Here is a 57,671-nt window from a genome sequence, read left to right as displayed (position 1 = left end):
GGCCGTGTCGTACTGCGACGACTCCGGCTTCGAGACCCTGATGAACGCGGGCTAGAGCTGCCGTCAGATCCATGTCGTCGCGAGCCGGACGGTCACGGACGCGGTGAGCAGGAGCGTGATGTTGAGGGCGATCCGACGGTCTCCACGGCTCAGGTGGACCCTGGTCGCGCAGATCTGAAGGATCACGAACCCGATGGCCGCGGCCAGGGCGAGCCAGGGGGCGATGCCGGTCAGCGGCGGCAGGATCAGGCCGATCGCGCCGAGTACTTCGGCGAGGCCGATGGCCCTCACGGCGGGCATCGGGGTGCTGTCCACCCAGGCCATCATGGGGCGGAGTTGCTCGCGGCTCCGGGCCAGCTTCATCCCGCCCGCGTAGAGGTAGAACAGGCAGAGCAGGCCGGCGACGATCCAATAGGCGATGTTCATGATTCCGTCCACGGTCGAGGTGCGGGCCTTCAGGCGAAGTCGGTGGCGGGTTCGGTGGCGTAGCGGCTCATCACCTGGGCGGTTGCCTCAGGGGTCAAGGCCTGGCCGCCGGCGATCATGGCCTGCAGGTCACGGAAGTACTGCACGTACAGGTCCGGTGTGAACGTGCTGACCATGACGGCCGGTTGACCGGTCGTGTTGGCGAAGGTGTGCGGCGCGCCGGGCGGGACCATCACGAGCGTGCCCGCGGTCGCGTCGTAGTCCTGCTCGCCGACCGTGAACCGCACCGTGCCGGAGACGACGTAGAAGCCCTCGTCGTGCTGGGCGTGACGGTGCTGCGGCGGTCCGGGCGTGTGCGGCGCGAGGACCGATTCGGCGAGCCCGATGCGGTGCCCGGTGTTGCTGCCGTCCTCCAGTACGCGCAGTCGCGTGGTGCCGAGGACGATCGTCTCGCCCTCGCCAGGACCGACCACCGACACGGCGGGGGCGGTGAGCGGCTCGGTGTTTCTCGGTTCGTCGGTCATGCCCCGATTCCACCGCCAGGGCACCGCGACCGTCCAAGACCTGTTCTGCCACCCCGATACCGAACGGGTATCGTCGCAGCATGGAGCTACGCACGCTGCGCTATTTCGTGGCGGTCGCCGAGGAACTCCACTTCGGCCGGGCCGCCGCCCGGCTGCACATGAGCCAGCCGCCGCTGAGCCGGGCCATCAAGCAGTTGGAGACCGAGGTCGGCGCCGCGCTGTTCGACCGGTCGGCCGCAGGGGTCACGCTCACCGCGGTGGGGGCCGTGCTGCTCGACGAGGCGCGCTCCCTGCTCGACCAGGCCGACCGGGTACGCGTACGCGTGGCCGCCGCGGCAGGTGCCGCGAGCATCACTGTCGGCATCCTGGGGGACAGCACCGATCCGGGCGCGGCGCGGCTGGCCGGCGCCTACCGCCGGAGGCACCCGCAGATCGAGGTGCGCATCCGCGAGACCGACCTGACCGATCCGACGTGCGGGCTGCATGCCGGTCTTGTCGATGTCGCCCTGACCCGGGGGCCGTTCGACGAGACCGGCCTGACGGTCCACGAGCTGCGCGCCGACCCGGTGGGTGCGCTGCTGCGTGCCGACGATCCGCTGGCCCGCCACGAAAGCCTGAAGATCGCGGACCTGGCCGACCGCCGCTGGTTCGTCTTCCCGGAGGGCACCGATCCCCTCTGGCAGTCGTACTGGAACGGCGGAGAGCCACGCGAGGGCCCGGTGGTGCGCGCCGTCGCGGAGTGCCGGCAAGCCGTCGTCTGGAACGGCACCGTCGGAATGACTCTCCTGGACCACGAGCCGGGGGACGGACTCACCGTGGTGCCGTTGGCCGACATGCCCGCGAGCCGCGTGGTGGCGGCATGGAACGAGGGCGACACCAACCCACTGCTCCGGTCGTTCGTCCGGATCGCGATCGCCGCCTACGGAGGCTGAGCGCGCCGGGCGCGCCGACCGTGACCGCTGAATATGCCGTGCCATGCCGAGGGTGAAGGTGCAGACTCCCTCCATGGCAGACATGCGGGCGTTCCGGGACGCGGTCAGTGGCTGGGCGGCCGGCGGGCCCGGCGGCCCTGCGCGCGATCTGGCCGAGCGAGTGGGCGTGCGGACCGCCGTGCTGCTGGAAGGGCCGAGTGACCGCGAGGCAGTCGAGGCGCTGGCCGCACGGCGTGGCCGGGACCTGGCCGCCGAGGGGGTGTGCGTCGTGTCGATGGGCGGGGCGATGAGCATCGGACGCTACGCCGAGATCCTCGGGCCGCCCGGCCTCGACCTGCGTCTTGCAGGCCTGTGCGACGTGGCCGAACAGCGCTTCTACGACCGGGGTCTGGAGCGGGCAGGGGCGCCGCGCGGGGACTTCTTCGTGTGCGTGTCGGACCTGGAGGACGAACTCATCCGCGCGCTGGGCACGGCGAGGGTCGAGGACGCCATCCGGGCCGAGGGCGACCTGCGGGCCTGGCAGACCTTCATGCGCCAGCCCGCCCAGCACGGCAGGCCCCGGCAGCAGCAGTTGCGGCGCTTCCTCGGCACGAAGAAGGGCCGCAAGATCCGCTACGGCCGCCTCCTCGTCGAGGCCCTCCACCCCGATCTGACACCGGCCCCGCTGGACGACCTCCTCACGAGCCTGTGAGGGCCTGGCCTTTCAGGAGGCAGGGGGCAGGGGGTAGGCGGCAGGAGTTCAGAAGGGCATGCGGCCCCGCGTGCGCCGACCGGCCGAGCCGCTGCGGCCCACGGCCTTGGAACTGCTGCGGAAAGGCTTGCTGAAGATCCGGCCGAGGATGCCGGGGGCCTTGCCACCGGCGCGCGATCCGGCCCCCAGGGTGCGCTGAGTGCCGCGTTCGGGGTGCCGCGAGAGGCGGGGCACGAAGAAGGCGAGGACGGCCAGTACGACGCAGACAGCGACGATGCCGACAATGATCATGAGGTGCTCCCTGGGTCGAGGCGTGTCAGCCGGGTGCCCTGTCGAGACAGGTGTATGCGCGGGCCCGGCCGTGTCGGCCGACTGGCCGGCTGAGCGCTCGCCTCGCCGGACTCAGCGCATGCCGGGCAGGCGTCGCAGCTCGCTGACCTTCATCAGCCGCGCGAGGACGAGATATCCCAGGGCCGTCGTGAGCACCCCCGCGGAGAGCGCGGCTGCGGTAGGCCACGTTCCGCTTCCCAGGCCCGCGCATGCACGCGTCGCGGCCCAGCCCAGGCCCGCGGCGGGAGCCGCGGCGCACAGCAGCTTCGTATAGGTGCGGCGCAGGCTGCCGTCGTCGATGCGGGCCCCGAGTCTCCTGCGCAGCAGGTACGCGGTGAGCGCGAGGCCGGCCAGATAGGACAGCGTGTAGGCCCCAGCCATGCCGACGACCGCCCAGCGGGCGGGCAGCAGCAGATGGCAGGCCGTGGCCAGGGCGATGTTCACGCCCGCGATCCAGGCCGCCACGAAGAAGGGAGTACGCGTGTCCTCAAGCGCGTAGAAGCCACGCAGCAGGAGGTACTGCGCCGAGAACGGGATGAGACCGAGCCCGAAGGCCTGCAGCATGTACCCCAGGGGGCGGGCCGACGCGGCATCCGCTGCTCCGTGGGCGAACAGGAGCGACGCGATCTGCGGTCCCTGGGCGAGGAAGAGGAAGGCGGCGGGCACGATGATCACGCCGCTGATCCGCAGCGCCCGGGACAGATCCGCGCGCAGGTCCTTCAGGCGCCCTTCCGCGACGGCCCGGCTCATGCGCGGCAGCAGAGCCGTCACCAGGGACACGGTCACGATCGACTGCGGCAGCAACCAGATGGTCTGCGCGTAGGTGTAGGCCGAGTAGCCCGCGCCGGCCTGCGGCAGCTCCTGGTCGGCGGCATTGGCGTAATTCGTGACCACCGTCAGGGCGACCTGGTTGGCCAGGACGAACAGCAGCGTCCACTTCGCCGCGTGGACGCTCCCGCCCAGGCCGGTGCCGCGCCAGTCGAAGCGCGGCCGGAAGCGGAAACCCGCCGCCCGTGCGAACGGGACGAGGGCCAGGGCCTGTAGGGCGATGCCCGCCGTCGTGCCGAGCCCGAGCAGCCGCACTTGGGCCGTGGTGATGTCCTCCACCTGGTCGGGGACCGTCATCAGCGTCAGGTAGGCGGCGAACATGCCGACCAGCACGACGTTGTTGAGGACCGGCGTCCACATCATCGCGCCGAACTTCTCGCGGGCGTTGAGGACTTGGCCGTAGATCCCGAACAGGCCGTAGAAGAAGATCTGCGGAAGCAGGAACCTGGCGAACGTCACCGTCAGCTCGAACGCCTCGTGACTTTCGGGGGTGTCGCGCATGTACAGGCCCACGATCTGCGGAGCCGCCCAGACCGCCAACGCCGTCCCCACGCCCAGGACACACACCACGAGCGTCACCAGACGCTGCTCGTAGGCACGCCCGCCGTCGGGCTGCGTCGCCCTGGCGCGCACCAGCTGCGGCACCAGGACGGCGTTGAGCGCGCCACCGATCAACAGCGTGTACAGGCTCGTCGGCACCGTGTTCGCCGTGTTGTACGTGCTGGCCAGCAAGCCCGTGCCCAGCGCGGCGGCCTGCAGCACCTGCCGGATGAGACCCGTCGCCCGCGACACCACCGTGCCGACGGCCATCAGCAACGACGAACGGACAAGGCCGCCCTGCTTCTTCTCCCGCCGGTTCTTCTCCCGCCGGACGGCATGCCGCCCCTGTGCCCGCTGCTCCTGCGGCCTCGACCGCACCGCAGGCTTCGCCCCCTCCACCATGTGATCAACCTACGCCGTCAAGATCGGCACGCGACCCGCAGGTCACCTCACCCGGTGATGGACCCGGTGAACTCCGGGAAGTCCAGGTCGAAGTCCTCGCTGTTGCGCTGCACCGTGACGACGACCTTCTTGCCGTACTTCGTCTCCAGGGCGTTGTCGTTGGTCTTCGTCGCAAAGACCCCGGGGGCCAGGCGGCCCTCGAGCGGCTCGGCCCCCTTCTCGAACGCGGTCGCCGCGGCCTCACCGCCCTTGGTGGCGCCCTCGACGATGACGGACAGGTCGTCGAGGGCGACCGCGGACTTGCCGGAGTTCGTCAGCTTCAACCGCACGCGGAAGTCGGTGTTGCCGGGCTCGGCGGACTCCATCAGCTCGGCGTCGTAGTCCGTGAACACCTTCGCATCGGCGACGGACACCTTCAGGCCGTCCGGCCACGTGTAGGACTCGCCGAACTTCAGGCCCGTCGCCTTCCCCGCGGTTCCGTCCCCGTCGGCACCGGCGCCGGCACCTTCGTCGGAGCAGTGCTCCATCCAGTCGGCCTGACTGATGTCCTCGTCCGCGCAGTCGACCTTCTTCGCCGTCGAGGCCTTCGAACCCTCCGACGACTTCGCATCGGCTCCGCCGCTGTCGCCGCCATCGCTGCCGCCGCACGCGGTCAGAGCGGCCAGAAGCATGGCGGCAGCAGCCGCGGTGGCGCGAACGCGCATATGTCCCCCCAAGGTTGAGCCAGGCGGAACACGCTAGGTCACATGCGGTTGAATCGTGCAGGATGTGATCAACTCGTGACGCGTCTCGTCCTCACGCCGGTGTCGCCTCGATCAGACAGAACGGATCCGCCTGTTCCAGGGGGGTCACCGAGGTGAGGGAAAGGCCCGCCTTGCGGCACACCTCGTCGAAGTCGGCCCGCGTCCGTTCCCTGCCGCCCACGTTCACCATCATGTTGAGATCGGTGAGGTACGTGAGTCCGGCGGCTTTGGCGTCGACGACCTCGGGCAGTACGGGCTCCACGATCAGTACGCGGCCCGCGGGCGGCAGCACCTCGCGGCAGTGGGTCAGGATCGTGACCGCCTGCTCGTCCGACCAGTCGTGCACGATGCTCTTGAGCAGGTAGACGTCGGCGCCGCCCGGCACGGACCGGAAGAAGTCCCCGGCCGCCAGGGAGCATCGTGCCGTGAGCCCCTGCCGCTCCAGCGTCGTCGGAGCCTGGGCCAGGCCCTCCTCGGTGTCGTAGATGACGCCCGCCAGGGTCGGGTGTTCGCGGAGCACGGCGCTCAGCAAGGTGCCGTCACCGCCGCCGACATCGGTCACCGTGGTGAAGCGGCCGAAGTCGAAGGCGTGCGGCAAGGCCGCGGCCGTCGCCCTGGAGGCCTGGCTCATGGCCGCGTTGAACTCCGCGGACAGGTCGGGGAATTCCTTGAGGTGGCTGAAGAAGTCCTTCCCGAAGATCGCGTCGAACGCGACCTCACCGGTGCGCACGCTGTCGTCCAGGTGCTCCCAGGCACGCAGCATCGTCGGCTCCGTGAACATCCGGACCAGTGAGGTGAGCGAGCCGGGCCGCCCGGGGTCAAGGGTGGCGCCCGCGGGCGTCAACGAGAAGGAACCCGCGGTGTGTTCGCGCAGCAGACCCAGGCTCGCCAGGGCGCGCAGCAGCCTGGTCATGGGCTGTGTACGGGCCCCGGCATCGGCGGCCACTTCGGCCGCCGACCGTTCCTTGTCGCCGATCAGCTCCATCACCCTCAGCCGGACGGCCGCGCGAACGGTCTGCGCGGCCAGGCTTCCGAACACCAGTTGTGCGACCAGGTCACGGACGCCTTCGGTGTCGTTCGTCGTCGTGGTGTCGTCGTTCGTCATCGTCGCTTCCCCTCGGTTTGGCCGGGCGGGCCGCGGTCGAGGCGAGTGGTGTCGCCCTGGCCCGTGCCCTCGACTGTGCCGACTCCGGAAGCGGTTGTCTTGGACGAATGTTCCCGCCCCGGTGGAGCCCCTCAGGCCCGGCCGCCCGCGCTCGCGCCCTCGCCGAGCCGTCCTCGCCCATGTCCGGATGTGACAGGGAATCGTCATTGCGGCCATCGGTGGCGGCGGTGAGGATGGGTTCATGCCCACTCCGCACCGTGTCGTCATCGCGGTCTTCCCCGACGTCGACCTCCTCGACGTCACCGGCCCCGCCGAGGTCTTCGCGCTGGCCAACCGGGAGACCGCGGGCCGCGCCGGCTACCAGGTACGCCTCGCCGGGCCGGTCGCCGGTGAGGTCCGTACGTCGGCGGGAGTGCGGCTGGTGGCCGATCTGGGCTTCGACGAGGTGCGCGGGCGGGTGGACACCCTGCTGGTGCCCGGCGCGGTCGACATGACCGACGAAGGACCCCTCGCCCGTATCGACACGGACGTCGTGGAGTGGGTCAGGGCGACCGCCCCACAGGCCCGCCGAGTGGCGTCGGTCTGCGTGGGTGCGCACGTGCTGGCCGCGGCCGGACTCCTCGACGGGAAGACGGCGACCACCCACTGGTCGACCGCCGCGCAGCTCGCCGCCGAGCACCCGGCCGTCACGGTCGACCCGGACCCCATCTTCGTACGCACCGACCGAGGCCGGCTGTGGACCGGGGCCGGGATCAGCGCCTGCCTGGATCTCGCCCTGGCGCTCGTGGCCGAGGACCAGGGCGAGGACGTGGCCCTGTCGGTGGCCCGGCAACTGGTGATGTACCTCAAACGCCAGGGAGGTCAGAGCCAGTTCTCCGTGCCGCTCAGCCGCCCCGCGTCCGCCCGCCGCGACATCGACGCACTGCGGCTGTGGATCGCCGATCACCTGGACGCGGACCTGTCGGCGGCGGCGCTGGCGGCCCGGATGTGCCTGAGCGAGCGGCACTTCGCCCGGGTGTTCAAACAGGAGACGGGCACAAGCCCGGCCGACTACGTCGAAGCCGCCCGCGTCGAGGTGGCGCGCCGTCTGCTGGAGACCACCGACAGCCCTCTCGACCAGGTCGCGGCAGCGGCCGGGCTCGGTTCGGTGGAGACGCTGCACCGGGCGTTCAACCGGCAGCTCGCCACCACCCCGGCCGCCTACCGCCGCCGCTTCCGCATCCAGACCAGCTGACCCTCTTCACCCTCTTCATCCGTCACCACCCCTTGGGCATGCAGGCGCGCCCGAGCCCTGTGGCTCCGCCCTGCCTCATGCCGTGATCCGTCATGCACCGCACCACACGAAAGGCACCCCATGAGCACGCACACGCATCAGCCCTCCACGACCCTGCGCGACGTGATCGGCCTGGACAACCAGCCGCCCCGGCTGAACGAATCCGCCCTGATCATGATCGACTTCCAGAACACCTACCGCACCGGCGTCATGGCCCTCGACGGCGCCGGGACGGCGCTCGCGGCGGGCGCACGCCTCCTGGAGCGCGCCCGCGCCGCGGGCACCCCGGTCATCCACATCCTCAACGACGGCGGCGAGAACACCCCCTACGACATCCGCGCCCACATCGGGGCCATCAGCGACGAGGTCGCCCCGGTGGAGGGTGAGCCGGTCGTGGTGAAGCAGTTCCCCAACTCCTTCCACGCCACCGATCTCGAGAAGACGCTGAGCGACCTGGGCATCGCCCCGGGCAGCGGCAAGGACCTGGTCCTCGCCGGTTTCATGACGCACATGTGCGTCAACTACACCGCCCAGGGCGCCTTCAACCTCGGCTACCGCCCCACCGTGATCGCGGAAGCCACCGCCACCCGCGCCCTCGCCGCCCCGGACGGCACCGTCCTGCCCGCCGCCGCGCTCCAGACCGCCGCCCTGACCACCATCACCGACCTGTTCGGCACGGTCGTCACCACCGTCGACGCGCTCCCCGCCTGAGCCGGTCCCGGGGCGCGGCCGGTCAGGTCGGTCATGGGGCGCGGGCTGCCACAGGAGGCGCGCGTCGTGACGTAGGCCACGTCATGACGAGGCGTCGTCCTGGGTAGGGGCGGCATGATCGCCTGGGACTCGAGCCCGGGAAGCAACACAGGAACCACGGAGGTATCCATGTCCTCGAAGCGACGTCGCAAGAAGAAGGCCCGCCGCAAGAACGGCGCGAACCACGGCAGCCGCCCCCAGTCCTGACGGCGGGCGCGGCAATCGGGGGCGGCACCATGCGGTGCCGCCCCCGAGGCGTTCCCCGGGGATCCCGGTGTTCAGCAGCGGACGGCGGGGCGACGGCCCGGCCGCAGGCCCGCCCGGCCGGGACCGGTCAGGAATCGAGAAGCGTCGGCCCCGAGCCGGCTCTAGCGTGATGGCCATGGACGTCACCCTGCACGCGAGCTTTCTCCCGCACGACGATCCGGACGCCTCCCTGGCCTTCTACCGCGACACGCTCGGCTTCGAGGTCCGCGACGACGTCGGTTACGACGGAATGCGCTGGATCACCGTCGGCCCCGCCGATCAGCCCGGCACATCCCTCGTCCTGCAGCCTCCGGCCACCGACCCCGGCATCACCGAAGCCGAGCGCCGCACCATCGCCGAGATGATGGCCAAAGGCACCTACGCGGGCATCATCCTCGCCACCGCGGACCTCGACGGCACCTTCGTGCGGCTTCAGGCCGAGGGAGCCGAGATCGTCCGGAATCCGACCGAGCAGCCGTACGGAGTGCGCGACTGCGCCGTACGTGATCCCGCGGGCAATCTGCTCCGAATCCAGGAACGCGTTGCCGGGATCACGCCGACGAAGTAGAACCTGACGTACAGCTCGGCACCGACCAGATCGAGCCAGGCGACACCGGCAAGGACCGCGCAGGCGGCTCTGCCCGAACAGATGGAGAGACCATGAGCCCCGCCAAGAGAAAGAGCACGCAGTCGCCTGCGCTCCACGCCGCCGACAGCCACGACTTGATCCGTGTGCACGGCGCACGCGTGAACAATCTCAAGGACGTCAGCATCGAGATCCCCAAGCGGCGCCTGACGGTGTTCACCGGTGTCTCCGGCTCGGGCAAGAGCTCGCTCGTCTTCAGCACGATCGCCGCGGAGTCGCAGCGGATGATCAACGAAACCTACAGCGCCTTCCTCCAGGGCTTCATGCCGACGCTGGCGCGCCCCGAAGTCGACGTACTCGACGGGCTCACGACCGCGATCATCGTCGACCAGCAGCGGATGGGCGCCGACCCCCGCTCCACGGTCGGCACCGCCACCGACGCCAACGCGATGCTGCGCATCCTCTTCAGCAGGCTCGGCAAGCCGCACATCGGCCCGCCCAGCGCGTACTCCTTCAACACCGCATCGGTCCGGGCGAGCGGCGGGATCACCGTCGAACGCGGTGCCGCCAAGACCAAGACCGTCAAGGCGACCTTCAACCGCACCGGCGGCATGTGCACGCGCTGCGAGGGCCGCGGCTCGGTCTCCGACATCGATCTGACCCAGCTCTACGACGACTCCAAGTCGCTCTCCGAAGGCGCGTTCACCATCCCCGGCTGGAAGTCGGACAGCCAGTGGACCGTGCAGGTCTATGCCCAGTCCGGCCTCGTCGACCCGGACAAGCCGATCCGCAGGTACACCAAGAAGGAACTGCGGGACTTCCTCTACGGCGAGCCGATGAAGGTCAAGGTCAACGGCGTCAACCTCACCTACGAAGGTCTGATCCCCAAGATCCAGAAGTCGTTCCTGTCCAAGGACAAGGAAGCGATGCAGCCGCACATCCGCGCCTTCGTGGAGCGGGCGGTCACCTTCACCACCTGCCCCGAGTGCGACGGCACCCGGCTCACCGAAGGGGCCCGGTCCTCGAAGATCAAGCGGATCAGCATCGCCGACGCCTGCGCGATGGAGATCCGGGACCTCGCCGAGTGGGTGCGCGGCCTCAAGGACGCATCGGTGGCGCCGCTGCTCACCGCGCTCCAGCAGACCCTCGACTCGTTCGTGGAGATCGGCCTCGGCTACCTCTCGCTCGACCGTCCCGCGGGCACGCTGTCGGGCGGCGAGGCGCAACGCGTCAAGATGATCCGCCACCTCGGCTCCTCGCTCACCGACGTCACGTACGTCTTCGACGAGCCCACCATCGGCCTGCACCCCCATGACATCGAGCGGATGAACAACCTGCTCCTGAGGCTGCGGGACAAGGGCAACACGGTCCTCGTCGTCGAGCACAAGCCCGAGGCCATCGCGATCGCCGACCACGTCGTCGACCTCGGGCCCGGCGCCGGTACGGGCGGCGGCTCCGTCTGTTTCGAGGGCACCGTCGACGGGCTGCGGGCCAGCGACACCGTCACAGGGCGCCACCTCGACGACCGGGCCACGCTCAAGGAGACGGTGCGCGAGGCCAACGGCACCCTGGAGATCCGCGGCGCCACCCGCCACAATCTGCAGGGCGTCGACGTCGACGTCCCGCTCGGCGTGCTGTGTGTCGTCACCGGCGTCGCGGGCTCCGGCAAGAGCTCACTGATCCATGGCTCCGTCCCCGCCTCGGCGGGTGTGGTCTCGGTCGACCAGGCGCCGATCAAGGGTTCGCGGCGCAGCAACCCGGCGACGTACACCGGCCTTCTCGACCCGATCCGCAAGGCGTTCGCCAAGGCCAACGACGTGAAGCCGGCGCTCTTCAGCGCCAACTCCGAGGGCGCCTGCCCCAACTGCAACGGCGCCGGCGTCATCTACACCGACCTCGGAATGATGGCCGGAGTCGAGTCGACCTGTGAGGACTGCGAGGGCAAGCGATTCCAGCCCGCGGTCCTCGAGTACACCTTCGGCGGCCGCGACATCAGCGAGGTGCTCGCGATGTCGGTCACCGAGGCCGAGCAGTTCTTCGGATCCGGCGAGGCGCACACGCCGGCCGCGCACAAGATCCTCGACCGGCTCGCCGACGTCGGGCTCGGCTACATCAGCCTCGGCCAGCCGCTCACCACGCTGTCCGGCGGCGAGCGGCAGCGGCTCAAGCTGGCCACGCACATGGCGGACAAGGGCGGCGTCTACATCCTCGACGAGCCGACCACCGGCCTGCACCTCGCCGACGTCGAGCAGCTGCTCGGCCTCCTTGACCGGCTCGTCGAGTCCGGCAAGTCGGTCATCGTCATCGAGCACCACCAGGCGGTCATGGCGCACGCGGACTGGATCATCGACCTCGGCCCCGGCGCGGGACACGACGGCGGGAAGATCGTCTTCGAGGGCACCCCCGCCGACCTCGTCGCCGACCGCTCCACGCTCACCGGCGAGCACCTCTCGGCGTACGTGGGTTCCTGAGCCGGGAGCTGTTCACCAGGCCCTCTCGGAACCGTTCGGTACGAGGGCGGCGTTGCCCGGAGCGGAAAGGATCGTTGGACCCGGCATGAGCGATGCGGGGAATGGAGTTCCTTCGCCGCGGCCGCCCCGTGCCGGGACAAGGGCCGGTGGCGGGGAGGCTCCTTCGCGATCCCCCATCTACGACGCGCTGGTGGCCGAGTGGCGTGCCAAGGACCGGGAAGTGCCGCGGACGCCCGCCCCGCGCTCGCGCTGGGAGCGCGTCGATCCGCAGGACCTGTTCCACCGAGGCTGACCGGCCGGGCCCGCCGCGGTAGAGGCTGACCGGCCGGGCCTGCCGTGGTGGGCGGGTGCTCGGTGAGTGTGCGCGCCGCCTCACGCGAGAGGGGTCGCGGGATGGGCGTGGGTGCTGAGCCACCGGCAGATCGCGAGGGCGACCGTGTCATCGAGTGTGCTCAGCGCGTCGATGGCCTTGGCGTCGTCGGGGTGGGGAGGGATCCCGGCCGTGGTGAGCGTGGCGTGCAGGCTCAGGCGGTGCCGGTCACGGGGCGTCAGAACGGTCGGCGCCGCCATGTCCAGACGCTGCGTCGGGTCGGGCGGGGGCAGCAGGAAGTCGGCCTCCGCGTCCCAGCTGACGGTCGGCAGGATGGTGGCGGGTGAAGTCATGGCGGCTTCCTCACGACGGGGGGCGATGCCTGTGTCGGACAGGAAGCGGATGGGCGTCCGTCCGGTTGCACCGGGTCCGCCAAGACACCCGAACGCGGTAATCGCGGAGTGCCGCGCCGCGTATACGCCGCATATCAACTGCCTGCGGAGGGCCTTGGGCAGCGGGCGGCCGAGGCCGCGAGCGGGCTGAGCCGGGGAGCGTCAGCGAGGCGTCAGCCGGACGTGAGCGGGACGTCGGCGCGGGAACCGAAGCTGTGAGCAGACCAGTTGACGGCCCTTGGCGCCGACCACAGCACCGCACCACACGGGGAGCCCCCACATGCGTACCTCCATCTGCCGCCCTGCCGTACTCGCCGCGACCGCCTTCGCCGCGCTCAGCCTGACGCTCACCGCCTGCGGTGGCGACGGCGGTGTGCAGGACGAGGGAGCCGCCTCGCCCTCGACGTCCGCCGGAACCGGAACGGACGGCGACTCCGGCAAGAGGGACGCGGCCGCCGACGGCGGGGCCGCGAAGGGCGGCGCGGCCGGGGACACCGCCGGTTCGGATGCCTCGGACTCCGCCGGTTCGAACGCCTCGGACTCCGCAGCGCAGACCGGCGCCAAGAAGAAGCCCGGCGGCAGGGTCGTGGCCTGTGCCGCCGACGACGTGCAGATCTCCGCGGTCAAGCAGGACGGCGTGCCCACCACGCACATCACGCTGACCGCCACGAACGTCTCGGGACACGCCTGCACGCTGCTGCGGCACCCGCTGATCGCGTTCGGCGACATCCAGACCGCCAAGGACGTTCCGGCCGTCGCCAAGAGCAGGCCGGGCACTCCCGTCGTGCTGGACGCAGGTGCCCCGGCCTACGCGGCCGTGCGGATCAACAACGGTGGTGCCGACGAGAAGAACCGCGCCGTCACCTCGTTCAACGTGAACCTCTTCGCCGCCGACGGGCCCGCCGAGGGGACCAAGGCCGTCACCGCGCCCAACGGCGGCATCGCCGTCGACGACGCGGTCGCGAAGACCGGCTACTGGACGCCCGAACTGCGCGACGGCGCCGACGAGTTCTGATCCTTCCTTCGCAGGAACCGACCGACGTGCAGGTGCGGCCAGGACTCAGGTCGGGGCCGCACCGCGCGATGGCTCCTACCAGCGGAGTACGCGCAACTGTCCTGCATGGCACGTGAGTTGGACAAACTCCGGCCCACGGGATGAGTCGCACGGCCGCTGAGCCAGAAATGATCTTTCTTGTCCGGTAATGCCGATCGGAAGGACCGTCCACATGCAAAGACGCCCGTTCGTCCCGCTGCTCGCGGTGACCGTGATGGCGGCTCTGGCCCCCGGCCTCGCGGCCGCTCCGGCCACGGCAACCCCCTTGACCCGCTCAACTCCTGACGTGGCCACAGCCGAGGCCCTGCGCCCGTACACCCAGCAGAAGCCGGTCTGGGAGGGCTGCGGAGCCGACATCCCCGCCGCCTTGCGGTGCGCGACCCTGAAGGTTCCGCTGGACTATCGCGACCCCGGCGGCAAGAAGATCGACATCGCGATATCGCGGCTGAAGACCAGCGCCCCCGGCAAACGCCACGGCGTGCTCCTCTCGAACCCGGGCGGCCCTGGCGGCCCCGGCCTCGACATGCCGCTCTACTTGGAGGAGCAACTGCCCCAGAAGGTGAAGGACCGGTACGACCTCATCGGGTTCGACCCGCGCGGAATCGGCCGGAGCACACCCGTCCGGTGCGGGCTCAGTGCCGATGAGAACGTGCTGCTGCGCCCGCTGCGGACGTTCGACAAGAACGTCGCCTGGGCCAAGTCGGTTGCGGACAAGTGCCGCACGAAGGCGGGGGACACCCTTCCGCACATCACCACCCGCAACACGGCACGGGACATGGACGTCCTGCGGGCGGTCCTGGGCGAGCGGAAGATCTCGTACTACGGAGGCTCGTACGGCACCGCACTCGGCGCCGTCTACACGCAGATGTTCCCCCGGCGTGCCGACCGCTTCGTCCTCGACAGCGCCGTCGACCCGAAGCAGATGTGGCGCGGGATGTTCCGGACCTGGGCGCCGCAGGCCGAGCGGGCGTTCCAGCGGTGGACGAAGTGGACCGCCGCGCGCGACGCGACGTATGGGCTGGGTGACACACCGGCCGCGGTGAGCAAGCGCTTCTGGGATGTGATCGCCAGGGCCGACCGCGACCCGGTCGTCGTCGACGGGGTCCCGCTCGACGGCGCCGGGGTGCGCGAGCTGGTCCGACCGGAGTTCTACACCGTCCGCGCCGCCGCCGAGCGGGTCGTGAAGCTGAAGGAGGCCGCCGAGGGGCGGGCGAAGGGCCCTGCTCCCGCCGAGGAGCCCCCGTCGGAGTTCGACATCTCCGCCGCCATGGCCGTGCTGTGCGGTGACGCCTCCTGGCCGCGCGACCCCGAGACGTACCGCAGGGACTCGGTCCGCGACGCGGACCGCTACCCCTTGTACGGGGACTTCGCGTCCGGTGTCGTGCCCTGTGCCTTCTGGGACAGGCCCGTTGAGCCTGTCACCGAGGTGAACAACAAGGTCCCCGCGCTGATCGTGCAGAACGAGTGGGACTCGCAGACCCCCCTGGTCGCCGCACAGGTCATGCACCGTCAGCTGAAGGGATCGCGCATGGTGACGGTCGACGAGGGCGAGGGGCACGGCGTCTACAGCACGAACCCGTGCGCCGACTCCGCGGTCGACTCCTACCTGGTCACCGGCAGACTCCCGGCAGCCGACGTGACGTGCCAGGCGACCCCCGGCGAGCGGCGGGCGTCGTCCTCGCTCCCGGCCCCGGGCCCCTTGCTCTGAGCTGACGGCCACTTGCTGAGCTGACGGCCCCTTGGAGCGGGCGGCGACCGCCGCCCGCTCCACGACACGTACCGCGTCGCCCTTCTTGTCTCTTCTTGTATATGCGGTGCCATATGAGCCCTGTTTTCCTGTACCGGCTGAATTAATCGCCTGTGTGCAGGCCACTGCTATTCGCGCGAGCCATTCCATGCTCATTCGACTAAAGCTTTACTTGTGAGTTAAATCACATCTTGGCAAGCAAATGATCATGATTGCGCATATCCACATTCCTGTGACCCGTGTGACACGATGCAACGTGTTGGTTGGCTAGCTTTAATACGGGGAGACAAGCATGCCGACGATGATTGTTATCGGATACAGGGATGACCTCGACCAGGCGCTCGAGCGCCGAGGATTGGATCCCTGCTATATCGTGCAGGCGCCCGCGAGTGTGCCCAACGGGCGGCGCTTCAAGCGGGTCGCCGACATGGAGAACGTTCAGGAAGTATTGCGAGCAGTGCTCGCCGCCCGTGTTGATGATGTGGCAGGAGTGCTCACCGTCCACGAAATGGGCGTCTTTGCTGCTGCCTATTTGCGGCAGCAGTTCGACCTCCCCGGCAATTCCGATTCAAGGGCCGCGCTCTATTTCCGGGACAAGTATCTCCAGAAGGGAAAGCTGCCGCCGCACATCAGGCGGGCGCGCTGTAGGTACGTATCGAAGGACACCTCGTTCCTGGAGCTTTCCAAGGACCTCGGGGACGTCTTCGTCGTCAAGCCGGCGACCGGAGCCGGCTCGCTGCGCACGAACATCGTCCGTACGTCGCGCGAGTATGCGCGGGCCTTGGAGCTGTTCCCGGGCGAGTCGGACGTCGCGATCGTCGCCGAGTCCTTCGTCGACGCCCCCGAGGTCTACATGGACGGCATCTGGAGGGACGGCCGTCTGCAGTGGTCGTCCATGAGCAGCAACCACATCTCGCCGCTCAGCGCCGTGCAGGGCGGCATCCTGTCCGCGCACATCCTCGACAGGAGGCTGCATCAGGAGCTGTTCCGGCAGGCCGATGAGCTCGCCGGGCAGGTGCTTGAGAGCCTTGAGGCACCTGACTGCGTATTCCACATGGAAGCGTTCGCGCAGGAAGCCGGACTGACTTTCGGCGAATGCGCCATCCGCCTCCCCGGGGCGCTGTCTCCGCAGGTCAACAAATTGACGTTCGGCGTCGACCTCTTCGACGTGGAAATCAGCCTGGCGCTGGGAGAAGAGCCTGCCGGGACTCCGGACGACGGCACACCGGAGCGCTTCTACGGATACCTGCTCCTGCGGCGCTCGAGCGACGGAACACTGACCCAGCAGGACTTCGAGCGCAACTTCTCCTTCGACGAGATCTCATATCCTTCGTCACCTGATGCGCCGATCGGTCCTTACGGCCGCTTCGGACAGGCGATCGTGTCCGACCCGGACGAACTGAAGCTGCAGAAGACCATCGACGAAATCGTCCGCTTCAACGAGGTCGGCGGCTGACGGAATCCGCGCACCCTGCGGTCGGATTCCGCGAGACATTCTGGATCTGCGAGAAATTCCGAGCTCGGCACACATCTTGGGGCGCCAACTCGCGTCCGGCCTGAGCCGATTCTCAGCCATGGTGCTTTTCTCTGATCGGAGGTCGTCACTCCCATGCCGGACCAACCTCATGCTTCGACGCTCCCCCAACTGCTCGAGCGCGCGGCCCGGGACGCATCCCGAGGCATCACTTTCATCGGCGGCTCGTTCCTTTCGTACGCCGACTTGCGCGAGTGCGCCTGCCGCATCGCCCAAGGGCTGCGCGACCACGGCACGTCCCCGGGTGAACGGGTGCTGGTGTGCGCCCATGATCCCGAGACCTTCTTCCGCGCCTTCTGGGGCTGCGTCCTGGCCGGTGTCGTGCCCTGCCCGGTCGCGCCGCCGGCCGACCCGTCCCGATGGCGTGCGCAGCTGGAACACCTGCGCACGCTCCTGGACGACCCTTTGGTGATCGCGTCCAAGGAGACCCTCGGCGACCTGCCCGACACCGGCCTGCGGGCGGTGACGGCCGAGGAGTTGAGCCATGCCTCCGCCGAGCAGGACCAGCTCCCCGCGCCCGCCCCGGACGATCTCGCCGTACTGATGCTCACCTCCGGGTCCACCGGATCGAGCAAGGCGGTCAGGCTCACCCACGCCAACCTCCTCGCGGCGCAGGCGGGGAAGGCCGGGGCGCTGGATCTGGGGCCCGACGACACGTCGCTGAACTGGATATCGGCCGACCACATAGCGGCGATCGAGGCGAACCTGCTGCCGATGTTCAACGGCGCCGATCAGGTCATGGCGACTCCGGCCACGGTCCTCGCGGACCCCGTCGAATTCCTCCGGCTGCTCGCGGCCCACCGGGTGCGAGTGACGTTCACGCCCAACTTCCTGTTCGGGCAGATCAACCAGGCTCTCACTCAACGCCCCGTACCACCACAGGAGTTGGACCTCTCGCAGGTGCGGCACATCATTTCCGGCGGCGAGGCCACCGTGACCGGCACCGTCCGGACCTTCCTGGACGCGCTCTCCCCGTACGGACTGCGCCACGACGTCATCGTGCCCGCGTTCGGGATGACCGAGACGTGCGCGGGCAGCGTGTTCAACCGTGAATTCACCACCCGTGACCTGGAGACGGAGTTCCCTCCGCTGGGCCGTCCCGTACGAGGACTGCACATCCGCATCGTCGACGGCAACGGCACCGTGCTGGCCTCCACCGCCGCCGACCGGTCCACGACGGGCGGATCGGGGGAGGTGCAGCTGCGCGGCACGATGGTCACCGACGGCTATTTCGGCGACGACCGGGCCACCGCCCAGGCGTTCACCCCCGACGGCTGGTTCCGCACCGGCGACCTGGGATGCCTCGATGCCGAGGGCCGGTTGACGCTGGTCGGCCGGACCAAGGACTCCGTCATCGTCAACGGCGTCAACTACTACAGCCACGACCTGGAAGCGGTCCTCGACGAACTGGACGGGGTGAAGCGCGGGCAGGTAGCGGCCTTCCCGATCCGGCCCGACGGCGCCGACTCCGAACAGCTCGCCGTCGCGTTCGTCCCCGCGGGCGACCCGTCCGACGACTCGGCCGTGTACCGCGCCCTCGTGGCGATCCGCAGCTCCACGGTGATGCACTGGGGCTTTAGGCCCCAGCTGATCCTGCCCGTCGACGAGGCGGAGATCCCCCGCGGCAACCTCGGCAAGATCCAGCGGTCGCGGCTGCGCGGGGCCGTCGAGGCCGGCGCCCTGGACGAGGCCGTCCGCAGGTCGGACGCGGTGACCTCCCGCTTCCTCGGTGGTTACGTGGCTCCGGAGGGCGACGTCGAGATCACCCTGGCCGACGTCTACGCACGCGTCCTGAACACCGGGAAGGTCCCGACGACCGCCAGCTTCTTCGACCTGGGCGGCACCTCGCTGGACGTGCTGCGGCTCAAACTGGAGATACAGACCGAGTTCGGCATCGACGACGTGCCGATGTCCACGCTCCTTCAGGCCCCCAGCGTGCGCGCCCTGGCCCGGCGCCTGACCGCCGCACGGAGTGCCGACGGAGACTCTGCCTACGACCCGCTGGTGCCCCTCCAGGTCACCGGGGATGGAACGCCGCTGTTCTGCGTCCACCCCGGCCTGGGGGAGGTGCTCGTGTTCGTCAATCTCGCCAAGTACTTCACCGGTGAGCGGCCGTTCCACGCGTTGCGGGCCCGTGGGTTCGGGCAGGGCGAGAGCCACTTCGCGTCGTTCGACGACATGGTCACCACCTATGTGGCGGCGATCCGCCGGGCCCAGCCGAGCGGCCCGTACGCCGTGGCCGGCTACTCCTACGGCGGAGCGGTCGCCTTCGAGATCGCCAAACGCCTTGAGGCCGATGGCGACGAGGTCAGGTTCGTGGGTGTCTTCAACCTGCCGCCGAGCATCTCCGGGCGCATGAACGAGATCACCTTCACCGACGGCGCGATCAACCTGGCGCTGTTCCTGGAGCTGATCGCCGCCGCCGACATCGAAGGCCTCACCGCCACCCTGCGCCCCCTGCCCGAAGCGGACCAGCTGGCCTACCTGGTCGACCACGCGCCCAAGCGGCGCCTGATCGAACTGGACCTCACCGTCGAGCGGTTCACCACCTGGGTGCACCTGGCGCAGAACATGGTGCACCTGGGCCGCACCTACGAACCCTCCGGGTCGGTCGACGCCGTACGCGTCTTCTACTGCACGCCGCTCAAGGGCACCAAACAGGAGTGGCTGGACGACCAGCTGCGCCACTGGGACGACTTCACCCGCAACACCAACCGGTACATCGAGGTCGACGGCGAGCACTACACCCTGATGAGCCCGCAGCACGTGCAGACCTTCCAGGCAACGCTGCGGCACGAACTGACCCGCGCGCTCGGTTAAGGACGGACACAGGAATGCAAGGCAAGAAGATTCTCGTCACGGGTGGGACCGGTCAGGTCGCGATGCCCGTCGCCGAGGCGCTCGCCCCGGACAACGAGGTGTGGTGCCTGGGCCGGTTCGGCGACCCGGCCGCACGCAAGGCCCTGGAGGAGATGGGCGCCCGCACCTTCACCTGGGACATGGCCACCGACGAACTGGGGGAGCTGCCCGGCGACTTCACCCACGTCCTGCACTCGGCGGTGCACCGCGGAGACGGCCAGGACTTCGCGGAGACCGCGCGGATCAACGCCGCGGGCACCGCACGGCTGATGACCCACTGCTCCGGCGCCGAGGCGTTCTTGTACGTCTCGTCCGGGGTGGTCTACAACCGGGCCGACAGCACCCACCGGTACCGCGAGGGCGACGCCGTGGGCGGAGCGGTGCCGTGGCTGCCGACCTACCCCGTCGGCAAGCTCGCCGCCGAAGGGGTGGCGCGGGGCCTTGCCGAAGCGCTCGGACTGCCGACGGTGATCGCCCGGCTCAACATCGCCTACGGCCCGTACGGCCACGGCGGCGTACCCATGATCTTGTTCAAGCAGATGCGGAAGGGGCAGCCGTGTGCGGTGCCCCGCCAGGGACAGAACTACTGCAACCTGCTGCACACCGATGACCTCGTCCGGCAGGTGCCGCTGTTGTGGGGCGTGGCGGGGACGCCCGCGCGGGTGGTGAACTGGGGCGGGGACGAGGAGGTCGGCATGACCGACCTGCTGGAGTACATGTCCGAACTCACCGGTGTGCCGCTCGAGTTGGACCGCAGCGACTTCAGCCGGGAGACGGCGATCTTCGACCACGAGGTCCGCCGGGGGCTGATCGGCGACTGTTCCGTCGGCTGGAGGGCCGGCATCGCCCGCACCTTGGCCGAGCTGTTCGAGGAGTACCGCGACCGTATCGACGCGCATGTCACCGACGCGCATGTCACCGACGTGTACGTCGACGAGCAGGCGGCTGAGCAAAGGGCGGGGCACTAGCATGCGCGGACCCACAGATGCAGAGGCGCTCCAGCGAGTGCTGAGCGCCGCCCTCGGTTCCCGCGAACCGGTGGGCCCACTGGCCCAACTGGGCGCGGGCGACGACGCGTTGAGCGCCTTGGACCCCGCCGTCCTTGAACGCCCCACCTTGGTCGGCGGCGCGGCCCTGTACCACCCGACCGGCCCCGCTCCCACGGCCCACACGGTCGATGAGCTCGTGCGCCGCGCGGAGGCACTGGACGTGCCCCAGATCCTGGTGCCCCACGTCCGCCGCACCGACGACCCCGGCGCGCTGCGGTCGGCCGGCTTCGTCCCCGTCGCCGCCGGGGCCGAGTGCGTCGTCCGCCTGACCGGGGACGTGGACGAGCTCCTGCGCGCCCGCGTCGGCGGCCGCGGGCAGCGCGCCCTCCGGCGCAGCCACGCGGCGCTCTCCCGTGACCTCACCTGGGAGCGGATCCGCCTGAGCGAGCTCGGCGGGGCGCCCTGGGCGCGCGACGCCTTCGTGGAACTCCACCGCCGCCGCGCCGAGCGGCACGGGGGCGGCCACAACCCGTACGGCGCCGAGGCCCTCGACGCACTCGCGGGCGGTGTCCTCGCGGAGCGCACGGAGATGCTCGTGCGCCGTCGGGGGGACAGCGCGGTCCACGTGGCGCTCACGGTCAGGTCCCACAACGGCCGGGGGCTCTACCACCTGACGCAGGCCGCCGACCCCGACGATCCCGCCGCGGACAGCGACCTCCACGCGACGGCCCTGTACGGGCTCTGCCTCGACGCCCGGCGCTCCGGCCTGCACTGGGTCCATCTCGGCCCGGGGGAGGCCCGAGACATGCGCCGTCACGGAGCCGACCTGTTCGTCCCGCTCGACCACTGGCTGCGTGCCGAAGGCCTCACGGCCCGGGAGGAAGCTCCGGGGGAGTCGGCGCTGTCGCGTTTCGCCGCTCCTCCCGTCACGACCGTGCCGGTCCCGGGGCCGGCACGCGCCCGCCATCAGCCGAGGTTCGACACCATCGACCTGTCGAGCAACACCAATCCGTTCCTGGGCACCGCGGGCCAATACCCCCACCTCGACACGGCGGAGCTCGCCGAGACGTACTTGTCCACGATCTCCGGGCTGCCCGGCCACGAGGACACCGGAGCGCTGACCCCGGACCACCTGCTGTTCTCCAGCGGATCGGTCGACGGCGTCATGCTGCTCCTGGCGGCCCTTGCCTCGCCCGGTGAGAGCGTGTGCGTCACGCCGCCCACCTTCCCGCTCTACGCCCACTTCGCCCGACTGCTGCGCCTGCCTCTGGTCGAGGTGCCCCTGCGCGGCGACGACCTGTCCGAGCTCGACACCGAGCGGATCCTGGCGGCCGATCCGCGGGTGACCATCCTGTGCGATCCGAACAACCCGGTCGGGACCAGGCTCGATCCGGCGCAGGTGCGGGCCCTTGTCACCGGCACACGCGGCCTTGTCGTGATCGACGAGGCCTATGTCGAGTTCAGCGAGAAGCCCTCGTACGCCGGTCTTGTCGCCGAGCACGACAACCTCATCGTGCTCAGAACCCTCTCGAAGGCATGGGGGTTGGCCGGTGCCCGCTGTGGGATCGCCCTGGCGCAGCCCGGCATCATCGACGCCCTGCGGCGGGTGCAGGTGCCCTTCGGGTTCACCGACGCGTCGCAGAGCGCCGTACGGGATCGGCTGATCGGCGCGCGGCGGGTGCTGGCCAGCATCCGGCACATCCGGGCCGAGCGCGACCGGATGGCCCGGATACTGGCCGAACACCCCGCTGTGGAGCGGGTGTTCCCTTCGGATGCCAACTTCCTGCTGGTGCGGCTCCACAAGCACGAGCGCGTCATGGAGCAGCTGCACGACGCGGGGATCGTGGTCGCCGACGTCGGGTTCCTCATCCCCGGCACCTGCCGTGTCTCCATCGGCAACCGGCGCGCGAACGACGCGCTGCTCGCGGCGTTCTCCGCCGCCGTGTGAGCCGGATCAGGAGCCGACGGTGTCATCCGACGGAAGGGGTTCGTTCGCCCCGTCCTTGATCTCGACGACCACGAACGACAGGACGTCGTCGCCGATGTTCTTCAGGTCATGGAGGTGGTATTGCCCGCTGGAGAAACTGAAATACTGGGTCTGCCCGCGCACGTATGCTATTTCGCGGCTGCTGCCGTCACTCGCGTGCTGGCGGGCCCTGCCATCGGTGAGGGCGGTCCACGAGTAATCAAGTACGTGCCGGTGAACGGGAATACGCTCTCCCGGCTGGAGATGGGTCTCCCAGACACGCGCCGATTCGGTCTCTTTCACCAGCGACTGGCCGATGCATCCGTTATGGGTGTTGTTCTCGAATTCCTTGTGCAGCGGAGGGCTCCAGCGGTCGAACCCTTCGGCGACGACCGTGCTGGTCAGCGGAAGATCGGCGGATGAATGGCTGCCCATGAAGCGGTTCCTTTCGGTCTTCGGTGTGCGTCGATGGCACCCTAACTGACGTGTGCGCGCGTCAAGTGGCAGTTCCTTCAGTGCAATTGACCCTATGAGGAGGATGAACGCCTGTGATCGTGCTCGGTTACAACGGATTCACCAGGGGTGCGGAGCTTTTCGGACGTCTCTACGGGGCGACCGGAGTCGGCCGCAATCTCCTGGTGGGTCACGACGCCGCGGCCGCTCTGACCATCGACGGCGAGGTGGTCGCCGCAGTCGAGGAGGAACAGCTGAGCCGGGTCAAGAAGACCTCGGATTTCCCGGCGAACGCGATCAGTTGGTGCCTGGAATCCGCCGGTGTCGGACTCGACCAGGTGGACGTCGTCGCCTTCCCCTGGCGCTTTTCGCCGACCGTGGCCGAGGAGATGATCGCGCGGATAACCGGCGCCGACATGCCGGTCGCGGCCAAGTTCGACGCCCTGCGGCGCACGGGTGAGCTCTACACCGACATGCTCAGCCGCGAGGCGGTGTACGGCGACTTCGTCCGGCGCACCGGCCACGCCCTTGACCCCAACAAGCTGGCCCTGGTGCCCCATCACCTGGCTCACCTCATGTGCGGCGCCTATCTGGCGGGCGGGGGCGACGCGGCCTTCCTGGTGAGCGACGGCCGGGCCGAGACCCTCTCCTCCGTCATGGGTGAGCTGCGCGACGGGGTGGTCCGTCTCTTCGACGAGAGCACCGTCGACATGGCCAGCTCACTCGGCGTGGCCTACGGAAGGATCACCCGCTACCTGGGGTTCGTCCCCAACAACGACGAGTACAAGGTGATGGGCCTGGCCGCCTACGGCCCGCCGCCGCAGCACAACCCGCTGCTGGAACACGTGGTGAGGCTGCACGAGAACGGCTCGTACACCCTGTCGATCCCCAGTGAGATCGGCGCCTACTACGCGCTGTTCGACGACCTGTTCGGCGGCGACAGCGAGAAGCGCGAGGAGTTCGACTTCCGGGTCAAGGTGGCCGGTCTGGCCCAGCACATGGTCGAGGCCGTCACCGCTCATCAACTGCGGGCCCTGACCGCCGCATCGAGCCTCGACACCTTGCTCTTCGAGGGCGGTCTGGCGCTCAACTGCGTGGCCAGCACGAAGATGCTGGAGCGGTCCTCGTTCACCGGCATGGAGGTCAGCTTCGGGGCCAGCGACCCCGGTGTCGCCATCGGCGCGGCCGTGTACGCCACCGGCCTCAGGAACCGGCCCGCGGACGCGGTCACCACGCCGTACCTGGGCCCCTCGTACGACGAGCGGCAGATCCTCGACGCACTGGCACAGTACGCCGACCGCGTCGAGTGGCAGGAGGAGCCCGACACCTCCGCGGTCGCCGAGAGGACGGCGCAACTCCTTGCGGGGAAGAACGTCGTGGGGTGGTTCCAGGGCCGCGCCGAGTTCGGACCGCGCGCCCTGGGCAACCGCAGCATCCTCGCCAACCCGGCCCACCCCGACATCAAGGACATCATCAACCTCCGGGTGAAACACCGGGAGCCCTTCCGCCCGTTCGCGCCCGTCGTCCTCGAATCCGAGGCTCCCCGCGTCTTCGAGATGGGCAAGAAGACCTCGTCCCCGTACATGACGTTCGTCTTCCCGGTGCGCAAGGAGTTCCAGGAGCGGATCCCCGGTGCCTGTCACGTCGACGGCACGGCGCGGGTCCAGACCGTCGACGAGCGGCAGAATCCCGCCCTCGCGGAGCTGCTGCGCGCCTTCACGGCGCGGACGGACGTGCCCTGCCTCCTCAACACCTCCTTCAACGTGGCCGGTGAGCCCATCGTCTGCTCACCGCGAGACGCGCTGGAGTGCTTCCTCGCCACCGAGATCGACTGCCTGGTCATCGACCGGTTCGTGGTCACCAAGAAGAGCGGCTGAGCCGGGGCCGGTCCCTTGAATCGAAGGCCGCGTACAACCCTTGTGCCCCATGCGGTGTCGAACAGGGCGCCGGACAAGGAACGGGCCCTTTCCGGACACCCTCGCGCCTGCCCGGCCACTTTCCTTCACAGGAGCCGCTCGTGCGCAAGAACCGTTCGGCCGCCCTCGCCGCGGCCTCGTTCCTCCTTCTCACCGGGGCGTGCATCGCTGCCGCCCCCTCCGCTGTGGCAGGCACCCCCGGGGGTACGCACGCCAACGACCGCAACAGTGACTTCAACGGCGACGGATATGAGGACGTGCTGGTCGGAGCCCCAGGGGCGACGGTCAGCGGCCAGAAGGGCGCCGGTCTCGTCACCGCCCAGTACGGCTCGTCCAGTGGCATAGGCACCACCTCCGTCGCCCGGTTCAGCCAGTCGACGGCCGGCGTCGCGGGCGCCGCCGAGGCGGGTGACGGCTTCGGGAAGGCCGTCGCCACCGGCGACCTGGACGGGGACGGCTTCGACGACGCGATCGTCGGCATCCCCGGCGAGGACATCGGCGACACGGTGGACGCCGGTGGTGTCGCGATCCTGTGGGGCTCGAAGCAGGGCCTCAGCGGGGAGGCGAGCGACTGGCTGGAGACCCAGGAGCCCACCAAGGGTGAGCAGTTCGGCCTCAGTCTGGCCGCGGCGCACTTCACCGGCGAGACGCCGGGCGACGTGCTCGCCGTACTGGACCGTGACGACCTGGAGCTCTTCGCGTACGACGCCGCGCCGCAGGCCGATGGGCGGGCCCCGCTGAAGCGGCAGGCGACCGAGCGGCTGTCCGCTGCGGCCGACGGACGCGACATCCTGCCGAAGTCGCTGACCACCGGCGACTACGACGACAACGGCTACGCGGATCTCGTCGTGTCCGGCGTCTCCGTGGGTGACGAGCCGGGGCACGGCTGGTCCGCGCACTTCTCGGGGAACGCCGACGGCCTCGCGTACGAGCAGGATCTGCGCGGCGGCCCCGTGGCCGCGTCCGGCGACATCAACAACGACGGCTACGACGACTTGGTGACCGGCGAGCCCAACTCCCCCGACGACGGGGGCGAGACGATGACCGGCGGCCTGGTGGGCGTCCGCTACGGCGACGCGGACGGCCTCAAGGACGAGGCCAAGTGGTGGACGCAGGACAGCTCGGACGTGCCGGGCACCGCCGAGCGCGGTGACGGCTGGGGCGCCGATCTGTCCGTGGCGGACACGAACGGCGACGGCTTCGCGGACGTCGCGATCGGCGCACCGGGCGAGGACATCGGCACCGTCGCGGACGCCGGAGCGGCATGGGTGCTGCGCGGTGCGCACGAGGGCCTGACGGGGATCGGCGCCAAGTCCTGGGACCAGAACTCCGCTGACATCCCCGGAGTGGCCGAGAAGGGCGACAAGTGGGGTGCCCAGGTGCGCCTGACGGACCCGAACCGCGACGGCCGCTTCGGCCTGCTTGCCGCCGCGCCCGGCGAGAACGCCGGGGACGGAGTGGTGTGGGTCCTGTCCGCCGGGACGGGAGGCGTCACCGCGTCGGGCTCCTGGACGTACGGCGCCGAGTCGCTCGGTGCGCCGGGCACGGCCGCGGCGTTCGGCGCGGCGATCGACGAGTAAGAGCCGAGGGTCCGTAGCGGGCCTTGCGGCAGGCCATCCGGACGTGGTCGTGAGCGGCCTACGTATGATCACGGTCATGTGCTCACGACTGCGTTCGGAGGCTGAACAAGCATGACAGAGAGCCGAGTTGTCGTCGTCACGGGCGGCGGAACGGGCATCGGCGCCGCCACGGCCCGGCAGCTGCGTGCGGCCGGGCACCGCGTGGTCGTCTCCGGGCGGCGTCCCGAGCCGCTGCACCGCGTCGCCGAGGAGACCGGGGCACTGGCCCACCCCGCCGACGCGGGAGACCCCGCGGAGGTCGCGGGCCTCGTCGATGCGGCCATGGAAGCCTACGGCCGCATCGACGGGCTCGTGCTCAACGCCGGGGTCGGGCGCAGCGGAGCGGTCGGCGACCTCTCCGACGAGGACTGGGAGGCCGTGATGCGCACCAACCTCACCGGGCCTTTCCTGCTTCTGCGGGCCGCGCTTCCCCACCTCCTTGAGGCGCGCGGCTCGGTGGTCGCGGTCGCCTCGGTCGCCGCCCTGCGCAACGGCGTGGCCAACGCGGCGTACGCGACGTCCAAGGCGGCGCTCCTCCAGCTGTGCCGCTCCCTCGCCGTCGACTACGGCAAGGCAGGGCTGCGCGCCAACACCGTGTGTCCCAGCTGGGTGCGGACCGAGATGGCCGACCGGAGGATGACGCGCTTCGCCGAGGAGGCAGGACTGGGGGACGGCAGCGCCGACGCCGCGTACGAGGAGGCGACGCGGCTCGTCCCCGTCGGCCGTCCGGGTGAGCCGGAGGAGGTCGCCGAGGCGATCACCTGGCTGCTCTCGCCCGCCGCCTCCTTCGTCAACGGCGCGACGCTGACCATCGACGGCGGGGTGACGGCGGTGGACCCCGGAACCTCCGCGTTCGACTTCAGCATCGCGCCGCGCGCCTAGCGGACCGGGCGGGGAGAACCGGTCGGGGTCAGCCGAAGCGTTCCACGCGGAGCTGGGCGGGTGGGAACGGCGAGGATGACGTCGTGCCCACCGACCAGTAGCCGCCGTCGGTGCCGGGGATCGGGGCGATGCCCTGGGGCAGATAGGTGGATGGCGTCTCCGGCCCGCGTTCACTGATCCAGGCCGTGCCGTCCCAGCGCAGATAGTGGGCGCGCTTCTGGTCCCAGAAGTCCCAGCCGGAGATCCGGTCGGGCCGTCCTGCGGCGTCCGCCGTGATGCCGCTCAACAGACCCACGGTGAAAGGCGACTTGACGCTGGTCCACCGGGCGCCGTCCCAGTGCTCCAGCGTGACGCCGGGCGGTTTGCCGGGCGGCCCGCCCACGCCGTACGCGAATCCGGTGAGCCAGATGTCGTCGTGCGCGACCGGGAGCAGTCCGGTCACCGAGGCGCGGATGCCGAGCGTGCGGGGCACCACCGTCCAGGCGCCGTCCCAGCGGGCGATGATGTCGCCGTGGACCCACACCTCACCGCCGGGTGTCACGTGGACGCCGGACGGCGTGGGCGCGGCCTCGTCCGGCAGCGGCCTGCACCAGCGCCACGTCGTGCCGTCGCCGCGCATCAGCCCGGCGCGGTCACCGTGCCGCCCCGACACCCAGAACCGGCCGCCGGGCGCGGACGCGACACCGGTCAGCCGCGTGCCCGGCTCACCCCGGCCGGGGAAGTCCGCCTCGCGCCAGGTCGTGCCGTCCCACGCCAGGAGCTGATCGTGGCCCGCTGTGTTCGTGCCGATGGCCCACGCCGCGCCGTCCGGACCGGCGGCGACCGCGCGCAGACCACCGCGGTACGTCAGGTGGGAGAGGTCGGTCAGTGACCAGGCGGAGCCGTTCCAGCTGAGGGCGAGCGGAGTGCCGACGCTGCTTCCGTTGCGCCCCTGTTCGCCCACCGTCCAGGCGCGTTCGGGGCTCGCGGCGGCGACCGCGAGCAGGTGGGCGGCCTCCTGCCCGGCCGGGGCTGCGACCTGCTGCCAGGCCGCGGTGCTGTCGGTGGCGGGCCGCATGGGGGCGGCGCCCGCCAAGGGCACGGGCAGGGCCAACCCCGCGCCGGTGACGGCCAGTCCACGGACAAAGACGCGTCTTCGCATGAAGGGAGCCCTTCTTGAGGTCATGTCTTGAGGTCTTGTCGGACGCTTGCCGGAGGCAACACCCTGAACCGGGCGAGGTGAGCCGTCAATGCACGGGGATGCGCAATTCGGGTCAGGCCGCGCGGAGTTATTCGGGGGCGATGCGGTGATGTTCGCCGGTAACGTGGCGCGTCGACTGAGGGGTGGACGCGACACATGACATCGAGCACCTTCCGCATCGGCGGTGAAATCGGCGTGCGCCGGATCGGGTTCGGGGCGATGCGCCTCGCGACCGAGGCCGGGGCGGCCAGGGAGGCCTCCGTCGCGGTGGCTCGGCGGGCCGTCGAACTGGGCATCACGCTGATCGACACGGCGTTCATGTACGGCTGGGGCGCCAACGAGGAACTCCTGGTCGAGGCCTTGCATCCCTATCCGGACGACCTGCTCATCGCGACCAAGGTCGCCATCGAGAAGCCGCAGCCCGGCGAAGAGGCCCCGGTCAACGGACGGCCGGAGTTCCTGCGTGAGCAGGTCGAGCAGGCCCTGCGCAGGCTTCGCGTCGAGCGGATCGGGCTGCTCCAGATGCACCGTCTCGATCCGAAGGTCCCGCTCGCCGACCAGCTCGGCACGCTGCGGGAGTTCCAACTCGACGGCAGGATCGGCCATATCGGCCTGTCCGAGGTCACCGTCGACGAACTCGACGAGGCGCGGCGGATCATCGACGTGGCGAGCGTGCAGAACCGCTACAGCCTGCTCGATCGCGAGCACGAGGCCGTGCTCGACGCCTGTGACGCGGCCGGGATCGCCTTCCTGCCCTGGCGGCCCGTCCACCCGGCGGCCTCGACAGCGACAGCCGAGATCGCGGCCGTGGCGGCCGAACTCGACGCCACCGCGGCGCAGGTCGCGCTGGCGTGGCTGCTCGACCGTTCACCCGTCGTGCTGCCGATTCCGGGCACCGCCTCACTCGACCACCTGGCGGAGAACGTCGCCGCGGGGGACCTGCGGCTGAGCGACGAGCAGCGCGAGCGCCTCGACGGGATCACGCTTCCCACTGCCGGATGAGCCGGGTCAGCGCCTGCGCCGCGGCACTGGTGTAGGCGCTGTCGCGGCGCAGGAGAACCACCGTGCGGGCGGGCAGTGCGGGGGTGAGCGGTACGGGGTGCAGGTGGGGGTGGTCGCGGGTGAGCGCGTCGGGCAGGACCGTGGCCAGGCCGGTGCGGTGGACGATCTCCGTCAGGGCGTTGATCGAGTTGGCTTCCACGCTGATGCGCGGCCGCACGTGGTGTGCGGCGAGATAGGCGTCGATGTGACCGCGCGTGGCGAAGTCGCCACTGAGCAGGGCCAGTTCGAGACCGTCGGTCATCTCCCGCACGGGCAGCGGCTCGTCGCGTCCCGTGTGCGGGTGGCGGGTCCCCACGACGAGGCCGAGGGTCTCGGTGAACAGCGCCGTTCCGGTGATGCCGGGAAGGTGGTCTGCGCTGAAGGCGATCCCCAGGTCGAGTTCGTCTGCGAGCAGCGCGGCCTCGATGCCGTCCTGGTTCATCTCGCGCACGTCGAGGCTGATCGCCGGATGGCGGGCGTGGAACCGGGCGATGAGCGGACCGATGAGGTAGGCCGTGAACGTCGGGGTCATCGCAAGACGCAGGTGGCCACGGGTCAGGTCCTGTACGTCGAGGACGGCGCGTTCGGCCGCGGCGAGGTCGCGCAGGGCGCGGCGCGCGTAGGGGACGTAGGCCTCCCCGGCGTCGGTCAGGCGCACACTGCGGCCGGTGCGGTCCAGGAGCTGGACGCCCAGTGACTTCTCCAGCTGCTTGATCTGCTGGGAGAGGGTCGGCTGGGAGATGCGCAGGTCTTCGGCGGCGCGGGTGAAGTTGCCGTGCTCGGAGACGGCGAGCAGATAGCGCAGGTGACGCAGTTCCAAGGCCATGACCACAACTATAGATGGCATCGATGGAAGGTATGGCTATTACGTCTTGGACGCTATAGGTCCAGGTCATGCATGGTGGATCTCGTCAGCCCTACCGGGGCCGATGCCACCGAAGGGAGTGACCATGCAGGACCTCACCGAAGGTGTCGCGCGTTTTCGGCGCGACGTCTTTCCGGCGAAGGCCGACCTCTTCACCCACCTCGCGGACAGCCACGCGCCGACGACGCTCTTCATCAGCTGCTCCGACGCCCGGGTGGTGCCGGAGCTGCTCACCCAGAGCGAGCCGGGTGAGCTGTTCGTCATCCGGACCGCGGGCAACCTCGTGCCCGCCTACGCACCTGGCTCGGACGGTGTGGCGGCCGGGATCGAGTACGCCGTCGCCGTCCTCGGTGTGTCGGACATCGTCGTCTGCGGGCACTCCGCCTGCGGAGCGATGACCGCCCTCGCCGAACAGCACGACCTGGGCGGCCTGCCCGCCGTCGCCGACTGGCTGCGCCACGCGGACGCCTCCCGGGCCAGGGCCGGTGCCGAGGCCTCCGCCGAGCCGGGTACGGAACTGCTGGCCGACCTCGTACGGGAGAACGTGCGGGCCCAGCTGGCGAACCTCGCCACCCACCCCTCGGTGGCCCGCGCCCTGCTCCGGGGCACGCTCGCGCTGCACGGCTGGGTCTACGACATCCCCACCGGCACGGTCGAGGAACTCGACGCCGCCGCCGTCCGCGCCTGACGACCACGCGACGACGCCCGTCACGCCCCTCACCCTCATCACGCCCGTCACGTCAACCACGTAAGGAAGTCTTCCCATGACGCAAGCCCAGTTCGACCCCGCCGCCCGCCAGGCCCTGGCCGTCACCGCCGTCGAGGCCAAGGTGCGCAAGGATCTGTCCTGGCAGCAGATGGCCGACGTCACCGGCTACTCGGTCGCCTTCGTCACCGCCGCCGTGCTCGGGCAGCACGCCCTGCCGGAACCGGCCGCGCAGGCCGTCGCCGAGCTCCTCGGCCTGGACGCCGACGCGGCGACGCTGCTCCAGACCATCCCGACGCGTGGTTCCATCCCCGGCGGGATCCCCACCGACCCGACCATCTACCGCTTCTACGAAATGCTCCAGGTCTACGGCACCACGCTCAAGGCCCTGGTCCACGAGGAGTTCGGCGACGGCATCATCAGCGCGATCAACTTCAGGCTTGACGTGAAGAAGGTCGCCGACCCCGAGGGCGGGGAGCGCGCCGTCATCACCCTGGACGGCAAGTACCTGCCGACCAAGCCCTTCTGAGGCGGCGTCACATCAGGCCGTAGGGCGGTCGATCCGGTAGAGGTAGTGGGCGCGGTCGTCGATGGGGTTGTCCGGTTCCAGCGACACCTCGGCGACCCGCCGCAGGCCCGCCTTCTCCAGGATGCGCCAGGACGCGTGATTGCCCGCATGCACGGGGACGAGCACCGCGGTGGCATCGGGGCGGTCGGTCCAGGTGGCCTCGACGATCGCCCGGATCATGCGCGTGCCGAGCCCTCGGCCGACCCGGAGGGGGTCCCCGATGAGGTAGTCGATGGACATGGCGCCCTGGGGGATCTCCACCTGGCCGTCCAACTCGGCGCCGTACTCGGGGTAGTCGGCGAAGCGGTAGCGCTGGACGAGGCCGAACGGTTCGCCGTCGAGCAGCATGAGCAGGTCCTCCGACGCCTCCTCCCCGCGGGCCGCCGGGCCGAAGTCGCGCTCCACGGCCTCGGGTGACGTCTCGTGGTTCCACCAGCGCGCGACGTGCGGCTGCTCCAGCCACCGCCGCAGCAGAGGGAAGTCCGGTTCGTCGAGTCGACGCCAGCTGATCATCGGGCACCTCGGGGGAGCGGAACTCGGGGGAGTGGATCATGGAAAAGCGGGACGGTGGACGCCGCGTCCATTGTCCCGCCCGCCGCGGAATCAACCCCCGTACGTGGCCTCGGACTCGCCGAGCACCGCGGCGAAGTCCGAGGCGAGCGGCGCCGTGTCCGTCACCTCCAGCATGGCCGTGGTGATCCGTACGGCGGTGGGCGTGGCGATACGGAAGCGTGACCCCGCGGCCACCCACCACCCCCGCGAGCGCAGTCCGTTGACCACCGCGGACTCGTCCCGCACCGGCACCCACACGTTCATTCCGCTCGCCCCGCGCGCCGGGATCCCGCGCCGCGCGAGTTCCCCGATCAGCGCCAGGCGCCGCTCGGTGTAGGCGCGCTCGGCCCGCCCCACCAGCGCTCGCGCGGCGGGATCGGCCATCGTGCGCTCGACCGTCTCCTGCAGTACGTGACTGACCCACCCCGAAGTGAGCAGCATCCGCCCCTCGTGCCGGGCCAGCGTGGTGGCGTCGCACGCCAGTGCCGCCCACCGCAGGTCGACGCTCAGATGCTTGGACACGGTCCGCGCCTGGGCCCAGCGTGCGAGCCCGCCGGCGGCCAGCGAGTAGGCGGGCGGCCCTGCGACGTCCGCGTTGTGATCGTCCTCGACGACCAGCACGTCAGGGAAGCCGCCGAGGACTTCGAGCAGGGCGTCCCGCCGTGCCTCCGAGAAGCAGCCGCCCATCGGGTTCTGTCCGCGAGGGCTGCACACCAGGGCCCTGACCCCGGCCCGCAGCGCACCGCGCAACGCATCGGGCCTGATCCCCTCGTCGTCCACCGCCACCGGCACCATGCGAAGGCCCAACGCCGGTACCAGGTCGAGGAGATGGTGGAAACCGGGGTCCTCCACGGCCACCGCGTCGCCCGGCTTCAGTTCCACGGACAGCAGCCGCGCCATGCAGTCGAGCGCCCCGTGCGCGAAGGTCACCCGGCCGTCCGGCACGCCGTCCCGTGCGAACCACTCGCGGGCCAGCTCCTCGAGTCCCGCACGGCGCGGTGAACCGCGGTGCGAACCGCTGACGGGGTCCACCCGGTCGGGCGGAAGGAGCACCGGAAGCAGCGCCGGATCCGGATGCCCGCCCGCCAGATCGCGCACCCCTTGCGGCACCTTCGGCGGGCGGCGCGTCCCGACCGCCGGAGCCTGGGCCACCACCGTGCCGCCGCGCCCGCGCGTCACGACGATCCCGCGCTGCCGGAGCTCCTTGTAGGCCGTCGCGACCGTCCCCGCGCTGACCCCGAGATCGTCGGCGAGCCTGCGCACCGGAGGCAGCGCGTCGCCCGGCGCCAAGCCGCCCTCGGTCACGGCCTGTTCGACCGACGAGGTGATTCCCTTGGCGGTCGCCCCACTGATCGCATATTGTGCTGCCACGTAAGCCAGTATGTATCAGTACAAAACAAGGAGTCAAGCCGGACATGGCGGAGTCACGCCACGGCCGGTCGCATCGCACGTCAGTCACATCGCAAGCCAAGGGGGAGTGGTGAGCCTCAGTCGCAGGCGGGCCGCGCTGTACGCACGCATACCAGGGGGCATCGACGGCCGCCGCATGCTCTGGATCGCACTGATCAACAAGGTGGGCACCGGCCTCTGGATGGGGGCGGCGGCCCTCTACTTCACTCTGGTCACCGGGCTCTCCGTCACCGAGGTCGGTGTGCTCATGGGCGTCTCGGGGGCCGTCGGCATCGCGGGCGCCCCGCTCGCGGGCCACCTCGCCGACCGCTTCCCCGTCACCCGCGTCATCATCGGTGCCCAAGTCCAGCAGTCCATCGCCCTGTTGGCGCTGCTGACCACGGACAACTTCTCCCTGCTCCTTGTCTACTCGGCCTTCAGCAGCCTCGCCGACCGCGGAGCCAACGTCCTCACCAAGCTGTACGCCGCCCGCATCGCGGGCCCGGACCGCACCAAGTACCAAGCCGTGCAGCGCTCCGTCTCCAACGCGGGCTGGGCCATCGGCGGCCTGGCCGGTGCGCTCGCCCTCGCCGTCGGCACCACCCATGCCTACCAGGCCCTGCTCATCGGCAACGTGCTCAGCTTCCTCGCCGCGGCGGCCCTCACCCTGCGCTGCGCCGAACCGCCTTCCCCCTCCCGGGTGGTCACGGACTCCACGGCCCCGGCCCCGCAGGCCCGGCCGTCCAGTCCCTGGCGCGACCGCCCCTACCTGCTTTTCACCGCCACCGAGGCGGCACTCTTCCTCGACGACGCGGTGCTCCAGGTCGGCATGCCCCTGTGGATCGTCCACGCCACCGACGCCCCGCACGGTCTCGCGCCGCTGCTCATGGTCCTCAACTGCGTGCTCGTGGTCTGCTGCCAGGTCCCGCTGTCCCGCTTCGGGAGCACGCCGGACAAGGCCCGCGGCCTCCTCGTGCCCCTCGCCGCCTGCTTCGTCGTCGGCTGCGCCGCCATGGCCGCCTCGGTGGCCGGTGGCATCTGGCTGACCGTCACGGCTCTGGTGGCCGCGGCGATCGCGTTCACCTTCGCGGAGATCCTGCACGCCATCGCGTCCTGGGAGCTCTCCATCGCGCTCGCCCCCGACGACGCCCAGGGTGCCTACCTCGGGGTGCACGGTCTCTCCTCGTCCGCCCAGCGCAGCGGGGGACCGCTCCTGGTCACCGCCGTGATCGCCGCGGGGCCCCTCGCCTGGCCGCTGCTCGGCGCGGGCGTGATCGCGACCGTCGCGGCGCAGAGCCATCTCGTACGTACGAGGCTGCGCCGGCCGGGCGGCCCCGCGGATGCGCGCGGCGCGCTGCGCGAACGGGGCCAGCGGCTCGGCTCGTAGCCAGGCACCGGGAACCGACCCGCGACGGCGTCCGGCCCGCCACTGGTGCGTGGCGGGCCGGACTCGGGGAGGTGCGGAGTGGCTTGAGACTCAGGGGCCGTAAGTCCCGGCGGCCATGAGCCTCAGCGGCCGATGCGGATGCGGTGCGCCTGGTCCTGGCCCTCGGGGCCGGTGCCGGACTTGTCGACCACGAACGCCGTACCGTCCGTCACCTGGACGTGGTTGGGGTTGGCGCCGGTGGCCAGGGTCTCCACGACGGTGCCCTTGGCGGGGTCGACGACCGTGACGGTGCCGGGGGTCCGGTTGGCGACCAGGACGTTGCCCGAGCGCCGGTCGGCGGCGACGGACAGGGCGCCCGCGCCGGTCGGCACGGACTTCGTGACGGTGCCCTTTTTGAGGTCGACGACGGAGAGGCCGCCGGCGGCCTGGTCGGCGGTGTAGGCGGTGCGGCCGTCCTTGGAGAGCGCGATGGAGATCGGGCCGTCACCGGTGGGAATGAGGCGGGGGCTCTCGCTTTTCCGGGTGATCTCGATGATGCGGTCGCCGTTGAGATCGGCCGCATAGGCGGCGCCGGTCCGTGCGTTCACCGCGAGGCCGGTCGGGCTCGATCCCTCGACCGTGACGCGCTTCTTCTCCTTGAGGGTGCGGGTGTCGAAGGCGACGACGGTGCCGTCGCCGAAGCTGCTCGCCCACGCCGTGTTGTGCTTGGCGTCCACGACGACCTCGCGGGCGTGGTTCACGCCGGGCAGCGAGGCGAGGTGCTTGCCGGTGCGCTGGTCGTAGACGGCGACGGAGTTGTCACGGGTGTTCGTCGTCCAGACGGTGTTGTGCTCGTCGTCGACGGCGACTCCGTAGACGGCCTCGACGGCGCCGGTCTCGGCATTGGTGACCGGAGGCGTGTAGGTGGCCTTCACCTTCAGCGTGCGCGGGTCGACCTTCAGGAGGCTGGAGGTGGTGACGGGCGGTCGGCCCACCGCGGAGGTGGCCCACAGCACGTTGTTCCGCTCGGAGTACGCGGACTGGTAGAGCCCCTTCACGAGCGGCGCGGACTCGACGGTCGAGCCGGACGCTTTGCCGGTGGTCTGGCCGGGCTGCGCGGACGCGGTGCCGGTCAGGGCCAGCGCGCTGCCCGCGGCGAGGGCCACGGCGACTGCGGCGGTACGGCGGATGCGGCAGGTGAGTGAGGTCATGCTGCGTCAGTCTCCTTGACAGAGGCGCCTCCGGAAGAGGCGAGCACTCGATAACTTAGCTTAGCCTAACCTAAGTCACGCACCTTGAATTGTGTGGCGCCCGCCACATCCGACCCTACGACCCCTAGGGGGGAGGCGAGGGCAAACCCTCAGCCACATAGGGCAGTTGGGAGGATGCGGCGGCCGGAATGGATCGGCGAGGCTCGTCCCCATGACGAAGATCAAGCGAAACGCAGCCCTGCTCGCCGCCTCCGCGGCCGTCCTCAGCCTGACCGCACCGCTGGCCGCGACGGCCTCGACGCCCGCCGCCCCCACCGCTCCCGCCACGGCCAAGTCGCTTGACTGGAAGCCGTGCAAGGGCAGCGGCCTCGACCCCCGCCAGGAGTGCGCCACCGTCGAAGTCCCGATGGACTACGCCCACCCCAAGGGCAAGCAGATCGGCATCGCCGTCTCGCGCATTCCCGGCGAGAACCCCGATGCGCGCCGCGGTGCACTGCTCCTGATCCCCGGCGGGCCCGGCGGCTCCGGCATCAACAACCCTTCGGGCAAGGGTCAGAAGCTGCCGCAGGCAGTCCGGGACGCCTACGACCTGATCGGCTTCGACCCCCGGGGCATGGGCCGCTCCACCCCGGTCAGCTGTGGCCTCGGCCAAGCCGACCTCGCCCCGTCGAGACTGCGCCCCTGGCCCGCTCCTGACGGTTCCGTCACCGGCAACATGACCGCGGCCCGGCGGGTGTCGGACGCCTGCGCACGCAACGGCGGCGACCTCATCCGCCACATCAGCACCGCCAACGAGGCGCGCGACCTCGATCGCATCCGCGCGGCGCTCGGCGAGCGGAAGGTCTCCGCGTGGGGAGTCTCGTACGGAACCTACGTCGGCGCGGTCTACAGCCAGCTCTTCCCGCACCGCACCGACCGCGTCGTCCTCGACAGCAACGACGACCCCGACCCCACGCGGGTCTCCCGCGGCTGGCTCGCCGGACATGAGCAGGGAGTCGAGGACACCTTCCCCGAGTTCGCCAAGTGGGCCTCGGCACCCGGTAATCCGGACCGCCTGGCCCGGACGGCGGCCGAGGTGCGCCCGCTCTTCCTGCGCCTGGCCGCCGAGCTGGACCGCGACCCGATCCCCTGGCCGGGCGCCAACCCCGAGGAGCTCGACGGCAACGTCCTGCGCCAGGCCCTGCTGACCACGCTGTACGACCCCGACGACTTCCCCGGCCTGGCCAAGCTGATCCTGGCCGCCCGGAAGGGCACGGTCCCGCCCGCGCCGCAGGCTCCCCCGGAGGCGGTGCTGCAGAACGCCGTCGCGGTGGGCTCCGCCGTCCTCTGCAATGACATCGAGTGGCCCGGGTCGCCGGACGCGTACGCCAAGGAGGTCGCCGAGAGCCGGTCCAAGCACCCCCTCACCGCGGGGATGCCGAGGAACGCGATGCCTTGCGCGGCCTGGCCGTTCCGGCCGAAGGAGGCCCCGGTGCGGATCACCGACAGCGGCCCGTCCAACATCCTCCTCATCCAGAACGAACGCGACCCGGCGACCCCGCTCAGCGGCGCCCTCAAGCTCCGCACGTCCCTGGGTCAGCGAGCCACGATGGTGACGGTGAACTCGACGGGACACGACGCCTACCTCGACAACGGCAATGAGTGCGGCGACCGGACCGTCTCCCACTTCCTGGCGACGGGAGAGCGGCCGACACGGGACAAGTACTGCGGCTAGACGGGACAGCAGGCGGGCCGCGCGGCCGCTCGAAGGGCATGGAGGCGGCGGCGTCGTGCGGCCCACCCTTCAGGCCAGTGACTCCGCGGTGTCCAGGAACGGCCGACCGAGCTCCTCCGCGCCGAAGTCGAGCACATAGAGCCCGGTGGAGACCCGCTCCAGGAAGCCCCACTCCCAGACCGCCCGCCGATCCACCCCGGTCCGCTCCGAGAGCAGCGCGCAGTAGGAGCGGACCAGACCCGCGGCCGAAGCCGCGTCCATGCCCCTCAACTCCCCGCACCAGTCGCGGAGTACGACCCCCAGGTCGTACGCGGGATCGGCGAGGAACCCGTCGGGATCCACGAAGACGAACCCCGCCTCTGCCCCGGCCCGCGGTGCGGTGACCCGCAGCGCGTTGCCCGGGTGAGGGTCGCCGTGCACGACGACGCAACGGCCGGGATCGAACGCCGCGGCCCGCCGTTCGGCGTACGTCAGGGCCTGGGCCACGACCCGCTCGGAGCAGGGACGGCCAAGGCTCTCCCACAGCCGTCCGACCAACTCGCCCAGGGTGAGGGCCTTCTCCTGCGCCGGATCGACGCTCAGCCCCGGTGCGCGAGGCACCCGCCAAGCGCGCTGGAGCATGGCGCACAACGTCTCGATCTGCCGCCACGGGTCGAGACCGAGCCGGTCCATCGAAGGCCCGAGCGCTTCCTGGAGCATCGCGTGACGGTCGAGATCGTGGGCAAGGAGCCTCGCGTACCCCTGTCCCCGCGCGAGGCGAAGGGTCTGCACCTGGGCGGCGAAGTCCGGCGCGGGAAGGGAGAGTTTGAGCACCGCCTCACGCCCGCCCCCGGTCCGGGCCCGCGCCACGTAGGAGGCACTCCCACCGGGCAGCGACCGCCCGACCTCGATGGACCAGCGCCGCTCCAGCGCACGGATGAGACCGGGCAACCCGGCCAGCCACTGCTCCCCGAGGGCTCCGAGGCTGCGGGCCTTCTGGCGTACGAGGGGCTGGACTTCGACGGCGGGCTCGGTCACGGCGTCGATTATGGCCGCCGGGAACGGGGAGTTGGCACCCGGCGTGATCAACGCCGCCTAGGGCAGCGGTCCGCCGCGGGCGGTGATCCACAGGTCGTACCACTCCTCGTGGGTGAGTTCCGGTTCGCGGTGCACGGCGTCCCGGCAGGCGAGGATGCGCTCGGGGCGGCTTGTGCCGATGACCGGGGCGATCCGTGCCGGGTGGCGCTGGAGCCACCACAGCAGGATCGTCTCCGGCGTCGTCCCCTTGCGGGCGGCGAGGTCGGTGACGAGCCGGGCGGTCGGTGAATCGCCGCCGCCGGTGAAGCGGCCCCTGGCCAGCGCTCCCCAGGCCTGCAGCTGGATTCCGTTGGCGGCGCAGTACTCGAGTGTCCCGTGCGGGAAGCCGCTGTCGGACGCCGCCGGTGTGTTCACGAGCACGCCCGACTCGACCCAGTCGCGGCTGTCCAGGCTCATCTCCAGCTGGTTGGCGACCAGCGGTACGTCGAGGTGCGCCCGCAGGTGGGCGATCTGTGCGGCGCTCATGTTCGACACACCGAACCTGTGCACCAGGCCCTGCCCGTGCAGAGTGGTGAGGGCCTTCGCGATCTCCTCCGGGCCCGTCAGCGGGTCGGGGCGGTGCAGGAGCAGTACGTCGATCACGTCGGTGCGCAGCCGGGTGAGGCTCTCCTCGACGCGCTGGACGATGCTCGGCCCGCGCAGGTCGTACAGCCCTGGCCGGGCGCCGTCGGCGAGGCGGATGCCGCACTTGGTCTGCAGGACGATGCGGTCGCGCAACCCGGGTGCTCTGGCGAGGACCTCGCCGAAGACCGCCTCGGACTTGCCGTGCCGGTAGATGTCCGCGTGGTCGAACACGGTGACGCCGGCCTCAAGGGCGGCGTCCACGGCGGCCTCTGCCCCGGCGATGTCCTTGGCGGTGTACGGCGTGGTGTCCCACGTTCCGCCTATCCCCATGCACCCGTACAGCACGCGGCCGTTGCGCACGTCGGTCTGCGATGCCATGTCTCCTCCTCCGTGTCGCTCCGTGGTGGACCTGGTCATCGTCGCTCAGGTCCGCGCGTGTCCCGTCAGCGGGCCGCCCTGTGACTCGGCGGCCAGGGTGAGGAGTTGGTCCCTGGTGATGACGTCCGTCCGCGTGGCCGGGACGGTGCAGGCGTACGCGCCGGCGATCGCGCCGTAGTGGGCGCAGCGCGAGGGCGGCTCGCCGGTGAGCCGGCCGAAGAGGTAGCCGGACGCGAAGGCGTCACCGGCGCCGTTGGAGTCCACCACCGGTGCGGGGGGCGTGACGGCCGGCACGTGGGACAGCTCGCCGTCGACGAGGAGGTGGGCACCCTCGGCTCCGGCCGTCGCGATGACCGCCTCGGCCCGGCCCCGCGCGGCGATCCGCCGCATCGTCCTCTCCGGGTCCGTCAGGGCGGTGGCCGACAGGAAGACGAGGTCGGCTTCGTGGGCGAAGGCCTCGTGGTACGGCTCGGACCCGTCCCAGTCGTGCAGGTCGGTCGAGACGGTCACTCCCGACGCGCGCAACGTGGGCAGGGTGAAGGCGCAGGGGTAGGTGAGGGAGACGTGGGCGTGCCGGCTCACCGAGGCGAGGGCCTCGACCGTCGCCGCAGGCAGCCGGTCCGCTTCCCGGGAGCGGCTGTTGTCGTACAGCGAGAGGCGCCGCCCGTCGGGACCGACGAGGTTCACCGCGCGTTTGGTGCCGCCGCGCTGGAGCACCTCGGTGAGCGGGATGCCCCGCTCGCGGTGCAGGGCGCGCACCAGGTCGCCCTCGTGGTCGTCGCCGATCAGGTCGATGTGATGCGTACGCAGCCCCAGGGCCTGCACCCCCATCGCCACGAAGTCCCCGGTCTGCCCGGCCCGCATGTCGATCGCGGGCACCATGTGGCTGTCGGCGAAGGGGAGCGGGAGCTCGGGAACGTACACGATCGAGTCCACACCGGCGCCGCCGAGCACCAGGACGTCGATCTCGGTCTCCATCGGCACGGCCTAGGCGTCGCGGCGCTCGGACCGGCCGGATGCGGTCGAGTCGCGGACCACCAGTTCCGGCATGAAGACGAACTCGCTGTGCGGAGCCGGGGTCCCGCCGATCTCCTCCAGGAGGGTGCGGACCGAGGCCTGGCCCATCGCCTGGACCGGCTGGCGGATGGTGGTCAGCGGGGGATCGGTGAAGGCGATGAGCGGGGAGTCGTCGTAGCCGACCACCGAGATGTCCCGGGGCACCTCCAAGTCCCGTTCCCGGGCGGCCCGGACGGCGCCGAGCGCCATCATGTCGCTGGCGCACACGATCGCGGTGCAGCCACGGCCGATCAGCGTGCCGGCCGCTGCCTGGCCGCCCTCCAGGGTGTAGAGGGAGTGCTCGATGAGCTGCTCGGAGTCCTTGGGCGACATCCCGAGGCGTTCGCGCATGCCGATCTGGAAGCCCTCGATCTTGCGCAGCACCGGCACGAAGCGCTTGGGGCCCACCGCGAGCCCGATGCGGGTGTGGCCGAGCGATGCGAGGTGCGTGACGGCGAGACGGGCCGCGGCGCGGTCGTCCGTGGAGACGAAGGGGGCCTGCACCTTGGGGGAGAAGCCGTTGACGAGGACGAAGGGCACGCCCTTGCCGCGCAGCACTTCGTAGCGCTCCATGTCGGCGGTGGTGTCCGCGTGCAGTCCGGAGACGAAGATGATCCCGGAGACGCCGCGGTCCACCAGCATCTCGGTGAGCTCGTCCTCGGTGGAGCCGCCGGGTGTCTGGGTGGCGAGCACCGGTGTGTAGCCCTGGCGCGTCAGGGCCTGGGCGATGACCTGGGCGAGCGCGGGGAAGATCGGGTTGTCCAGCTCGGGCGTGATCAGGCCGACCAGCCCAGCGCTGCTGCGCTGTCGCAGCCGGGTGGGCCGCTCGAAGCCGAGCATGTCCAGGGCGGCGAGGACGGATTCGCGGGTGGCCGCCGCAACACCGGGCTTGCCGTTGAGGACGCGGCTGACGGTGGCTTCGCTCACCCCCGCCTGTGCTGCGATGTCGACGAGCCGTGCGGTCATGCAGGGACTGTACCGGTGATCTGCCTGCTTGCCCACTGCTTGTGAAAGCTTGCAGCAAGCCCTGGCTCTGCAAGGTACTTGCGGGGCATTCAGGGCGAAGTGGGGAAGACCGACCCCACCTCAGGGGCCTGTCAAGCGCAGCAAGAGCAACCGTAAGGACACACAGAAGTAACGATCAGCAGAGCTTGCAGAAATTTCTCGCAAGGTCTTTCGGGCGCTTTTCAATCCTGTTACGTTCCCTGGCAACCCGGCGCCGCGTCGAGTGCGGCTCGTAGGAGGCAGCTCTGTTGGGGGTTTCGCCTCCCCTTGTTCCGGGATCAGTTGAAGGAGTTCACATGCGGCGTGGCATAGCGGCCACCGCACTGGTCGCGGCCCTGGCTTTGACAGCGGCAGCGTGCGGTGGCGATGACAGTGACAGCGGTAAGAGCAGTTCGGGCAAGCTGTCCGGAACCGTCACTTTCTGGGACACCTCGAACGACGCGGAGAAGGGGACCTACGAGAAGCTCGCCAAGGGCTTCGAGAAGCTCCACCCCGACGTCAAGGTCAACTACGTGAGCGTCGCGTTCGGCGAGGCCAACGCCAAGTTCAAGAACGCCGCGGGCGGCAACTCCGGCGCCCCCGACGTGATGCGCACCGAGGTCGCCTGGGTCGCGGACTTCGCCAACCTGGGCTACCTGGCCCCCCTCGAGGGCACCCCCGCCCTGGACAAGGCGGACGACTACCTCCCGCAGGCCGCGGCAAGCACCAAGTTCAAGGGCAAGACCTACGCCGCCCCGCAGACCATCGACACCCTGGCGCTCTTCTACAACAAGAAGATGCTCAAGGAGGCCGGTGTCGAGGCGCCCAAGTCCTTCGACGAGGTGAAGAGCGCCGCGAAGAAGATCAAGTCGAAGTCCGGCAAGACCGGCCTCTACCTCCGCGGTGACGACCCGTACTACTACCTCCCGTACCTCTACGGCGAGGGCGGCGACCTCCTCGACACCAAGAACAAGAAGATCACCGTCGACGACCCCCAGGGCGCCGCGGCCTTCAAGGTCATGAAGGACCTGGTCGACTCCAAGGCGGCCACCACCGACGCGAGCGACGGCTACAACAACCAGCTCAACGCCTTCAAGGACGGCGACGTCGCGATGGCGCTCGACGGCCCCTGGTCCATCGAAGGAGCCCTCCAGGGCAAGTCGTTCAAGAGCGACAAGGACAACCTCGGCATCGCCCCGGTCCCCGGCGGCAGCGACCGGCAGGCATCCCCGCAGGGCGGCTGGAACCTCGCGGCCTACGCGGGGTCCAAGAACCTCGACGCGAGCTACGAGTTCATCAAGTACATGAGCTCGGCCAAGGTGCAGCAGCAGACCACCGAGAAGCTGAGCCTGCTGCCCACGCGCACCTCCGTGTACGACGTGAAGTCCGTCAAGGACAACCAGATGGTCCAGTTCTTCAAGCCGGCCGTGGACAAGTCCGTGGAGCGGCCCTGGATCCCGGAGGCCAACGCCCTGTTCGAGCCGATCCGGCTGCAGATGGAGAAGGTGCTCAGCGGCAAGACCTCCCCCGAGAACGGGGCGAAGGGTGTCGGCGACGCCTACCGCAAGCTGCTGAAGGACTACAAGTAAATGGCTGTTGACAGCAGCCAGTCACTGGCCAAGGCCGCGGACGCCCACAGCGTCCGCGGCCGCGGCCCGCGGACCGGCAAGACCCCAGGACGGCTGCGCAGGTCGCTGTCCACCCACTGGTACGCCTGGGCCATGGTCGCCCCGGTGGTGGCCGTGATCGGCGTGATCATCGGCTACCCGCTGGTGCGCGGCCTCTACCTGTCGACGACCGACGCCAACGAGGCGAACGTCGAGCGCACCATCGGCGTCAACCACATCCCGGCGACCTACAAGTCCGTCGGCCTGGACAACTACACCGCCGTTCTCTCCGACGGCGTCTTCTGGGACCGGCTGACCTGGACGATCATCTGGACCGTCTCCTGCGTCGCGATCTCCTTCACGCTGGGCCTGGTCCTGGCGAACATGCTCAACCGCAAGCTGGCCGGGCGCTCCTTCTACCGGATGGCGCTGATCCTGCCGTGGGCGGTGCCGGCCTTCGTCTCCGTGTTCACCTGGCGCCTGCTCTTCAACGAGAAGAACGGCATCCTCAACAAGATCCTCGCCGGTGGCGGCATCGACGCGATCCCGTGGCTCAACGACCCCACCTGGGCCAAGCTCTCGGTGATCACGGTCAATGTCTGGCTCGGCGTCCCGTTCATGCTGGTCGCCATGCTCGGCGGACTCCAGTCCATCCCCGGCGAGCTCTATGAAGCCGCGGAGATGGACGGCGCGAACGCCTGGCAGCGCTTCCGGCACATCACGCTGCCGGGCCTGCGCACCGTCAGCAGCACCGTGATCCTGATCAGCGGCATCTGGACCTTCAACATGTTCCCGGTGATCTTCCTGCTCACCCGGGGCGGTCCGGGAGACGCCACCGAGATCCTGGTGACGTACGCCTACCGGCTCTCGTTCGTCGTCAGCCCGCGCGACTTCGCGGGATCCGCGGCCTGGGGCGTCATCATTCTGCTGCTCCTTTCGCTCTTCGCGGTCGTCTACCGCCGCGCGCTCCGCAAGCAGGGAGAAGTGTGGTGACCACCATGACCGACCAGAAGGCCTCTTCCGCCCGCGGGCCGAAGGCGAAGGTCAGGGAGCGCGGCGAACGCGGGCCGCTGGCCTCCGTCGCGCTCCACGTGGGCCTCCTCCTCGCCTCCGCCACCGCGGTGCTTCCACCGCTGTGGCTGCTGATCACGTCGTTCAAGCCGACGAGCGAGGCGTTCTCCACCGACCTGGTCAAGGACTTCACGTTCCGCAACTACGACCACGTCGTCAACGACACCGAGTTCCTGAGCTGGCTCGGCAACTCCCTGCTCGTCGTGGGCCTGACCACGGTGATCGGCGTCTTCATCTCGGCGACCACCGGCTACGCCGTCAGCCGCTTCAGGTTCCCCGGCATGCGGTCGCTGATGTGGCTCCTGCTGATCACCCAGATGTTCCCCGTCGCGGTGCTCATCGTGCCGCTCTACAACCTCCTCGCGAGCCTGGGCCTGCTCAACCAGCCCGTCGGTCTTGTCGTCACGTATCTGACGATCGCCGTGCCGTTCTGCGCCTGGATGATGAAGGGGTACTTCGACACCATCCCGGTGGAGATCGACGAAGCCGGGCGGGTGGACGGGCTCAACCCGTTCGGCACCTTCTGGCGGCTCATCGTGCCGCTGGCCAAGCCCGGTCTCGCCGTCACCGGCTTCTACAGCTTCATCACCGGCTGGGCCGAAGTCGCGTACGCCTCCGCCTTCATGACCGGCGAGGAGAACCTCACCCTGGCGGGTGGCCTGCAGACCTTCGTCAATCAGTACACCAGCGACTGGGGTTCGCTGACCGCCGCGGCCGTGATCGTCGCGGTGCCCGCCGCCGTGATCTTCGGCTTCGTCCAGCGTCACCTCGTCGGTGGACTCACGGCCGGCGCGACGAAGTCCTGACACGGCACGCAACCCCCCTCGCTCCCGACCTCTCGATCTCAGGGAAGACATGACCCAGCATCTCGCTGCCCCTGCAGCCTCCGCCTCCGGCACCCACACGGACTGGTGGCGTGGCGCGGTGATCTACCAGGTCTACCCGCGCAGCTTCGCCGACGGCAACGGCGACGGAATGGGCGACCTGGACGGTGTCCGTGCCCGCCTGCCCTACCTCAGGGACCTGGGCGTCGACGCCGTCTGGCTCAGCCCCTTCTACTCGTCGCCGCAGGCCGACGCCGGGTACGACGTCGCCGACTACCGCGCGATCGACCCGATGTTCGGCAGTCTCCTGGACGCCGACGCCCTGCTGCGGGACGCCCACGACCTGGGCCTGCGCATCATCGTCGACCTCGTTCCCAACCACTCCTCGGACCGGCACGACTGGTTCCAGCGAGCCCTGCGCGAGGGCCCCGGATCGCCCCTGCGCGAGCGCTACCACTTCCGGCCCGGCAAGGGCGAGAACGGTGAACTCCCGCCCAACGACTGGGAGTCCGTCTTCGGCGGCCCGGCCTGGACGCGGACGCCGGACGGCGAGTGGTACCTCCACCTCTTCGCCCCCGAGCAGCCCGACTTCAACTGGGAACACCCCGCCGTCCACGACGAGTTCCGCTCGATCCTGCGCTTCTGGCTCGACATGGGCGTCGACGGCTTCCGCGTCGACGTCGCCCACGGCCTGGTGAAGGCCGAAGGTCTTCCCGACATCGGCCGCAGCGACCAGCTCAAGCTGCTCGGCAACGACGTCATGCCGTTCTTCGACCAGGACGGCGTGCACGAGATCTACCGCAGCTGGCGCAAGGTGCTCACCGAATACGCGGGCGAGCGCATTCTCGTCGCCGAGGCGTGGACCCCCACCGTCGAGCGCGCGGCCGCCTATGTGCGCCCGGACGAGATGCACCAGGCCTTCAACTTCCAGTACCTGGGCACCCATTGGGACGCCACGGAGCTGCGCGAGGTCATCGACGTGTCGCTGGCCGCGATGCGGCCCGTCGGCGCCCCGGCCACCTGGGTGCTCTCCAACCACGACGTCACCCGCCACGCCACGCGGTTCGCCAACCCGCCCGGACTCGGCACCCAGCTGCGCACCGCGGGCGACCGCGCGCTCGGCCTGCGCCGCGCCCGCGCCGCGACGCTCCTGATGCTGGCGCTGCCCGGCTCCGCGTACGTCTACCAGGGCGAGGAGCTGGGTCTGCCGGACGTCACCGAGCTGCCCGACGAGGTGCGCCAGGACCCCTCGTTCGTCCGCGCGAGCGGGCAGGACGGGTTCCGCGACGGCTGCCGGGTGCCGATCCCGTGGACCACCGACGGGTCCAGTCACGGATTCGGCGCGGGCGGCAGCTGGCTTCCGCAGCCCGAAGGCTGGGGCGAGCTCAGTGTCCAGGCGCAGACCGGCGATCCCGCGTCGACCCTGGAGCTGTACCGCCGCGCCCTCGCCGTGCGCCGGGAGCAGCCGGGTCTCGGGGCGGGCGACTCGCTGGAGTGGCTCGAGGCTCCCGAGGGCGTACTGGCCTTCCGCCGCGACGGCTTCGTGTGCACGGCCAACACCACCGGCGCGGCGGTACGCATCCCGGCCCCCGGCCGGATCCTCCTGTCCAACGCCGAGGTGGAGACGGCGGACGGCAAGGTCGAGCTGCCCGCCGACACCACCGTCTGGTGGGCGGTGTGACCCTCTCCCCGTCGCGGGACGCCGACCGGTCGGACCGGGGCGCCCCGCGGCTCGCGGACCTCGCGGCCCAGTCAGGGGTCAGCGAGGCCACCGCGAGCCGGGTGCTCAACGGCAAGCCGGGAGTGGCGGCCGGTACCCGGCGCCGGGTGCTCGCCGCCCTGGACGTGCTCGGCTACGAGCGGCCGATGCGGCTCAAGCGGCACAGCGCGGGCCTGGTCGGCCTGGTCATACCCGAGCTCAGCAATCCGATCTTCCCCGCCTTCGCGCAGGTCGTGGAGCAGGTTCTGTCGGGGCACGGCTACACGCCGATGCTGTGCACCCAGATGCCGGACGGGGCAAGCGAGGACGAGCTGGTCGAGCAGTTGGAGGAGCGCCGGGTCAGCGGCATCGTCTTCCTCTCCGGACTGCACGCCGACACCACGGCGGACCCCACCCGGTATCTCGAACTGCACGCCCGCGGCGTGCCGTTCGTCCTGATCAACGGATACAACGAGCACATCCCGGTGTCCTTCGTGTCGCCCGACGACCGCGCGGCCGCGCGGATGGCGGTGCGCCACCTCGTCGACCTGGGCCACCAGCGGATCGGTCTGGCCATCGGCCCGACCCGTTACGTCCCCTCGCTGCGCAAGGCGGAGGGGTTCACGGCGGCGCTGCACGCGCTGCTCGGCCTGGAACAGGGGGAGGCCGAACAGCTCGTGCAGCGCACGCTGTTCACGGTGGAGGGCGGGCACGCGGCGGCCAGCGCCCTGCTCGACCAGGGGTGCACGGCGATGGTCTGCGGCAGCGACATGATGGCGCTCGGCGCGGTGCGTGCGGTGCGCGAGCGCGGCCTCTCGGTGCCCGGCGACGTCTCCGTGGTCGGCTTCGACGACTCGCCCCTGATCGCCTTCACGGACCCGCCGCTCACCACGGTGCGCCAGCCGGTGCAGGCCATGGCGAGTGCCGCGGTGGGGGCGCTGCTCGAGGAGCTGCACGGAAACCCCGTGCAGCACACGGAGTTCGTCTTCCAGCCTGAACTGGTGGTACGCGGCTCCACGGCGCAGCCGCGGCGCTGAGAGGGAGGCTCCCGGTGCCGGCCCGGTCGGGGCAGCGGGGTCGTGATGGTGGCTCCGGGGCCTCCCCGTTCCATGACCGGTCCGAACGGCCGGGCGCGTGGGGCCCGTTGGCCGGGTCCCCCGGCCGTCCGGACCGGAGTCGTGGTTGAAGGTAACACCGTCGCAAGGTCTTGCGGAAGGTTTTGCGACGCCTGGCATTCCAGGGGCTCAGCATCTGCCGCGAGAGTGTGCGCGGAGGGTTGACCGAGGTTCCCGGGGGTCGTACGGTCTCGACCGAAAACGGCGTTGAAATGTTTCTGCAACATCCTTCAACGGCCTGACGGGCACGGCGCGTTGCCGGACAAGGTCACACCTCACTCATGCAGTCACACCTCACTCATGCAGGAGGCCCTCATGGCCGGCCGAAAGACCAGAGTCCGCAGATCCGTCGCCGCGGCCCTCGCCCTGGTGGCGGGTGCCGCGGGCGGCATCGTCGCCGGAGCCCCGCAGGCGCAGGCCGCCCCGCCCGGCGGCAAGGACGTCACCGCCGTGCTCTTCGAGTGGAAATTCGACTCGGTGGCCAAGGCGTGCACACAGCAGCTCGGCCCCGACGGCTACGGCTACGTACAGGTCTCCCCGCCGCAGGAACGTATCCAGGGCGAGGCGTGGTGGGCCGCCTACCAGCCCGTCAGCTACAAGATCGGCACCCGGCTCGGCGACCGGAACGCGTTCAAGAACATGGTTGACACCTGCCACGCGGCCGGGGTGAAGGTCGTCGCCGACGCGGTGATCAACCACATGACGAACGCCTCCGGCACCGGCTCGTCGGGCTCCGCCTTCACCAAGTACGACTACCCGGGCACGTACTCGGGCGCCGACATGGACAACTGCCGGTCGCAGATCAGCAATTACCAGGACCGCGGGAACGTCCAGAACTGTGAGCTGGGCGGACTCGCCGACCTCGACACCGGTGAGGAGTACGTCCGCGGACGCGTCGCGGCCTACCTGAACGACCTGCTGTCCCTGGGCGTCGACGGCTTCCGGGTCGACGCGGCCAAGCACATCCCCGTGGACGACCTGAAGAACATCAAGTCGCGGCTGAGCAACCCTGGCGTCTACTTCAAGCAGGAGACGATCTACGGCGCTGGCGAGGCGGTCTCCCCGAGCGAGTACACCGCCACCGGCGACGCCCAGGAGTTCCGCTACGGCTGGGACCTCAAGCGCGTGTTCAACAACGAGAAGCTCGCCTACCTGAAGAACTTCGGTGAGGGCTGGGGCTACATGCCGAGCGGATCGGCCGCCGTCTTCGTCGCCAACCACGACACCGAGCGGCACGGCCAGACCCTCAGCTACAAGGACGGCGCGAACTACACCCTCGCGCATGTCTTCATGCTGGCCCTGCCCTACGGCTCCCCGGACGTGCACTCCGGCTACGAGTTCAGCAGCAACGACGCGGGATCGCCGAACGGCGGCCAGGTGAAAGCCTGCTACAGCGACGGCTGGAAGTGCCAGCACGCCTGGCCCGAGATCAGGAGCATGGTCAAGTTCCGCAACACCGCACGCGGAACAGGCATGACCGACTGGTGGGACAACGGCAACAACGCCATCGCGTTCGGCCGCGGCGACAAGGCGTACGTGGTCGTCAACCACGAGGGCTCCTCGGTCGACCGGACCTTCCAGACGTCCCTCGCCGCGGGCAGCTACTGCGACGTACAGAGCGGCAGGAGCATCACCGTCAACGGCTCCGGCCAGTTCACGGCCACCGTGGCGCCGAACACCGCGCTTGCCCTGCACACCGGGGCCAAGAGCTGCTGAGCGCCATGCGACGCGGCTGACCGCCCTGCTGCACGGGCCGCCCGGCATTCGCTTCCCCGCCGCCGGGCGGCCCACACCGACTCGGGGCTCCGCTCCGGACCCCGCTCCTCAAACGTCGGAGGGGCTGATTCTTGCCCCCCGGCGCGCTCACTTTCTGCATCCCGTGCCCCGCACTTCACAAGGAGAAGCTCCCCTTGACCGGCTCCCCCCGCCGCACCCTCGTGACCACGGCCCTCGCCCTGCTCGCCGCGGTCGCGCCCATGACACCCTCGGTCGCCGCGGCGCCCCGAGCAGCGGCCGCCGCCGACGCGCCCGCCGACCTGGACCTGTCCACGTCCCGGGCGCAGTGGGTCGACCGCAACACCGTCGCCTGGGACGTCCAAGGCGACTCCGCCACCCAGGAGCTGGTGTACGCCCACGACGGACAGCTGACCGTCAAGGACGGCGCACTCGTCGGCGAGGGACGGCGGATCCGCCTCGCCCCGACCGAGGGCGGCCTGACCGACGCCCAGCGCAAGAAGTACCCGCACCTGAAGGGCTACGCGGCCTTCACCGTCGACCCACGCGACCGGGAGCGCGTCCGCCACGCCCTCACCGGCCAGCTCGTCGCCACCCGCAGCAGCGCCGACGGCACCCTGCTCACCGCCACGGGTGTCCAGACACAGGGCGTCCTCGACGACCTCTACAGCGCGACCGCCACCAAGGCCGCCCTCGGCCCGCAGTTCCGTGACGGCCGCCCCACCCTGGCCCTGTGGGCTCCCACCGCCCAGTCGGTCAGCCTCGAAATCGACGGCAAGCGCGTGGCGATGCGGCGCGACGACACCAGCGGCGTGTGGTCCGTCGCCGGAGCCAGGAGCTGGACGGGCAAGCAGTACCGTTACGTCGTGAAGGTGTGGGCGCCCAGCGTCCAGAAGGTCGTCACCAACAAGGTCACCGACCCCTACTCCACGGCGCTCACCGCCGACTCGCGGCGCAGCATCGCCGTCGACCTCGACGACCCGAAGCTCGCCCCCAAGGGCTGGGAACAGCTGAGGAAGCCGACGGCGACGCCGCTGCGCGACGCGCAGATCCAGGAACTGCACATCCGCGACTTCTCCGTCGAGGACCGCACGGCGCGCCACCCCGGCCAGTACCTCGCCTTCACCGACACGGCGTCCGACGGGATGAAGCACCTGCGCAAGCTGGCCAGGGCGGGGACCTCCTACGTCCACCTGCTGCCTGCCTTCGACATCGGCACCATCCCCGAGCGCGCCGCCGACCAGGCCACGCCCGACTGCGACCTGACGGCGCCCGCCCCGGACTCCGACGCACAGCAGGCCTGCGTCACCAAGACCGCGGCCAAGGACGCCTACAACTGGGGCTACGACCCCCTGCACTACACCGTGCCCGAGGGCAGCTACGCGAGCGACCCGTCCGGAACCCACCGCACGGTCGAGTTCCGGCAGATGGTGCAGGGCCTCAACGGCTCCGGTCTGCGCACCGTGATGGACGTCGTCTACAACCACACCGTCGCGAGCGGCCAGGCCGACAAGTCCGTCCTGGACAAGATCGTGCCCGGCTACTACCAGCGGCTCATGGCCGACGGCACGGTGGCCACCTCCACCTGCTGCGCCAACACCGCCCCCGAGAACGCCATGATGGGCAGACTCGTGGTCGACTCCCTTGTCACCTGGGCCAAGGAGTACAAGGTCGACGGCTTCCGCTTCGACCTGATGGGACACCACCCCAAGGCCAACATCCTGGCCGTCCGCAAGGCCCTGGACGCGCTGACCCTCAAGAAGGACGGCGTCGACGGGAAGAACATCGTCCTGTACGGCGAGGGCTGGAACTTCGGCGAGATCGCCGACGACGCCCGCTTCGTCCAGGCCACCCAGAAGAACATGGCGGGCACGGGCATCGCCACCTTCTCCGACCGCGGTCGCGACGCGGTGCGCGGCGGCGGCCCCTTCGACGAGGACCCCGGCGTCCAGGGCTTCGCCAGCGGCCTGTTCACCGACCCCAACGCGTCGAAGGCGAACGGCACCCCGGCCGAACAGAAGGCCCGGCTCCTGCACTACCAGGACCTCCTGAAGGTGGCCCTGACCGGCAACCTCGCCGCGTACACCTTCACCGACTCCGCGGGAAAGCGGGTCAAGGGCTCCGAGGTCGACTACAACGGCGCCCCCGCCGGCTACGCGGCCGCCCCCGGCGACGCCCTCTCCTACTCCGACGCCCATGACAACGAATCGCTGTACGACGCCCTGGCCTTCAAGCTGCCCGCGGACACCACGGCCGCCGAGCGCTCCCGCATGCAGGTGCTCGCGATGGCGACCTCCACCCTGGCCCAGGGCCCGTCCCTGTCCCAGGCCGGCAGCGACCTGCTGCGCTCCAAGTCCCTGGACCGCAACTCCTACGACAGCGGCGACTGGTTCAACGCCCTGCACTGGAACTGCCGGGACGGCAACGGCTTCGGCCGCGGCCTGCCCCCGGCCGCCGACAACAAGGACAAGTGGCCTTACGGCAAGCCCTTGTTGACGTCCGCGTCCCTGACCCCTGGCTGCGCGGAGATCAACGGAACGTCGGCCGCCTACCAGGACCTGGTGAAACTGCGCGCGACCGAGCCCGCGTTCTCCCTGGCCACGGCAGGCCAGGTGCAGTCCCGGCTCTCGTACCCGCTCTCGGGTACGTCCGCCGAGACTCCCGGCGTCATCACCATGGAGCTCGGGAACCTCGTGGTCGTCTTCAACGCGACCCCGGACGCGCAGGAGCAGCGCGTCGCGGATCTCAAGGACAGCGCGTACTCGCTGCACCCCGTCCAGGCGAAGGGCGCCGACCCGGTGGTCAAGTCGGCCTCTTACGAAAGGAGTTCAGGCACCTTCAGCGTCCCCGCACGGAGCGTCGCCGTCTTCGAGCGAGGCTGAACCAGGGGCCTGACCGGGCCCCGCGAAACAACCGATCCGGGCTGATGGCGCGTCGGCCCTCCCACGTACCCCACTACGTACAGGAGGCCGCATGTCGCACCACACATCACGCCTGCTCGTGGCCGCCGTCCTGGGCGGCCTGCTCCTGACCCTGTTGCCAGGGGCCGGGAGCGCCGCCCAGGGCAAGGCCGCGGCCGCCGTCGCGGAGCCCGCGAGCATGCTGGGCGGGGACCCGCGCAAGGACGCGATCTACTTCGCGATGACCGCGCGCTTCAACGACGGCGACGCGTCCAACAATCGGGGCGGCAACCAGCACACGTCGTCCGGTAACGCGGCCAACGACGACCCCATGACCCGCGGCGACTTCAAGGGCCTCGCCGAGAAGCTGGACTACATCAAGGGCCTCGGCTTCTCCGCGATCTGGATCACCCCGGTGGTGATGAACCGGTCGGACTACGACTACCACGGCTATCACGGGTACGACTTCTACACGATCGACCCGCGCCTGGAGTCGGACGGTGTCTCCTACCAGCAGCTCATCGACCGGGCGCACGCCAAGGGCATGAAGATCTACCAGGACGTCGTCTACAACCACAGCTCGCGCTGGGGAGCCAAGGGCCTGTTCACCCCGACCGCGTTCGGCGTCCAGGACGAGGAGTGGGGCGACTACTACGACGACAAGGTCGACGGCAAGGAGTACGACCCGCTCCAGGAGGACGCCCAGGGCAACCCCTACAACGGCGACCGCTGGTCCACCGCCGAGCCCGCGGGCAACACCTGCAAGGACTGGGGCAAGCAGTCGGGCACCGGTTCGGACGGCCGGAAGATCTACAACTGCCAGTGGCCGAGCCCCACATCAGGCATGTTCCCCGCGTCCAAGTACCACCAGTGCTGGATCGGCAACTGGGAGGGCGAGGACTCGCGCAGCTGCTGGCTCCACGACGACCTGGCGGACTTCAACACCGAGAACTCCGAGGTGCAGCAGTACCTGATCGACGCCTACGACAAGTACATCGACATGGGCGTCGACGGCTTCCGCATCGACACCGCCGTGCACATCCCGCGCACCACCTGGAACCGCCGCTTCCTGCCCGCGCTGCACGACAAGCTGGTGGCGAAGTACGGCGCTGACAAGGCCGACGACTTCTACGTCTTCGGCGAGGTCGCGGCCTTCGTCAACGACAAGTGGAACCGCGGCTCGGTCAACCACTCCGCGCAGTTCTACACGTGGAAGGAGCGCAAGGAGTACAGCGCCGACGACGCGGCGGCGTCCTTGGAGATGTACGCCTACGAACAGGCGCAGGGCACGGGCAACCAGCCGACGAGCACCAACGCGTTCCTGGAGGGGAACAGCTACCACGCCCCCGACCGCACGAAGTTCTCCGGGATGAACATCATCGACATGCGGATGCACATGAACTTCGGCGACGCCCCGAACGCGTACAACAACGGCAAGGACTCCGACGACTCCGTCAACGACGCGACGTACAACGCCGTGTACGTCGACAGCCACGACTACGGCCCGAACAAGTCCTCCACCCGTTACGCGGGCGGCACCGACGCCTGGGCCGAGAACATGGCCCTGATGTGGACCTTCCGCGGCATCCCAACCCTCTACTACGGCTCGGAGATCGAGTTCCAGAAGGGCAAACAGATCGACTGCGGCCCCAAGTGCCCGCTGGCCGGCACGGGCCGCGCCTACTACGGAGACCACCTCGAAGGCACGGTCACGGCCTCGGACTTCGGCACGGTGGAGAGCGCGAGCGGCAAGGTCGCGACCACCCTGGACCAGCCCCTGGTCAAGCACGTGCAACGCCTCAACCAGATCCGCAGGGCCGTGCCCGCGCTCCAGTCGGGCCAGTACTCGACCGAGGGCATCACCGGCCAGATGGCATACAAGCGCCGCTACACCTCGGGCTCGGTCGACAGCTTCGCCCTCGTCACCGTCTCCGGCGACGCGAGCTACACCGGCATCCCCAACGGCACCTACACCGACGCCGTCACCGGCGACAAGAAGACCGTGACCGACGGCAGACTCTCCGTCGCGTCCCCCGGCAAGGGCAACCTGCGCGCCTACGTCCTCGACCTGCCGGGCAATCCGGCACCGGGCAAGGTGGGAGCGGACGGCCCGTACCTCAAGTAGCGGAGGTCTCCCTCTCGGGGTTGTTGGCGGCGGGGACGAGCCGGTAGGCGGCCCCCTCAGGAACCACGTGGCCGGCGGTCGGCGGCGGGAAGTGGCTGCCGAGCAGCAGCGTGCCGGTGCCGGAGAGTGAGCTGAGGAGCTCCCGGCGGGTCCTTGCCGCCGCCGCGGGGTCTGTGTCCACGCAGCTTCCCAGGCCGGGGTCGGCCAGCTGGACGGGATGGTGGATGCAGTCACCGGTGATGAGTGCGCGCTCGCCCTGGCTGCTCAGCTCCACCGCCACCTGGCCCGGTGTGTGGCCCGGGGTGGGGCGCAGGCGGACACCCGGGGCGATGTCGATGTCGATGGCGGATCCGTCGCGAGGTACGTCGACGAGGTCGAGCAGGCCCGCGTCCTTGATGGGGTGCACGGAGTCCCGGAACATCTGGCGCCGGGCCTCGTCCATGTCGGCGGCGGCCCAGTGGTCCCATTCGGTGCGGGTCGTGAGGTAGCGGGCGTTGGGGAAGGTGGGCACCCAACTGTCCCTGTCCGCCCGGGTGTTCCAGCCGACGTGGTCGGTGTGCAGGTGGGTCAGGACGACGAGATCCACCGAATCGGGCGCGAACCCCGCTTGGGTCAGCCGCTCCAGGTAGTCGCTGTTCAGGTTGGACCACGCGGGGTTGGCCCGCTGCTTGCCATTGCCGATTCCGGTGTCGACGAGCACGCGCAGTCCGTCGACGTCGACCGCGAAACTGTGGCTCGCGAGCCGCAGGACGCGCTGTTCGTCCGCGAAGTCCGGCTGAAGCCAAGGGGCTTGGGCGACGACCTCGGGGGTGGCTCCGGGCAGCAGCCAGGGGCCCGTCTGCGGGGGCAGGGGTACCTCGTCGACGCGGTGGACGGTGATGTCTCCCACGGTCCAGGTCGGGGAGACGGGGCGGGTGGCGGCGTGGTGCGCGGTGGCGTGCATGCGGTGTTCCTCTGTCCGGTGCGTGAGCGTGACGCGGCCCTGTGGCTAAAAGCAACGTGTTTGCGTTAAGTCAGCGTAGGGCCTATCGTCGCGTTAAAGCAAACAATTCGCGTTTGAGTGTCATCGCGCTGTGGTGGGCCTCCGGCCGGCGCCGCGCGACGCGCCGAACCGAGTCGAGAGGGCCCGCATGGACACCGCCGAACTCACCCCGCAGGAGGCCGCCCGAGGGGCGCTCCGGGCGGGCCTGCCGCTGGCAGAGGACCGTCACGAGGTGGTGGCATCGACCGCCCAGCACATCCATTCCGTCATCGCCAGGCTGCGCGAACTGGACTTCGGGGAGACGCCGCCCGCGATGTCCTACTCGGCCGAGCTGGAGGACGTACGTACGGCAGGGATGGAGGATGCAGATGCAGCCGTTTGAGCTGTCGCTGGCCGATGCCGCCCGCGCGGTGGCCGCGGGGGAGCTGTCCCCGGTCGAGCTGACCGATTCCGTGCTGGAGCGCATCGCCGCGGTGGAAGACCGCCTCCAGGCCTACGTCACCGTCGCCGCGGACGCCGCCCGGCGAGCGGCGGCCGATGCCGAGCGCGAGATCGCCCGGGGCCGCTCGCGCGGCCCGCTGCACGGAATACCCATGGGCCTGAAGGACCTGATCGACGTCAAGGGCATGCCCACCACGGCGAGTTCCCGCGTCAGGGCGGACCACGTCGCCGAGGGCGACAGCACCGTCGCGGCGCGCCTGTCCGAGGCCGGAGCGGTGCTGCTCGGCAAGACCCACACCCACGAGTTCGCGTACGGGCTCACCACCCCTCAGACGCACAACGCCTGGGATGACAGCCGTGTCGCGGGCGGGTCGAGCGGGGGCTCGGCCGTCGCCGTCGCGGCGGGAGAGGCCACCTTCGCGCTGGGGACCGACACCGGCGGCTCGATCCGCGTCCCCGCGGCGCTCAACGGCGTGGTCGGCCTCAAGCCGACGTACGACCTGATCTCCCGCCACGGCGTGACGTCCCTGTCCTGGTCCCTGGACCACGTCGGCCCCCTGACCCGCACGGTGCGGGACGCCGCGCTCGTCCTCGACGCGCTGGTGGGACAAGGCCGGTACGACCCCGCCGGACACGCCGCCGTGACCGGCGGCCGGGACTCCCCGGGGGCGGGTGACCTGTCGGGGCTGCGGGTGGGAGTGCCGCGCAACCACTACTTCGAGCGGATCAGCCCCGAGGTCGAGGAGAGCGTGCGGCGGGCCATCGGGCAGCTCCAGGACCTGGGAGCCGAACTCGTCGAGGTCGAGATCCCCATGGCGCGCTACTTCCAGGCCATCCAGTGGGGGCTGATGGTCCCCGAGGCGACCTCGTACCACGAGGGGACCCTCCGCTCGACTCCCGATCTCTACGCGCCGGACGTCCGCGTCCTGCTGGAGGCGGGCGAGCTCGTGACCG

At 70.2% G+C, this 57,671-nt stretch carries 47 protein-coding genes and 2 pseudogenes (2 of these 49 running past the window's edge); 31 read left to right on the top strand and 18 right to left on the bottom strand.

Annotated elements, in window-relative coordinates; all coding sequences use genetic code 11:
- Positions 1-55 carry the final stretch of a hypothetical protein gene (locus ABZ833_RS02665; protein ID WP_361040053.1) on the top strand. 368 nt of this gene lie to the left of the window's left edge, so the window shows 55 of its 423 coding nt (coding positions 369-423); its start codon lies off the left edge, out of view; the stop codon is at positions 53-55.
- 8 nt (positions 56-63) lie between these two features.
- On the opposite strand, the gene ABZ833_RS02660 is transcribed toward ABZ833_RS02665, so the two are convergent.
- Complete coding sequence (locus ABZ833_RS02660; protein WP_361040051.1) at positions 64-426, bottom strand: DoxX family protein; 363 nt, start codon at positions 424-426, stop codon at positions 64-66.
- A gap of 29 nt (positions 427-455) precedes the next feature.
- Complete coding sequence (locus ABZ833_RS02655) at positions 456-950, bottom strand: cupin domain-containing protein (protein WP_361040049.1); 495 nt, start codon at positions 948-950, stop codon at positions 456-458.
- Positions 951-1,030: 80 nt separating this feature from the next.
- Between ABZ833_RS02655 and ABZ833_RS02650 the strand changes: the two genes are divergently transcribed.
- Both ABZ833_RS02650 and ABZ833_RS02645 read left to right on the top strand, forming a co-directional pair.
- Entirely contained in the window at positions 1,031-1,882 is an 852-nt protein-coding gene (locus tag ABZ833_RS02650) for a LysR family transcriptional regulator (RefSeq protein WP_361040047.1), read from the top strand.
- Positions 1,883-1,955: 73 nt separating this feature from the next.
- Positions 1,956-2,573, top strand: coding sequence for a TOPRIM nucleotidyl transferase/hydrolase domain-containing protein (locus ABZ833_RS02645; protein ID WP_361040044.1), 618 nt, complete (start codon positions 1,956-1,958; stop codon positions 2,571-2,573).
- A gap of 48 nt (positions 2,574-2,621) precedes the next feature.
- On the opposite strand, the gene ABZ833_RS02640 is transcribed toward ABZ833_RS02645, so the two are convergent.
- From ABZ833_RS02640 to ABZ833_RS02625, 4 genes are all read right to left on the bottom strand, one after another.
- On the bottom strand, positions 2,622-2,864 hold the full coding sequence (locus ABZ833_RS02640; protein WP_361040041.1) for a DUF6411 family protein: 243 nt from the start codon (positions 2,862-2,864) through the stop codon (positions 2,622-2,624).
- Positions 2,865-2,975: 111 nt separating this feature from the next.
- Entirely contained in the window at positions 2,976-4,673 is a 1,698-nt protein-coding gene (gene murJ, locus ABZ833_RS02635) for a murein biosynthesis integral membrane protein MurJ (RefSeq protein ID WP_361040038.1), read from the bottom strand.
- Positions 4,674-4,720: 47 nt separating this feature from the next.
- Positions 4,721-5,377 (bottom strand): hypothetical protein, encoded by a 657-nt coding sequence (locus tag ABZ833_RS02630; protein WP_361040035.1) that lies wholly within the window; start codon positions 5,375-5,377, stop codon positions 4,721-4,723.
- A 91-nt stretch (positions 5,378-5,468) separates the two neighbouring features.
- Positions 5,469-6,521, bottom strand: coding sequence for a methyltransferase (locus tag ABZ833_RS02625; RefSeq protein ID WP_361040032.1), 1,053 nt, complete (start codon positions 6,519-6,521; stop codon positions 5,469-5,471).
- A 241-nt stretch (positions 6,522-6,762) separates the two neighbouring features.
- On the opposite strand from ABZ833_RS02625, the gene ABZ833_RS02620 reads away from it, so the two are divergent.
- From ABZ833_RS02620 to ABZ833_RS02605, 4 genes are all read left to right on the top strand, one after another.
- Positions 6,763-7,755, top strand: coding sequence for a helix-turn-helix domain-containing protein (locus tag ABZ833_RS02620; RefSeq protein WP_361040029.1), 993 nt, complete (start codon positions 6,763-6,765; stop codon positions 7,753-7,755).
- Between the two features lie 120 nt (positions 7,756-7,875).
- The gene (locus ABZ833_RS02615; RefSeq protein WP_361040027.1) at positions 7,876-8,505 is read left to right on the top strand and encodes a cysteine hydrolase family protein; all 630 of its coding nucleotides are present in this window, start codon (positions 7,876-7,878) and stop codon (positions 8,503-8,505) included.
- Between the two features lie 421 nt (positions 8,506-8,926).
- The gene (locus tag ABZ833_RS02610) at positions 8,927-9,358 is read left to right on the top strand and encodes a VOC family protein (protein WP_361040025.1); all 432 of its coding nucleotides are present in this window, start codon (positions 8,927-8,929) and stop codon (positions 9,356-9,358) included.
- A 92-nt stretch (positions 9,359-9,450) separates the two neighbouring features.
- Positions 9,451-11,847 carry an excinuclease ABC subunit UvrA gene (locus ABZ833_RS02605; protein ID WP_361040022.1) on the top strand — a complete coding sequence of 799 codons (2,397 nt, stop codon included), beginning with the start codon at positions 9,451-9,453 and terminating at the stop codon, positions 11,845-11,847.
- A gap of 372 nt (positions 11,848-12,219) precedes the next feature.
- Here the strand turns inward: ABZ833_RS02605 and ABZ833_RS02600 are convergent, their stop codons facing one another.
- Positions 12,220-12,510 (bottom strand): hypothetical protein, encoded by a 291-nt coding sequence (locus ABZ833_RS02600; RefSeq protein ID WP_361040020.1) that lies wholly within the window; start codon positions 12,508-12,510, stop codon positions 12,220-12,222.
- Positions 12,511-12,829: 319 nt separating this feature from the next.
- On the opposite strand from ABZ833_RS02600, the gene ABZ833_RS02595 reads away from it, so the two are divergent.
- The 6 genes from ABZ833_RS02595 (at position 12,830) to ABZ833_RS02570 (ending at position 22,680) form a co-directional block, all read left to right on the top strand.
- Positions 12,830-13,564, top strand: a complete 735-nt coding sequence (locus ABZ833_RS02595) for a DUF4232 domain-containing protein (protein WP_361040017.1) — start codon at positions 12,830-12,832, stop codon at positions 13,562-13,564.
- A 211-nt stretch (positions 13,565-13,775) separates the two neighbouring features.
- Entirely contained in the window at positions 13,776-15,311 is a 1,536-nt protein-coding gene (locus tag ABZ833_RS02590) for an alpha/beta hydrolase (protein WP_361040014.1), read from the top strand.
- 331 nt (positions 15,312-15,642) lie between these two features.
- Complete coding sequence (locus ABZ833_RS02585) at positions 15,643-16,806, top strand: ATP-grasp domain-containing protein (protein ID WP_361040012.1); 1,164 nt, start codon at positions 15,643-15,645, stop codon at positions 16,804-16,806.
- A 153-nt stretch (positions 16,807-16,959) separates the two neighbouring features.
- Positions 16,960-19,704 (top strand): non-ribosomal peptide synthetase, encoded by a 2,745-nt coding sequence (locus ABZ833_RS02580; protein WP_361040009.1) that lies wholly within the window; start codon positions 16,960-16,962, stop codon positions 19,702-19,704.
- A gap of 14 nt (positions 19,705-19,718) precedes the next feature.
- Positions 19,719-20,711 carry an NAD(P)-dependent oxidoreductase gene (locus ABZ833_RS02575; RefSeq protein ID WP_361040006.1) on the top strand — a complete coding sequence of 331 codons (993 nt, stop codon included), beginning with the start codon at positions 19,719-19,721 and terminating at the stop codon, positions 20,709-20,711.
- Between the two features lies 1 nt (position 20,712).
- Positions 20,713-22,680: an aminotransferase class I/II-fold pyridoxal phosphate-dependent enzyme gene (locus ABZ833_RS02570; RefSeq protein ID WP_361040003.1), complete on the top strand. Its 1,968-nt coding sequence runs from the start codon at positions 20,713-20,715 to the stop codon at positions 22,678-22,680.
- Positions 22,681-22,686: 6 nt separating this feature from the next.
- Here the strand turns inward: ABZ833_RS02570 and ABZ833_RS02565 are convergent, their stop codons facing one another.
- Entirely contained in the window at positions 22,687-23,133 is a 447-nt protein-coding gene (locus tag ABZ833_RS02565; RefSeq protein WP_361040001.1) for a hypothetical protein, read from the bottom strand.
- 113 nt (positions 23,134-23,246) lie between these two features.
- On the opposite strand from ABZ833_RS02565, the gene ABZ833_RS02560 reads away from it, so the two are divergent.
- The 3 genes from ABZ833_RS02560 to ABZ833_RS02550 all read left to right on the top strand — a co-directional run bounded on the left by ABZ833_RS02560 (position 23,247) and on the right by ABZ833_RS02550 (position 27,568).
- Positions 23,247-25,028 carry a carbamoyltransferase C-terminal domain-containing protein gene (locus tag ABZ833_RS02560; protein ID WP_361039997.1) on the top strand — a complete coding sequence of 594 codons (1,782 nt, stop codon included), beginning with the start codon at positions 23,247-23,249 and terminating at the stop codon, positions 25,026-25,028.
- 140 nt (positions 25,029-25,168) lie between these two features.
- Positions 25,169-26,647, top strand: coding sequence for an esterase (locus ABZ833_RS02555; RefSeq protein WP_361039994.1), 1,479 nt, complete (start codon positions 25,169-25,171; stop codon positions 26,645-26,647).
- A gap of 111 nt (positions 26,648-26,758) precedes the next feature.
- A complete protein-coding gene (locus ABZ833_RS02550; RefSeq protein WP_361039992.1) occupies positions 26,759-27,568 on the top strand; it encodes an SDR family oxidoreductase in 810 nt (269 codons plus the stop codon).
- Positions 27,569-27,596: 28 nt separating this feature from the next.
- Here ABZ833_RS02550 and ABZ833_RS02545 read toward each other — a convergent pair whose 3' ends face one another.
- A complete protein-coding gene (locus tag ABZ833_RS02545) occupies positions 27,597-28,709 on the bottom strand; it encodes a hypothetical protein (protein ID WP_361039989.1) in 1,113 nt (370 codons plus the stop codon).
- Positions 28,710-28,904: 195 nt separating this feature from the next.
- Between ABZ833_RS02545 and ABZ833_RS02540 the strand changes: the two genes are divergently transcribed.
- A complete protein-coding gene (locus tag ABZ833_RS02540; RefSeq protein WP_361039986.1) occupies positions 28,905-29,750 on the top strand; it encodes an aldo/keto reductase in 846 nt (281 codons plus the stop codon).
- On the opposite strand, the gene cynR is transcribed toward ABZ833_RS02540, so the two are convergent.
- Entirely contained in the window at positions 29,728-30,615 is an 888-nt protein-coding gene (cynR, locus tag ABZ833_RS02535) for a transcriptional regulator CynR (protein ID WP_361039984.1), read from the bottom strand. The two genes, ABZ833_RS02540 and cynR, sit on opposite strands and share 23 nt — an antisense overlap.
- Before the next feature lie 124 nt (positions 30,616-30,739).
- On the opposite strand from cynR, the gene ABZ833_RS02530 reads away from it, so the two are divergent.
- Together ABZ833_RS02530 and cynS are read left to right on the top strand one after the other, a co-directional pair.
- Positions 30,740-31,342, top strand: a complete 603-nt coding sequence (locus ABZ833_RS02530) for a carbonic anhydrase (protein ID WP_361039981.1) — start codon at positions 30,740-30,742, stop codon at positions 31,340-31,342.
- A gap of 76 nt (positions 31,343-31,418) precedes the next feature.
- Positions 31,419-31,889: a cyanase gene (cynS, locus tag ABZ833_RS02525; protein WP_361039978.1), complete on the top strand. Its 471-nt coding sequence runs from the start codon at positions 31,419-31,421 to the stop codon at positions 31,887-31,889.
- Between the two features lie 12 nt (positions 31,890-31,901).
- On the opposite strand, the gene ABZ833_RS02520 is transcribed toward cynS, so the two are convergent.
- Positions 31,902-32,441 carry a GNAT family N-acetyltransferase gene (locus ABZ833_RS02520; RefSeq protein WP_361039976.1) on the bottom strand — a complete coding sequence of 180 codons (540 nt, stop codon included), beginning with the start codon at positions 32,439-32,441 and terminating at the stop codon, positions 31,902-31,904.
- A 90-nt stretch (positions 32,442-32,531) separates the two neighbouring features.
- Positions 32,532-33,851, bottom strand: a complete 1,320-nt coding sequence (locus ABZ833_RS02515; protein ID WP_361039973.1) for an aminotransferase class I/II-fold pyridoxal phosphate-dependent enzyme — start codon at positions 33,849-33,851, stop codon at positions 32,532-32,534.
- A 109-nt stretch (positions 33,852-33,960) separates the two neighbouring features.
- On the opposite strand from ABZ833_RS02515, the gene ABZ833_RS02510 reads away from it, so the two are divergent.
- Positions 33,961-35,256 carry an MFS transporter gene (locus ABZ833_RS02510; protein ID WP_361039970.1) on the top strand — a complete coding sequence of 432 codons (1,296 nt, stop codon included), beginning with the start codon at positions 33,961-33,963 and terminating at the stop codon, positions 35,254-35,256.
- Positions 35,257-35,378: 122 nt separating this feature from the next.
- Here ABZ833_RS02510 and ABZ833_RS02505 read toward each other — a convergent pair whose 3' ends face one another.
- Positions 35,379-36,446, bottom strand: a complete 1,068-nt coding sequence (locus ABZ833_RS02505; protein WP_361039967.1) for a YncE family protein — start codon at positions 36,444-36,446, stop codon at positions 35,379-35,381.
- Between the two features lie 211 nt (positions 36,447-36,657).
- On the opposite strand from ABZ833_RS02505, the gene ABZ833_RS02500 reads away from it, so the two are divergent.
- On the top strand, positions 36,658-38,160 hold the full coding sequence (locus ABZ833_RS02500) for an alpha/beta hydrolase (RefSeq protein ID WP_361039964.1): 1,503 nt from the start codon (positions 36,658-36,660) through the stop codon (positions 38,158-38,160).
- A gap of 69 nt (positions 38,161-38,229) precedes the next feature.
- Here ABZ833_RS02500 and ABZ833_RS02495 read toward each other — a convergent pair whose 3' ends face one another.
- The 4 genes from ABZ833_RS02495 to ABZ833_RS02480 are packed head-to-tail and all read right to left on the bottom strand — an operon-like array spanning position 38,230 to position 42,201.
- Positions 38,230-39,177 (bottom strand): aminoglycoside phosphotransferase family protein, encoded by a 948-nt coding sequence (locus ABZ833_RS02495; protein ID WP_361039962.1) that lies wholly within the window; start codon positions 39,175-39,177, stop codon positions 38,230-38,232.
- A gap of 57 nt (positions 39,178-39,234) precedes the next feature.
- Positions 39,235-40,179, bottom strand: coding sequence for an aldo/keto reductase (locus ABZ833_RS02490; RefSeq protein WP_361039960.1), 945 nt, complete (start codon positions 40,177-40,179; stop codon positions 39,235-39,237).
- Positions 40,180-40,224: 45 nt separating this feature from the next.
- On the bottom strand, positions 40,225-41,157 hold the full coding sequence (locus ABZ833_RS02485; RefSeq protein ID WP_361039957.1) for an adenosine kinase: 933 nt from the start codon (positions 41,155-41,157) through the stop codon (positions 40,225-40,227).
- A 9-nt stretch (positions 41,158-41,166) separates the two neighbouring features.
- On the bottom strand, positions 41,167-42,201 hold the full coding sequence (locus ABZ833_RS02480; protein WP_361039955.1) for a LacI family DNA-binding transcriptional regulator: 1,035 nt from the start codon (positions 42,199-42,201) through the stop codon (positions 41,167-41,169).
- A gap of 335 nt (positions 42,202-42,536) precedes the next feature.
- Between ABZ833_RS02480 and ABZ833_RS02475 the strand changes: the two genes are divergently transcribed.
- The 8 genes and pseudogenes from ABZ833_RS02475 to ABZ833_RS02440 all read left to right on the top strand — a co-directional run.
- Positions 42,537-43,808 carry an extracellular solute-binding protein gene (locus tag ABZ833_RS02475; RefSeq protein ID WP_361039952.1) on the top strand — a complete coding sequence of 424 codons (1,272 nt, stop codon included), beginning with the start codon at positions 42,537-42,539 and terminating at the stop codon, positions 43,806-43,808.
- Positions 43,809-44,819 carry a sugar ABC transporter permease gene (locus ABZ833_RS02470; protein WP_249585641.1) on the top strand — a complete coding sequence of 337 codons (1,011 nt, stop codon included), beginning with the start codon at positions 43,809-43,811 and terminating at the stop codon, positions 44,817-44,819. It begins immediately after the preceding gene.
- 5 nt (positions 44,820-44,824) lie between these two features.
- On the top strand, positions 44,825-45,703 hold the full coding sequence (locus tag ABZ833_RS02465) for a carbohydrate ABC transporter permease (RefSeq protein ID WP_361041301.1): 879 nt from the start codon (positions 44,825-44,827) through the stop codon (positions 45,701-45,703).
- Positions 45,704-45,752: 49 nt separating this feature from the next.
- Positions 45,753-47,402 (top strand): glycoside hydrolase family 13 protein, encoded by a 1,650-nt coding sequence (locus tag ABZ833_RS02460; RefSeq protein ID WP_361039949.1) that lies wholly within the window; start codon positions 45,753-45,755, stop codon positions 47,400-47,402.
- On the top strand, positions 47,390-48,457 hold the full coding sequence (locus tag ABZ833_RS02455) for a LacI family DNA-binding transcriptional regulator (protein WP_361039947.1): 1,068 nt from the start codon (positions 47,390-47,392) through the stop codon (positions 48,455-48,457). The genes ABZ833_RS02460 and ABZ833_RS02455 overlap by 13 nt, the downstream gene beginning before the upstream one ends.
- 393 nt (positions 48,458-48,850) lie before the next feature.
- A pseudogene (locus ABZ833_RS02450) lies at positions 48,851-50,248 on the top strand (alpha-amylase family protein); the annotation flags it as partial.
- 197 nt (positions 50,249-50,445) lie between these two features.
- Complete coding sequence (gene pulA, locus ABZ833_RS02445; RefSeq protein ID WP_361039944.1) at positions 50,446-53,151, top strand: pullulanase-type alpha-1,6-glucosidase; 2,706 nt, start codon at positions 50,446-50,448, stop codon at positions 53,149-53,151.
- 220 nt (positions 53,152-53,371) lie between these two features.
- Positions 53,372-55,294: pseudogene (locus ABZ833_RS02440) on the top strand (alpha-amylase family glycosyl hydrolase); the annotation flags it as partial.
- On the opposite strand, the gene ABZ833_RS02435 reads toward ABZ833_RS02440, so the two are convergent.
- Positions 55,287-56,237, bottom strand: coding sequence for an MBL fold metallo-hydrolase (locus tag ABZ833_RS02435; RefSeq protein ID WP_361039941.1), 951 nt, complete (start codon positions 56,235-56,237; stop codon positions 55,287-55,289). The pseudogene ABZ833_RS02440 and the gene ABZ833_RS02435 overlap by 8 nt on opposite strands.
- Positions 56,238-56,424: 187 nt before the next feature.
- Between ABZ833_RS02435 and ABZ833_RS02430 the strand changes: the two genes are divergently transcribed.
- The gene (locus tag ABZ833_RS02430; RefSeq protein WP_361039938.1) at positions 56,425-56,658 is read left to right on the top strand and encodes a hypothetical protein; all 234 of its coding nucleotides are present in this window, start codon (positions 56,425-56,427) and stop codon (positions 56,656-56,658) included.
- On the top strand, positions 56,645-57,671 hold the 5' portion of the coding sequence (locus ABZ833_RS02425; RefSeq protein WP_361039935.1) for an amidase. The gene runs 386 nt beyond the window's last position; 1,027 of the gene's 1,413 nt are visible here — the first part of the coding sequence; its start codon is at positions 56,645-56,647; its stop codon lies beyond the right edge, outside the window. The genes ABZ833_RS02430 and ABZ833_RS02425 overlap by 14 nt, the downstream gene beginning before the upstream one ends.

Source organism: Streptomyces sp. NPDC047525, from assembly GCF_040643025.1.
Taxonomy (GTDB): Bacteria; Actinomycetota; Actinomycetes; order Streptomycetales; family Streptomycetaceae; genus Streptomyces; species Streptomyces durmitorensis.
Note: the sequence above shows the minus strand (reverse complement) of the source record. Positions and strands in the feature narration are given on the sequence as shown.

Coding starts and splice junctions, on each gene's coding strand:
- ABZ833_RS02660 (WP_361040051.1), bottom strand. CDS start 426: ATGAACATCGCCTATTGGATCGTCGCCGGCCTGCTCTGCCTGTTCTAC.
- ABZ833_RS02655 (WP_361040049.1), bottom strand. CDS start 950: ATGACCGACGAACCGAGAAACACCGAGCCGCTCACCGCCCCCGCCGTG.
- ABZ833_RS02650 (WP_361040047.1), top strand. CDS start 1,031: ATGGAGCTACGCACGCTGCGCTATTTCGTGGCGGTCGCCGAGGAACTC.
- ABZ833_RS02645 (WP_361040044.1), top strand. CDS start 1,956: ATGGCAGACATGCGGGCGTTCCGGGACGCGGTCAGTGGCTGGGCGGCC.
- ABZ833_RS02640 (WP_361040041.1), bottom strand. CDS start 2,864: ATGATCATTGTCGGCATCGTCGCTGTCTGCGTCGTACTGGCCGTCCTC.
- murJ (WP_361040038.1), bottom strand. CDS start 4,673: ATGGTGGAGGGGGCGAAGCCTGCGGTGCGGTCGAGGCCGCAGGAGCAG.
- ABZ833_RS02630 (WP_361040035.1), bottom strand. CDS start 5,377: ATGCGCGTTCGCGCCACCGCGGCTGCTGCCGCCATGCTTCTGGCCGCT.
- ABZ833_RS02625 (WP_361040032.1), bottom strand. CDS start 6,521: ATGACGAACGACGACACCACGACGACGAACGACACCGAAGGCGTCCGT.
- ABZ833_RS02620 (WP_361040029.1), top strand. CDS start 6,763: ATGCCCACTCCGCACCGTGTCGTCATCGCGGTCTTCCCCGACGTCGAC.
- ABZ833_RS02615 (WP_361040027.1), top strand. CDS start 7,876: ATGAGCACGCACACGCATCAGCCCTCCACGACCCTGCGCGACGTGATC.
- ABZ833_RS02610 (WP_361040025.1), top strand. CDS start 8,927: ATGGACGTCACCCTGCACGCGAGCTTTCTCCCGCACGACGATCCGGAC.
- ABZ833_RS02605 (WP_361040022.1), top strand. CDS start 9,451: ATGAGCCCCGCCAAGAGAAAGAGCACGCAGTCGCCTGCGCTCCACGCC.
- ABZ833_RS02600 (WP_361040020.1), bottom strand. CDS start 12,510: ATGACTTCACCCGCCACCATCCTGCCGACCGTCAGCTGGGACGCGGAG.
- ABZ833_RS02595 (WP_361040017.1), top strand. CDS start 12,830: ATGCGTACCTCCATCTGCCGCCCTGCCGTACTCGCCGCGACCGCCTTC.
- ABZ833_RS02590 (WP_361040014.1), top strand. CDS start 13,776: ATGCAAAGACGCCCGTTCGTCCCGCTGCTCGCGGTGACCGTGATGGCG.
- ABZ833_RS02585 (WP_361040012.1), top strand. CDS start 15,643: ATGCCGACGATGATTGTTATCGGATACAGGGATGACCTCGACCAGGCG.
- ABZ833_RS02580 (WP_361040009.1), top strand. CDS start 16,960: ATGCCGGACCAACCTCATGCTTCGACGCTCCCCCAACTGCTCGAGCGC.
- ABZ833_RS02575 (WP_361040006.1), top strand. CDS start 19,719: ATGCAAGGCAAGAAGATTCTCGTCACGGGTGGGACCGGTCAGGTCGCG.
- ABZ833_RS02570 (WP_361040003.1), top strand. CDS start 20,713: ATGCGCGGACCCACAGATGCAGAGGCGCTCCAGCGAGTGCTGAGCGCC.
- ABZ833_RS02565 (WP_361040001.1), bottom strand. CDS start 23,133: ATGGGCAGCCATTCATCCGCCGATCTTCCGCTGACCAGCACGGTCGTC.
- ABZ833_RS02550 (WP_361039992.1), top strand. CDS start 26,759: ATGACAGAGAGCCGAGTTGTCGTCGTCACGGGCGGCGGAACGGGCATC.
- ABZ833_RS02545 (WP_361039989.1), bottom strand. CDS start 28,709: ATGCGAAGACGCGTCTTTGTCCGTGGACTGGCCGTCACCGGCGCGGGG.
- ABZ833_RS02540 (WP_361039986.1), top strand. CDS start 28,905: ATGACATCGAGCACCTTCCGCATCGGCGGTGAAATCGGCGTGCGCCGG.
- cynR (WP_361039984.1), bottom strand. CDS start 30,615: ATGGCCTTGGAACTGCGTCACCTGCGCTATCTGCTCGCCGTCTCCGAG.
- ABZ833_RS02530 (WP_361039981.1), top strand. CDS start 30,740: ATGCAGGACCTCACCGAAGGTGTCGCGCGTTTTCGGCGCGACGTCTTT.
- cynS (WP_361039978.1), top strand. CDS start 31,419: ATGACGCAAGCCCAGTTCGACCCCGCCGCCCGCCAGGCCCTGGCCGTC.
- ABZ833_RS02520 (WP_361039976.1), bottom strand. CDS start 32,441: ATGATCAGCTGGCGTCGACTCGACGAACCGGACTTCCCTCTGCTGCGG.
- ABZ833_RS02505 (WP_361039967.1), bottom strand. CDS start 36,446: ATGACCTCACTCACCTGCCGCATCCGCCGTACCGCCGCAGTCGCCGTG.
- ABZ833_RS02500 (WP_361039964.1), top strand. CDS start 36,658: ATGACGAAGATCAAGCGAAACGCAGCCCTGCTCGCCGCCTCCGCGGCC.
- ABZ833_RS02490 (WP_361039960.1), bottom strand. CDS start 40,179: ATGGCATCGCAGACCGACGTGCGCAACGGCCGCGTGCTGTACGGGTGC.
- ABZ833_RS02485 (WP_361039957.1), bottom strand. CDS start 41,157: ATGGAGACCGAGATCGACGTCCTGGTGCTCGGCGGCGCCGGTGTGGAC.
- ABZ833_RS02480 (WP_361039955.1), bottom strand. CDS start 42,201: ATGACCGCACGGCTCGTCGACATCGCAGCACAGGCGGGGGTGAGCGAA.
- ABZ833_RS02475 (WP_361039952.1), top strand. CDS start 42,537: ATGCGGCGTGGCATAGCGGCCACCGCACTGGTCGCGGCCCTGGCTTTG.
- ABZ833_RS02470 (WP_249585641.1), top strand. CDS start 43,809: ATGGCTGTTGACAGCAGCCAGTCACTGGCCAAGGCCGCGGACGCCCAC.
- ABZ833_RS02465 (WP_361041301.1), top strand. CDS start 44,825: ATGACCGACCAGAAGGCCTCTTCCGCCCGCGGGCCGAAGGCGAAGGTC.
- ABZ833_RS02460 (WP_361039949.1), top strand. CDS start 45,753: ATGACCCAGCATCTCGCTGCCCCTGCAGCCTCCGCCTCCGGCACCCAC.
- ABZ833_RS02435 (WP_361039941.1), bottom strand. CDS start 56,237: ATGCACGCCACCGCGCACCACGCCGCCACCCGCCCCGTCTCCCCGACC.
- ABZ833_RS02430 (WP_361039938.1), top strand. CDS start 56,425: ATGGACACCGCCGAACTCACCCCGCAGGAGGCCGCCCGAGGGGCGCTC.